Origin of the sequence: Coleofasciculus sp. E2-BRE-01, from assembly GCF_040221695.1 — a bacterium.
Lineage (GTDB): Bacteria > Cyanobacteriota > Cyanobacteriia > Cyanobacteriales > Coleofasciculaceae > Coleofasciculus.
In genome coordinates this window covers 1-57,671 of the sequence record NZ_JAVKEA010000045.1, presented here as the reverse complement: position 1 = coordinate 57,671, position 57,671 = coordinate 1, and the positions used below count along the sequence as shown (strand labels likewise).

The following is a 57,671-nucleotide window of genomic DNA, read 5'->3' as shown; positions in this document are numbered from 1 at the left end:
TGGGTGATATTATTCCGGGTACGAATTATCCTCAGAATAAACTGCATCCCAATAAAGCGGTTCTTTTTCAAGCCGTTCAACCCAGCCTGCAAGGTGCTGATTTATTATTTGGTAATTATGAGAGTACTTTAACGAATTATCCCTATTCTGCTAAGTCGATAGGGGGATTAATTATTGCCTTTCGCACGCCGCCTGATTATGCCTCTTTGTTAAAAGAGGTGGGCTTTGATATTATGAGCGTTGCCAACAACCATTCTTATGATTTCTCACGTCAAGGATTTGCAGATACTATTAATAATTTGGAACAGGCTGGAGTTAAAGCATTAGGCGAAAAGAATCAAATTTTATATGCTAACATCAATGATCTATGGATTGCCTGGATTGGTTTTAGTTATTTTAATTATCACAATTCGTTGAATGATTTGCCTGCCGCTATAGCGTTAGTGGAAGAAGCCAGTCAAAATGCCCATATCGTGATTATTTCCGTTCATGCAGGGGCGGAAGGCACTGGGGCGATGCATGTTCGCAATCAAACGGAGTATTTTTTTGGCGAAAATCGCGGCAATTTGGTTAAGTTTTCCCAGACAATGATTGACCACGGCGCTGATTTAATTCTCGGACATGGGCCTCATGTTCCGAGAGCCTTAGAACTGTATAAGGGAAAGTTAATTGCCTATTCTTTGGGCAATTTTATGGGGTATCGGACTCTCTCGACTCAAGCTCAATTGGCGTATTCTTTGGTATTGGAGGTAGAGTTGGATAACCAGGGTGATTTGGTTTCGGGTCAAATCATTCCAATTATGTTAAATCATCAGGGGATTCCTTATCCGGATTCCCAAGGGCGCACGATTCGGCTGATGCGCCAGCTTACTCAGAGTGATTTTCCTAATACTCCTTTACAGATTGATTCAACGGGTAAAATTATGCCCCAGTAAGGGTCATTGGTCATTGGTCATTGGTCAAATAATTATTCGACTTGGAAAGGGCGGGTTTAGTTACATCAAGCTCAAACACAAAGGATTATAGTGAAACCCGCCCCTACAAATTAAAAAACTCACGCGCCAGGTTCCCTCGAAGGTCGTGAAGGGTCAAAATTATTTCATTCTTCATCCTTTTTTTGACTCGAATCTTTCCCTTCAGAGAATCGTTCTTTGAGTTTATCACCAGCGGCTTTTGCTTGGTCGGTGAGATTATCTGTAACCTGGGGAACACCTTGTTTTAATGATTCTACATGCTGAAGGGTTTTCTTGTAGTCACTGCGAATAAATTCTGCGGCTTGACTCATGCGTTCATGGACGCCTTCGGTATATTTCTCACTGTTTTTTACTGCCGCCTCTAGCACAATAATTCGCTTTTTCCCCACACTAGAAACGGCAGCGGGTGCAAGAGTATAAATCCCGTCAATGATTCCTTGCCAACCACTTGAGGAATATAAGTAATTCACGACGGCTCCGGTTTCGGGTTCAATTATATAATCAACCAGTTTGCCGACTTTGTTTCCAGCATCTGTCCAGACTTCTACACCAATGCGAGACTCGAGGGGTTCAGTGGTTTCCAAGGCGGTTTCTTCCTTAAGGCTGTTGACAAGAATGCTATCGCTGCCAATAGTATTGACTTGTTCCCAGGTAAAGTGGTGTTTTTTGCCGCCGAGAAAGCCGGATTTGCAGGTTAACCCAACTACGCGGTGGGCTTGCAAATCAAGCCATAGCTGTGTCACTCGACCGACTTCTTCAGCGGTATGACGATTTAAGACTAATCGGTTTAGGAGTTCGCTTTGCTTGAGAACTTCGGCTTTTGCGGACATCAGACACCTCGCTTGGGCTATTCTTGAGACAATGTGACTTGCTGTTCGATCAAGTGCTTTGTGTTGTGTATTTAAATTTTAGCTGACAACGGATGCGATTATTTTTAATTTTAGCGGTTGTTATCGCCATCTTAGCAATTATTTTTGCATTGCAAAATGCTGTGCCTATCGCCGTTACTTTAGTGATTTGGCGAGTCGAGATATCTTTGGCGTTAGTTCTCGTCTTAACGCTAGGGGTTGGCGTTGTGGTGGGATTATTGGTATCAGTACCATCCCTGATGCGGCAAAATTGGAAACTTGCTCATCAGAAGCGACACAACAAAGACTTAGAGAAAGAATTAAATGAGCAAACTCAGCAACTGGCGAATCAGCAAAAACGGATTGAATATCTGGAAAATAGTTTAAAGTTCAATCTGGATTCTTCTGAATCAACTGATCGGGATGTAAATGCATAGGCTATTTAGGGGAGAGGTTTTGCCTTGTGTATCCCTTTACCTTGATCTGACCTCTCCCTAACCCTCCCTTCGTCAAGGAGAGGGAACCAGAAAATCGAATGGCTTGAGGTTTCCCCCTACAGAGAATCTTACTTTTCACGGGATCTGGAAAACCTCTCTCCAAACCTCTCTCCTACAAGGAGAGAGGCTTTGAATTCTCCCCCTTCCGTGCAAAAAAAGCGAAGCAACATCTGGTCTCCCCCGCATAGAAAAAAGCGAAGCATTCGCTGGCTTCCCCCTTTTGAAGGGGGACGGGAGGGGGATCTACAAGGGGGACGGAAGGGGGATCAAAAGGGAAGAGGGGGATCTAAAAGGGAAGGGGGCTAGGGTATCGATTTTTCTAGATGGCGTGAAAAGTAAGACAGAGAATAGGTGATGCGATCGCGGTATCAGTCTCTTGTGCCTTTTACTTTTCCTTGAACAGCGAGTTAAACTGGGCTTTAAGCGATGGCATATCGGCGATTCGTGACACCAGTACACTGGCGTTCCCAGCATCCTCTAGACGATCTTTCCAATAGCGAATCCGATCCGGGTGATTCATCCAGAATTGAATCACGGTGTCCACCGCTCTATCTATATTCCATCCCTTCTGAGTGGGAACGGTTTCAACCGATTCTAAGAAGGCATCCAAGGTACATTGATAGGTTCCCAAATATTCAACGCCTGGGGGAGTTGCCTTTTCACCGATCCGCTGTTGATGATTAAAAAAGTCCAGGATAGGCGAAACGCCAAGGATATCAAATGTATAGTTCATGGAATTTAGTCTCTACGTTTACAAGCGTTATCCCCAATTTTAATCAAATAAATTGCTTCTAGATTATCATTGTGAACAGTTTTATGAAAATTTTATTTAACAGTCGAGGGTAAGTTAAAGTAAGTCGTAAAATTAGCACTCTATGCCATTGAGTGCTAATAAAAACCAGAACAAATTCGGTAGTTTAGCAACAACTGAAAGAGCCAATGAGCAGCAAAACCTTAACGATTCAAGCAATGGTGCTATCAAACATCGCCGCTGATGACAAATGACAAATGACAAATGACGAATGACCAATAACTAAAATGAACATATTCCTGGCGGGTCACTATCAAATCATCAAATACTTAGGCGGTGGCGGTTTCGGTCAAACGTTTCTGGCTAGAGATAGTCATTTACCGGGGAATCCCTTGTGTGTGGTTAAGCAACTCAAACCTCAGCTAAACCAGCCGCAAGCCCTGGAAACGGCAAAACGCTTATTTGAGCGGGAAGCGCAAACCCTGTATCGCTTGGGAACCCACGACCAAATCCCCCGATTGCTGGCGCACTTTGAGCAAGATGAGGAGTTTTACTTGGTGCAGGAGTTTGTCGAGGGTCAACCCCTGAACCAAGAATTTGCTCTGGGTCAAAAAATCACTGAGTCAGAAGCGATCGCACTGCTTAACGATATCTTACAGGTCTTAGCCTTTGTTCACCAACAGCAGGTGATTCACCGCGACATTAAACCCGCCAACTTGATTCGCCGCCGTCGCGATCGCAAAATTGTGTTAATTGATTTTGGTGTGGTCAAAGCCGTTAGTACGCCCGCCTCTAACCTTTATGGCGCAACCAGTATCACCGTAGCCGTGGGTTCCCCCGGTTATATGCCCAGTGAACAACAAGCCGGTCAACCTTATTTTAGTAGCGACATCTACGCCGTGGGAATGGTGGTGTTGCAAGCCTTAACCGGATTAAGTCCCACCAGTAAGCAAACCTCTCAGAGACTCCCTCGTGATCAGTATGGAGAATTTTCTTGCACCTTACTGCGCGATCGCATGACGATTCATCCCGGTTTAGCCGCTATTCTAGATAAGATGGTGCGCTATGACTATCGACAGCGATATCGAGACGCTAGCGAAGCCCTGCAAGCCCTAGACCAATTCCGCCAAGATACCCAAGGCGATGAACCCATCACTCATCCGCAAACCCTGGTTGTCCCCACCACTCATCCTCAATCACCCATCACTGATCACCAAACCCCCACATTACCCCTTTCCTCACCTCAGACGCTAGATGAACCCGAAGGACAGGTAAGTTTGAATTCTAGCTTTTACGTCGAGCGTCCTCCCGTAGAATCAGACTGTTATGATGCTATTCTCAAACCCGGTGCTTTAATTCGGGTAAAAGCGCCGCGACAAATGGGCAAAAGTTCATTACTCTCACGGATTCTCAACTATGCCAGTCAGCAAGGCTATCGCACCGTTTGCCTGAATTTCCAATCGGCTGATGCAGAGTTTCTCACCAGTTTAGATCAATTTTTACAATGGTTTTGTGCCAGCGTGAGCTGGAATTTAGGCTTAGACGATCGCTTAGACACCTATTGGCGAGGAATTTTAGGCAGTAAGAATAAATGTACCGATTATTTTCAACGCTATTTGTTATCGGAAACCACTCGTCCTTTAGTATTGGGATTAGATGAAGTGGATCAAATCTTCCAATATCCAGACATCGCCACAGACTTTTTTGGACTGTTGCGAGCATGGCATGAGCAGGGAAAAAACCAGGCAATTTGGCAGCGACTGCGATTAGTGTTTGTTCATTCTAAAGAAGTTTATATTCCCCTGAATATTAATCAATCCCCTTTTAATGTTGGCATACCGATTGAACTCCCGGAACTGAATCCGGTACAAGTCTGGGATTTAGTCCAGCGCCATTCTCTAGATTGGCAACCCAACCAGGTGGAGGAACTGATGAGTATGACTGGAGGACATCCCTATCTGGTACGAGTCGCACTTTATCAAATCGCCCGAGGGAAGATGACATTGGAGAAATTGCTGCAAGTTGCACCAACAGAAGAAGGACCCTTCTATGACCATTTACGTCGCCATTTATTAAATTTAGAAGAAAATGCCGAATTGGTGGCAGCGATTCAGCAAGTTGTGGCGGCGAATCAGCCTGTTGAAATTAAAGCCGCCGCTGCGTTTAAATTACGCAGTATGGGACTGGTGAAGTTTCAGGGAAACGCCGTCACACCCTTGTGTCAGATGTATCGTCGCTATTTTCGCGATCGCCTCAGGAGTTCATAAGCAAGGGATATCGCGATCGCACGATTCAGCAATGCTTGTGGAATGGTTCTCATCTATCTTACGACCAAATTGTCACCTCGCGATCCGGATCAACTTAAACCAAAACCTTTGCCAATTCTCTCCTCCAGCAACCCAGGTAGCCGACACTACTCATCCGTCAAAGTTATTGTTAGCAATTCTTTACATTTGAGGTAGAATTTAATCCAATTTTGTCATATCCTTGATAGTCAGAGCAATTCATGGTGGCAACCTGCTGCAATCAGTGGGTAATCTCCAGGCGCTCAGCAAGTCGAGACGTACTGTCCGTTTGCATCCGCCGATAAATGCATGGTTGTCTTTATTTATAGTTTATGATAAATTTTTATACTATGGAAGTATCTGAACAAAAGAACACCAATAAGTTTTCAGTTATTGTCAAAATCATTAGTGGCTTACTCTTGGTCAGTTTAATATTCTGCTTCGGTAATGTTCAAGCGGCACTAGCTCATACTCCACATGATGATATTTATCAGGTAGAATTATCTCCCACCTATGACCAAGATGAAACCTTGTATATTATAGTCAGAGGCATCTATTTAAAATCAACCGATGGGGGTCAGAGCTGGAAAAGAGTCGTGAGAGGTTTGGACAATAATAATAACTTAGCGGCGTTATCCACCTATGCTCAAACTAATAAAACTCTCTTCTTAACATCATTTGGAGATGGGATTTACAAATCAGACGATGCCGGAGAGTCCTGGACTAAAACTAACAAGGGGTTGGATACGTTAGAGATTGACTTAATTTCTATATCTCCTCATGATGCTGACGTTGTATTGGCGGCGGGAAATTCAAACGGACTCTACAAAACTAATGATAGAGGAGAAAATTGGCAGCAAGTTTTCAATAAAAGCAATAAGGTTACGGCTATCGCCTTTTTGCCGGATGATCGAGATCAGGTAATGATTGGAGATAGTCAAGGTAATCTCTACTTGTCTGATGATGAGGGTGATACGTGGAATCAGGTTTTTACATTTGAAAAAAGTGATGCCGTGACAGTCATATCCCTTTCTCCTAATTTTTCTTCAGATAATACATTTTGGATCGGCACAGAAAAAAGGGGTATTTTTCAAACAACTGATCGGGGTAGCTCTTTTTCCGAAGTGAATAAAGGTCTAGCCGACAAGTTAATTAAAGATATTGTTATATTTGCGAATAACGAAACGAATTTCACTCTATTTACTTCTACAGGTAATCAAGGAGTTTTTCAGTCAAATGATAGTGGAAAGATGTGGACTAGGTACGCTAAAGGTTTGACTAAAGAGTCTCAAGCTGATGAGTCAAACTACGAGAATCGAGACCATTTCAGTGATTTGGCTATTTCCCCAGGCTTTAGTCAGGACAGAACCCTCTTTTTGGCGGGGTTCAATGGACTGTTCAAATCCGTAAATAGAGGGCGTGTTTGGCAAGAACTAGAAACGTTGTCTCCGAGAACAATTATAGCCTTAGACGTATCACCAGATTATCAGAATGATTCTACAATTGCTATCGCGGCTTACAATGATGAGGCGTATATCAGCAACGATCAAGGGAATACCTGGAAACCTATAAATAAAGGCTTAACTATCCCTCGCTACAAAGAAGAATTGGAAAATCCATTCATTTTGGATAAACCCCGTTTTTACGAAATTGTGTTTTCTCCGAATTATCGTTCAGATCAGATCATGTTTGCTATTTTGTCTTATAAAGTTTTAAGATCGACAAATGGCGGTAATCATTGGGATATCGTTTCTCTAAAAACGGTTTATGGCTATTCAAATCGGGGAATGCTAATAGCTATTTCACCAAATTTTGCCAAGGATAAAACTGTTTATCTAGCCACTCGGTATGGCGGTCTAATCTACAAATCCACTAATGGAGGAAGCAAGTTTTCAGTTGTTGGAAAAATAGACAATCAAATCATTTCTCTGGCAATATCTCCCAGTTTTGCCTCTGACCAAACCCTTTATGCTGTTGGCGGCGACGGGGTATACCAATCCGTTGATGAGGGAGTCACTTGGCAAGTCATTACAGAGAATCCTGACTTGACTAATTTAACGTGGCTTCAACTGGCGATTTCACCAAATTATAAGGATGATAAAACGGTGATTGCGGGTACAGATGAAGGTCTATTTGAAACAAGAGATGGAGGAAAGAACTGGCTGAAACTCCCAGGAAGGGCTTACGGAGAAAAGGGGTATATCGAAATCGAAGCCATGGCTATTTCACCTAACTTTCAAAACGATCAAACGTTCCTGATTACTGTTCGGGGAAAAGGTACATATAAAACGGTTGATGGCGGAAAAACGTTTAGTGAGATTGACGATTTGACTGATAAAAATTATGCCTTATCACCTCTATTAACCGTGTGGTCTTCATCTGCACCCATTCACTTTTCTCCCGCCTACGCCAATGATAATACTATATACGGTTTTGGTTCAGCCGGAGCCGAGATATTTAAATCCACAGACGGTGGAAATACCTGGAAAATTATTACCGTCCCCAGAAAGCAAGATACATTGGAAAGTTTTATGAAGGTTTTGCGTCTAGGGAATCTGGTTATAACTATTCATCCCATTCTTCGAGTTTTAGTTGCCTTAATAGTCGCGTTGCCCACTTATCTATTTCTGGGATATTTTGGCTTAGAAAAGAAATTACCCTTGCGGAAATCTTATATAAGAGCAGGAGGTGCATTTACGGCATTTCTAGCCGTTTTGATTGTATTATCTATCTAGAAGTTTTTTGCCTCTTACCGAATAGGAGTTGACAGTCATGATTATATCCCATAAGTATAAATACATTTTCTTAAAAACGACAAAAACAGCAGGCACTAGCATTGAAATCTCCCTGTCCAGATTTTGTGGTGAAGACGATATCATTACTCCACTGACATCCAAAGACGAGGCAATACGGAAAGAATTAGGAGTATCTCCTCAAAATTGGATTTATACTCGTCCCTTTGAACTAAAAGAATATCGACTGCCTGATTTACGACGTTTAATTTTTGAAGGTAAAAAACCGCAATTAACAACAAAATTTTGGAATCACATGCCAGCTAGTAAAATTAGAAAAGGGATAGGCTCAAAAGTATGGAATCGCTATTTTAAGTTTTGTTTTGTCAGGAATCCTTGGGATAGAGCAATTTCCCGATATTATTGGAATTTTGAAAAAACGGGAGAACGTGAGTCCCTCGGTGAGTCCTTAGAGAAAAATAACCCAAATTCCAATTTCGCAATTTATGCTATTGAGGGAAAAGTGGCGGTGGACTATGTTGGTAAATACGAAAATTTAAAGGAAGATCTATCTGTTGTTTGTGATCAACTGGGTATTCCTTTTGATAATTGGTTGCCGAAAGCTAAGGGAGGCGTTCGCCAAGACAGAAGACCTTACTCAGAACTATTAACAGAAGAGCAGACGAACTTTATAAACGAAAAATGTGCCGAGGAAATTAAGTTGTTTGGTTATGAATTTTAATGTTTTAACTGAAGAGAAGTACAACCTTGCCATTTGCTTTTTTAATTCTATTCAAACAGTACTGCAATAATCAGACAATGTTGCACAACATTGATTAAAGGATTGCATTCCCTTTTCGACTAAATCTGGAGAAATTTGGTTGTTTAATTTTCTTGGTGTTCGTATTATACGACCGGCTTTAATATTTCCTTTATGATCTCCCACATCGCGCATCCCGGTTGTTCTAAGAATTTGATAGTCTTCAGAAAATTCTTGTCTCGTGCCTAAAAAATCATGTAAAGCGCCAAAAACTAAATCTGTATGCTCTAAAAGCTGGTTGTGGGTGATAAATAAGCTACGCTCTTTGCTATTTATAAGCTGGGCATAATGTTCTAACATAGATAACCGTTTGACATAATAGTCAAGGACTTGTTTCTCACTCAAATGGGGTTTGAGTTCAGCGATACTCGCCAAACTTCTTTGGGGTTCTCTTAATAAAAAAATGCTGTAAAGATTTTCGGAAACCAAAAAGCTTTCATTCAAAAATTTGTTGTTGTGTAGAACTTTATCTAAAATATATTTTTGGTGCATACTCAAGTTTTTTATGTCTGAGAGCTTTCTAAATTCTTGTGCTTGCCAATAAACCTTTAACATTAAACACTTAAAATCTGCTTCTGAAGCATATTGAATGTGAGTTTCCCCATAGCCGATAATGTCAGGATTGGAATTTAAAATATGAGTTAATAAGGAAGAACCAGAGCGCATGTGGCTCAGAATAAAAATAATTCGATAGGGTTGACTTCTGCCAACGATATGAAAAGGACTTTGAGTTGTATCAATTCGATAGTGGTGATAATTCTGAATAATTTCGTTTTTTGTCACCCGAATCAGTTGACGTAGGTTTGAATCTTTCATTGGAAATGCTCCCTGATTTCTGCAAATTTAAGCCAAAGAATTATTCCTCTGCCTTTTCCCCGTTCAATAATTCCGACCATTCATCTAAAAGCAGGTCATAGTGACCCGCTTGTTCCTGGGGATACTTTCCTTGCTCAATTAGTTTGATTAGATTAGGCAGCGCTTTGATATAATCAGAATCGTGTTTAGGCGGATGTAACGTCCAGGCTTGAGTTGAGGATAAATCTGCCCTAACAAAACTTGTATCCCGTAGCTTTTGACTCGTCATCGGCTCGAAGGATTCAATGGCGCCTTGAATGGGTTTAACTTGACGGCGTAACTTGCGCTCAACTTTAGCACATAATGATTGAAATGGCTGAGGTAACTGTCTCGACAGCATCGGGTAATATTTCCACATCAAGGGGATGGGGGCAAGTTGGGCAAAGCGTTTTCGGTCAACGAGGTATGCCCTCATACTAAAAAATTTATGGGCATAAAAACCACGTTCATCTTCGATAAAAGGATTGGGGTGAAAGGCTTTACCGTCTGGGTGAGGAGGACCACAACGGGGACGTATCGCCGCAATTGTGGGGATTGATTCCATTAACTGTATGGCTTGGCTAATCCAGTCATAATCGGGTTCTTGGTGCAAAAGCATGTCCGCATCAAAATGGAGGTAATAATCCGTGGCGGATGCTTCTATACAGTACAGCGAGGCATAAACGGTTGAACCTTTCCAATTATGTGTATGGTTGAGCATCTGCTGGGCTTGCTCAGTGCCAAAATACTTTTGATAGACATTTTTAATTTTTTTGGGATCGTAATCTATCTTGACGATTTTGTCGATGAACCCTTGGTCTATTAGAGTTTGACAAGCTAATTCTAAGTGTTGTTGAGTTCCTGTATTGTATCGATAGCGCTTATCTCCACTCAGCGGTGCCGTATCCATCGCCAAAACCCGCTCTGTAAAGGGGTAATGACAGGTGCGAATCAGATGTGGAATTGTTTGTAGTATGTAGGGTACATCTGTTCTAGCTATAAGAATCCATAGTGACACGGGAACACTCATTGTCCTCCTCCAAAATCATTTTCTATGTTGAAAATTATTGGCTTAATTTTAACTGATTTATTTTTCACTGGCGTAAGGCAAAGGGCAGAGGGCAGAGGGCAGAGGGCAGAGGGTAGAGGGGTAGAGGGGTCAATGTTTTTTCAGCGTGAAAAAAAAGGCTGTATTCCTTTCCCTCTATTTCCTGTTCCCTATTGCCTTTTTCAGCCCATGGCTATTAATGATACACTCGTTGAGTGCCACGGCTACAAGCAACTTTTCCGGGTGAATAGGTGGGTTCTGGAAGTTTAGTCGTGCCAGAAACATTGGCTTTACAGAGAATTTCTACGGTTATCGTGGTTCCTGGCGTTTCATGGATATTGAAGTCAGTGGTAGGAATACGAAAAACGCCACCGACATAACTTTTCCGGTTAGGTTTACGAGAAATGGCGTAATTAAAGACAGAAGCGCCATCATTATAAGTGGAATAGCGATAGTTCTTCGTCTGATACGGAATACCTAGATTCAGTTGAGACAGGGAATTGGCAAAAACTGAGTGTTTTAAATAGTAAGCTTGCTGACTGCGGTTCATCGAACTTACATAATCCTTAGCATCCGGTTCAGGAGTTTTTTGGGTATACAAAAAATTTGGCACAATCAGACTGATTGCGATACTGGCAACGATAAACTGAAGGAAAGTCAAGCCAGCGAGACGACCATAGCGCACGCGATCGCGAAAGGTCAAACCATCTTGATGATCATAACGCACGCGAGACTGCCCCGACTTTTTCACGGAGTCTCCGCCTGATTTTAAAGTCGATAGTGCTTGACGCGCCCCCGTAAACCGTCGTTCTGGTGCAGGTTCTGTCAGACATTCCAACCATTGTGCAAAATGGGGAGTGAGATTGACATAATCGCTAAATTGTAAGCGCATCTGATGTTGAGGTAAATCAGCAGGTGCTATTCCCGTTAATAAATGAATTAATGTCGCCCCTAATGCATAGAGATCTGAAGCGGGAACGACTTTTCCCCAAAGTTGTTCTGGTGGTGCATAGCCACTGGTTCCTACTACTGTAAATGTTACTCCTTCTGCTGTGGCTCGGTCTTGTACAGCACCAAAATCAACCAGATAAATCTGTCCATCCTGGCTCAAAATTAAATTACTTGGTTTAATATCACGATGAAATACAGGGGGCGATAGTTCATGCAAATAAATAAGAATTTCTAAAAGACTCTCGGCAATTTGACAAACATCTGCTTCTGTGAATCGTTTTCCCTGCTCCAATAGCGTTTGCAAAGAGTCACCAGGAATGTAATCTTGGACTAAGCCAAACCACGGTAATCCCTCTCCGAATTGCTTTTCAATGGTGAAGAAATCACGATACTCCGGAATTCGGGGATGATTGAGATGCTGAAGCACTTGCGCTTCTCGTTCAAATAGCTTTAACTCATCCCAATGCATCTGAGGATTAAACGCTAACAGTTTCACCACGACAGGTTGCGGCGGTGACAGGCTAATATCTTGGGCTAACCAAGTTTGACGCCCCGCATTTTGTCCTAATTTTCTTTCGAGTTGATAACGTTCGGCTAACATTTGTTTTTTCATTTGCCATTCGTCATTTTCTTCAAATATAAACGACGAGAGGGCGGGTTTTGTTGATAAGTTATCGGTAGATCCGTCAATTAAATCTCTAAACCCGCCCCTACAATACCATATAAATTTTGTTGACTACCCTTTTCCCCTTCTACCCTTTTCCCCTTCTCCCCTCCTACCCTTCTCCCCTCCTACCCTTCTACCTCCTACCCTTCTACCCATCCTTGAAGTTCCTCAACTAACCAACGCCGCTCGTTTTCGGTTAAGGTTTCACCGAAGGAATAGCTAATCATCCAAGTCTCTAACCGTATCTCGGCAAAAGGGATTAATTGGATATTTTTGATATCAGTCAATTGACCGATATGACGCTGATAGGTTAATCCCAAGAGTTCTCGTTCAATAATGAAGTGTTCTGGAGTCAAATAAAGACAATAACCTCCGAACAGATGACGCAAATTATAGTCCACTTCATTTTGGACTTTACCTAATTCCTGATTGGTAGCCCGCCAGAGCCATCCCATAAACACAACCAGGGGGAGCAAGACAAGAAACAACGTGCCATTGTGGGATAATGTGGCAAATAGCCCGATACCTAAGCCTAAAAAGATTAACCCGAATAGTAATAAAAGCGGGAGTGAACAAGCGGTAAGTAGTAAGTCACCTCCTAGTTTGAGAATATCCCGGAACGATCGCTTGGGTTGAGGAATTTTCACGATAAGCTGCTGGGGTGATTGCTTAAGCTGAACGCGGCTACCTTTCGGTTGAGGGCGGTTGGTTAGGGAATGTTGGGGATAACGATGGTGATGCAGCGCCTCTAGCGCCTCAGCCGCGCTACTAAATCGTTGGTCTAAATCCGGTGCAGTCAAGACGTTTATCCAACGAATCAACTGGGGATCAACCGAGACGCGATCGCTCCATTGTATCCGTAAATCTTGTTGGGGTAAGTCAGCCGGGGTAATCCCGGTGAGTAGATGGATTAGGGTTGCGCCTAAAGCGTACAAATCAGAGGCGGGTACAGCCTTTCCCCAAAACTGTTCTAAGGGAGTATAGCCCGTCGTTCCCACTACCGTAAACGTCACTCCTTCTGTCACCGCTCGATTTTGCACCGCCCCAAAATCAACCAGATAAATGGACACATCATCCGCCAAGATTAAGTTACTGGGTTTGATATCCCGATGTAGCACTGGCGGTTGTAAGCCATGCAGATAACTGAGAATCTCTAATACTGACTCAGCAATACGCTTCACCTCTTCTTGAGTGAACCGTTTACCCTGATCCAATAATTGCCGTAAGGAAGCCCCCGGAATGTATTGTTGAACTAATCCGAACCAATACAAACCCTCTCCAACCTGGCTATCCAAGGAAAAATAATCCCGATAGCGGGGAATTTGAGGATGGGTTAGCTGTTGAAGAACCTGGGCTTCGCGTTCAAATAACTTAAACTCATCCCACTGCATCTGAGGGTTAAATGCCAACAGCTTAACAATCACTGATTCTGGCGGGGATACAGAATGGTCAAACGCCAACCAGGTTTGGCGTCCAGGGTTATTGCCAAAGGGATGATGAAGGTGATAGCGATAGCATAAGACCTGTTCTGCTTGCAGCATTTCCCGGTAAGTCCTGATCAAGCCTATTTCTCTAATGTAACCGTATTCCTATCGGTTTATCCTTTCTCAGGAGATGATATGCTCTACTAGCTCCCCCAGCTTCCCCAGCTTCCCCATCTCCCCCATCTCCCCCGCGTTTTCCCCTCATCTGCTTGAAAACGGCTGTAAATCGGCTATCCTAGCGTAGGATATCGTTCACCAGAAAACCCCTTATGAACAGGAAAAATCGTGTTGGTAGTCGTCATTTTTGGCAAATTTGTGCCAGTCAACTCGTTACAGCAAGTTTATTTACCCTAGCCTTTCCTGCTAGTCCTGTCAGTGCTGGTGTCGATCAGTTTCAAATCTGCGCCGCCGAACTCTTGCGTGCGGGTATCTCCAGGGAAAATGCAGCCAGAACTTGTGCTGAGGCGCTTGAACCCAAAGATTTATCCCTCTGTGTCCTGAAAATCGAAGAGTTAACGCCAATTGCGGCTGATGATGCGTTATTCGCTTGTATGCGCGTCCGGCGTCCCAAGGAATTGGCAAGCTGTACTGTTGATATTAACCAGCATACTCAAGGTTCTGATCCTGTCTCGGTGCTAGCAAACTGTCGCCGCAGTCTCCTACCCTTGCGTTTTTCTGAATGCGTGATTGGTTTGAGTCGCGAAATTGATTTTTCTGTAGAGGGTGCGCTAGCTACTTGTATTGATGCTGAGGATTTCCCCCGTTAAGTCTTAAAAACTTAGGTAAGTCTGTTGGATTTCCTTTGTCAACCCCACCTACAACCATTACACTATTGCCTATTGTCTTTTATGATTGAATCGGAATCTCAATTACAAACTCTGTACCGTTTCCCCTCTCACTCGTGACGCCTAATTGACCTCGGTGCTTTTCCACGATGATCTGGTAACTAATCGTTAATCCTAAACCCGTTCCAGAACCGACGGGTTTGGTGCTAAAGAATGGATCAAATAGCCTCTGACTTACCTCCTCTGTCATTCCTGATCCGTTATCCGCAATGCGGATAATAACCTTCGCCTCGTCTACACTCTCCGTACTAATCTCAATCGTAGGGGTTTGGGATTGATCGGGAGTGAGTGGCGATCGCACAAATTCTTCCTTTTCTTCCTGATCTCCTCTAACTGACCACATCTCACCCTCTAGTTTGAGTTTGCCATACTTCTCATCTAAAGCATCAATAGCATTGGTAAGCATATTCATAAATACTTGATTGAGTTCACTGGCATAACATTTCACAAGAGGCAAACTACCATAATTTTTGATCACCTCAATTCTAGGTCGTCCGGCTTTAGCGTCTAAGTGGTACTCTAAGAGCAAGAGAGTGTTATTAATATCTTGATTAATATCGATGAACTTCAACTCAGCTTCATGTAAATGGAAGAAATTCTTGAGCAACGATACAGTTTGGCGGATTCGTTCAGCACCCACCTGCATTGATTCTAGAAGTTTAGGTAAATCAGATTGGATAAAATCTAGCTCAATGTCCTGAATTTTGCGATTAATTTTCTCAGTTGGATGTGTATACGTTTGTGTGTAAAGTGTAATCAGCTCAAACAGGTCTTGAATATATTCATTGGCGTGGTACAGGTTTCCGTAGATGAAGTTGACTGGATTATTAATTTCGTGGGCAATACCTGCCGCTATTTTGCCAAAGGAAGACATTTTCTCAGCTTGAATTAATTGCACTTCCGTTTGTTGCAGCTTGTGTAATGCCTCTTCAAGTTCTAATGTTCGCTGCTTCTCTTGCTGTTGGGATTGTAATAAGTGTTCATTTTTGGCTTGCAGTTCTTTTTGCAGGTTCCGTAGCGTCAGGTGAGTTTGGATTCGGCTAACAACCTCTTCCGGCTGAATCGGTTTGGTAATATAATCAACAGCGCCAATTTCAAACCCATGAACCTTGTTAAGGGTATCTGAAAGTGCTGTCATAAAAATGACTGGAATATCCCGCATTGAAGGACTACTTTTGAGTCGTTTACATACCTCAAACCCATCAATTCCCGGCATCATCACATCCAACAGAATCAGGTCGGGTTGAGCGGCTTCAACGCGCTGAATCGCTGTTTTTCCATCCGTTGCGACCAATACTTTGAACCCGGATTTGGTCAAATAATTAAACAGAAAACTCAGATTCGTGGGATTATCTTCAACAATTAATAAATTTCCTTGGTTCGCTTTTTTATCCATTGTTTTGCTTGGGTATTCTCACAGTAAAAATACTTCCTTTGTTGAGTTCACTGGTTACTTTGATATCCCCCCCGAAACCTTTTAAGATCTGTATACAAGTATAAATACCGAGTCCTGTGCCTGTGGGTTGATTTCGCTGTTTTTCCTCACCCTTCAATGGCTTGGTGGTATAGAATGGATCAAAAACTTTGGATAGATTTTCTGGGGCTATTCCACATCCTGTATCTTGGACATCAATGTAAAGATTGTCTTCATCCTGCCGGGTGATAATTGTTAAGCTTTGTTCTTCCTTATCCCACATAGCATCTAGGGCATTACCGATTAAATTATCCAAGATTTGGGAGATATCAGTATAAACTAAAGGGATGAAGGGAATATGCTCATCCAAAACATATTTTTTTTTAACCTTGTGTTTAAACTGAAGGTTAGCCTGCCAAAAATCGAGTTCTTTTTTTAGGATATCATTAACATTAAGCGAAGTTAACTGCAAGGAGTGATCCATTTTGCTCTTGTGCATAAGATTATCCAGGATTTTGCTCATATCCCAGGCAGCTTCAGCCATCTTTTCAAGATAAGCGAATGTCGTTTCTGGAGAAACAGCTTCTTCGGTCATTTCTCCCGTGGCTAAACATTTATAAGATAAGATAAGCTGAATACGATTTCGTAAATTATGCACGATTCCCTGAGTAAGCCGTCCGATTAAAGCGGTTTTTTCTTGCTCGATGAGTTGTTGCGTTCTAGCTTGAACAATTTCTTCTAGATTCTGATTTAAGTGGGCGAGTTCTTTGGTTTTAGTTTGCAGTTGATTTTGCAAATGATATAGCTTGATGTGAGTCTGAATTCGACTCAGCACTTCTTCTTGATGAATGGGTTTCGTGATATAATCGACAGCACCTAGTTTAAAGCCTTGAACTTTATCTACTGTGTCTGAAAGTGCCGTCATAAAGATGATTGGAATATCTTGAGTGGATGGATTTTGTTTTAATCGTTTACAGGTTTCAAACCCATCAATTCCTGGCATCATTACATCTAAAATAATCAGATCAGGTTTTGTGACTTCGGTTCGCTGAATGGCACTTTCCCCATCTAACGCCACAAATATTTTGAAGCCAGAGCACGTCAAAAAGTCAAACAAAATACCTAGGTTATGCGGTTGATCGTCAACGATCAATAGCTTGGGTTTTTTGGGGGTAGAATGATCCATAAATGGTAACTAATTGAAACTATATTTATAGGTTTTTCGAGAGCGCTTATGCTCAAAACAGATCAAAAATTTCGTGAATAGGGAATAGGGAATAGGGAATAGGGAATAGGGAATAGTTTTTCTATCGTTTAAAAAAGTAAAATATTTTTTTGATTTAAGCTATACTATAAAATCATTTTGTTTTATTTGTAATTTGTTTATCAATTAGACGTTATAGGTCAAGATTTATTCAAGATGTATATTGTTCAATAATTTGCTCTATTTTTTTGAGCTGAAAGCCTCTAGCGAGATGATGAATTTGTTGGGCAAAAGGAATCCATTGACTGTTTACCTCTTCCCAATGCTGCGCTTGATCGATCATGCCTTGAATATCCCCCATTGCTAACAATTCCGACAAAATAGCTAGTTCTGAAGCAGGTGGAGGAACCAGGGGTATAGTATTGGTTTCCAATTCAACAGTTGTTGACTCTCTGGGTTCTTCATAAATGCCTTCCACACCTAAATGAACTATCAATAATTCCAGGAGTTGCTGGATTGGCACAGGTTTTGAGAGAAAGTCTTGGCATCCAGCCGTTAAACTCTCCTGCTGGGTCATCTCAAAAACATTGGCGGATATGGCAATAATAACCGTCTTTTCGAGCTGAGGCAATTGGCGCAGTCGCCGCGTTGCGGTTAAACCATCTAGTCCCGGCATGATCAAGTCCATTAATATCAGATCAGGCTGAATCTCGACTGCCTTTTGTAAACAATCTTGACCATCGACGGCTTCAAAAATGTTCAAGTCGAACGGTTTGAGTAATTCTCGTAAGAAAGACCGATTAGTGGTATTATCATCAACAATGAGAAGAGTTTGCTGTTGTCCTTTTACGCCAATGAGTCGGTGATCGCACAATGACTCCGAGGCTTGTCCGCCGGACACATCAGACAACTCTAAATCGAACCAAAATATACTGCCTTGACCCAAAGTACTACTCACCTGAATCGCGCTACCCATCAGTTGAACCAACTTCTGGCTGATAGCAAGTCCCAATCCTGTCCCTTCAACAGCATGAGTAAGATCGCTTACTTGATGGAAGGGTAAAAAGATTTCGCTTAATTGTTGCGGATCGATGCCAATTCCTGTATCTTCGACTTGAAAACGAATCTTGGTGATTGAGGATTGGGACAGTATACCCCGTTCCCTAAGGGTAACGTTATCCGTCAAACTCGCCCCTACGCATTGAGACGCGCCATGGCAAGACGCGCCATGGCACGTCTCTACATCTTCAACATAGCCAACTTTAAACGTCACGCTACCCTGATCCGTAAACTTCACTGCATTACTGAGTAAGTTGATCAGAATCTGTCGCAACCGTTTCTCATCAGCAATAACATTCTGGGGAAGAGGAGATAATAGTTCGTATGTAAAGTCAATCTCTTTTTGGCTAGCACGCAGACGGAAAAGACTGCTGATGCTGCTGAGAAAGGTTGGCAAATGAAACTCAGTGGGGTTAAGTTCTAATTTCTGGGATTCAATTTTAGAGAAGTCTAAAATATCATTAATTAACGTAAGTAAATGTTCACCGCATTGATAAATAATCGTTAAACTCTCTCGTTGAGTTTCAGTTAAATTGGTATCGTTTTGCAGTAGCTTAGTATAGCCTAAAATGCCGTTGAGAGGGGTTCTGAGTTCGTGGCTCATCGTTGCCAAGAATTCGCTTTTCGCCCGATTTGCGACTTCGGCGGCGTCTTTAGCTTGTTGTAGTGCCACTTCTATCTCTTTATGCGCCGTAATGTCCCGGGTAACACTTAACACAGACCGAATTGTGCCATCAGCATTAAATTCAGGTACGATGCGAGAGTGAAAAAATTTCATCCCCTTGCTGGTGGGAAAATCAAACTCAATCAGTTGTTCTTGTCCGGTTGTCAAGACAGATCGGAGGGCTTCATCCCAAAACTGGGCTTTGTCTGGCGGCATTCCCATCTCCCCATTGGTTTTACCGATAAAGGTTTGAGGGGAACATTTGGTGACTTGTTCGATTGCTGGATTCACATAGAGATGACGCAATTGATGATCGAATCGGGCAACAATATCCGGTGAATTTTCCACCAACGCCCTAAATTGTTGTTCGCGGTAATAGAGTGCTTCTTCCGTTTGCTTGCGATCGCTAATATCGCGGTTGCTGGCGCGTTGACCTAGCCATCGTCCATCCTCACTATAGACAGGTTGGCAAGCATGGGCAATCCAACGGATCGATCCGGTGCGAGTAATGATGCGAAAGTCGGTTGAGTAGATATGGGGATTGTCTAACTGTTGGCGTATATGTTCAGTCATTCTCTGACGATCATCGGGATGGATAATTGCCTCCAGTAAGTGGGAATCATTGAGGAATTCTTCAGCCTGATAACCCGTGATCCGTTGACAAGAAGGAGAAACATAAATAAAGCTACCATCAAGATCTCGCCAATATTCCCAATCATAAGTAAAATCGGCTACGGTGCGAAAGCGCTGTTCATTCTCTTGTAGGGCTTGTTCTGCCTGTTTGCGTTCAGTGATATCATGAGCAACCACATAAACTAATCGTTCTTGCACAAACGGTACGGCTGTCCAAGAGAACCATTTGTATGATCCATCTTGACAACGATACCGATTTTCAAAGGACTTAACTGTAATCCCGGATGCCAGTTTTCTCATTTGCGCCTGAGTCGCTAGGCGATCCTCAGGATGAACCCATTGGATAAAGGGTTGGGTGGTTAACGCTTCAGAGGTAAAACCCTGGGTTTTCTCCAAAGCGGGATTGACATCGATAAAGTACCCCTCAAAGTTGGCAATCGCGAGAATATCCAGGGAGAGGTTAAACAAGCGATCGCGTTCTTGTTGGATTTGTTGACGTTCCCTTAATTCGGTTTGAAGCTGGGAATAGAGTTCGGCTTGTTGGATGGCGATCGTGACTTGCGTCGTTAATGAACAGAGGAGTTCAGCTTCCCACGACTGCCATTTTCTGGTGGTGGTATAGTGATGAGCAATCAGTAATCCCCAAAGGGTTTCGTTCTCAAGAATCGGCATCACGAGTTTAGATTTAACCCCAACCTGCCTGACGGTATCAGCTAAACAGTATCCGATGTCATCCCGTTCAACATCCGCAATGGTATGAATTTCCCCGCGACAGTAAAATGGATGACAAGCTGGAGGAAAGATTAATTCAGGCAGGGAATGTTCCGGGGGAACCGAACAGTCTGAGGCTAAGGCTTGGGCGACAAGGTTTCCCGTACCATCGCGATGAGTCTGGTAAATCATCACCTGATCGCAAGCCAACAATTGCTGCACTTGGGTTACGGTGGTGTTCAGAATCTGATTCAGATCTAAAGACTGACGAATCTGTTGAGCGATCGCACTAATTAACCGTTCTTGTTGAGCTTGCAGATGCACCGCAGCTTCGGCGCGTTGGCGTTCCTGAATTTCATGGTTTAAGTTGTCGTTAGTACGCTGGAGTTCTTGGGTACGCTCAATGACTCGTTGTTCTAACTCAGCATTCAAGCGATAGATTTGGGTTTCAGCTTGTTTGCGATCGCTAATATCAATAACTGTACCGAGCATCCGCACCGCTTGACCTGTTTGATCATAGATAAATTTTCCCTTTCCCTCAATCCAGTGAATACTCCCATCTGACCACACTACCCGAAATTCATTATGATACTCATGCTGTTCTAACTGAGAACGGTTCGCCGCTTGTTGAACGGCTTCTCGGTCATCTGGATGAATACAAGACTCAAACATCGCGTATGTGCCATCATAAGTCCCTGGAATCAAGCCAAATAGTACTTCATGATGCTCTGACCAACGAATCTGATTCGTCAACAGATTCCAGTCCCAAATGCCCATCTGAGCCGCATCGAGAGCCAGGTTGAGGCGTTCTTCACTTTGGCGCAACTCGGCTTCTACTTGTTTACGTTCGGTAATATCCCGCAAAACGGATAAATGGCGATGGGGGATCACATTAGCGGTTGCTGAATATTCCGTTTCCCGGATTGTCCCATCCCTGCACCGGAGACGAAACTCCCCCTTTACGTGTCCCTGTTCCAGAAAAATACGCCACGCCTGGGAAAAATCAAACTCCAAGTCAGCAAAGTCTGAGATGCGGCATCCTAAGAGTTCCTCACGAGATAAACCAAACAGCCGACAAGCCGCCGGATTGACCTCAACATACTGTCCTTGATCATCCGCGATCGCCATGGCATCGAGCGCTTGATTAAACAGTGCCTGAAATAGGGATAAAGAGTGACTGTCACTGTTGCTATACATAGCGTATACTATTTATTGATTGACTCTTATCGGTTTTTTGGATGTGATGTGAACAAACGCTGCTCATCCTATTGACTACAGCACCATCACCATACATATCGGATAAGGTCTAATTTGAGTTGATTTCAAACGTTGGTAGAAAAATATCCCCCAATAAACGATTTAGCGGTCAAGACAAAAAATTGGGGGTGATCTATCCAGTATTTGTAATCTACTATACTGTAACTTAGAAACGTATGCGCTAAATCTTACACCATCCCCAGATAAGTCGATTGATATAGGATGGGCAAGGGTGAGAAAGATTAAAACGTTTGTACTATAATTTTGGGTTATTTCCTGCCTAATCTCAGCACTTTTGTGCAGAGGATGGAAAGTAAACTTGTGTGCTCGCCCTTTGTTGTCAGACTGTAATAGAGTGGTTGGTGGGCAATGCCCACCCTACTAGACTGGCAAGCTTAAAGTTGTGGGTAAAATTTTTCTGGATCGCTACCCTCCCTAACTATGGTTCAATCAGCAGCGAAACTGATATCCGTTGATGAATTCATCACTCACTATGGTGACGATAATTGCTATGAACTAATTGATGGGGAATTAATTGAAATGGAACCCACAGGACCCCATGAACAAGTTGCAGCTTTTGTTGGGCGCAAGCTGAACGTTGAGATTGACCGCCACGATAATCCTTATTGTATTCCCCATCGTTGTCTGATCAGACTTTTAGGAACAGATACCGCCTTTCGTCCTGACGTAATCGTTTTAGATCAAACTCAATTAATCTATGAACCCTTGTGGCAGCAAGAACCTGTCATAACTCTAGGAAAAACCATCAAGCTAGTTGTTGAAGTTGTCAGTACTAATTGGCAAAATGACTATGCTCGAAAAGTTGAAGATTATGCCATTTTAGGAATTCCTGAATATTGGATTGTGGACTATCTGGGAATTGGTGGTAGAGAGTATATTGGTAAACCCAAACAGCCAACTCTCACTATTTGCCACTTAGTTGAAGATGAGTATCAAAAGCAATTATTTCGGGGAGAGGATTTGCTCGTATCCTCTATCTTTCCAGAGTTACAACTCACAGCGAAACAAATTTTCAATAGTAGCACATTAGGAACGGCGACGTAAGAGCGGTAAATTCCCCTTTTGAAGGGAGAAGGGGTTAGGGGATGAGGGTGAAAAGTTTACGAGTAACATTTTCAGCCAATAACATCCAGAACAAAACGCCGTACCAACACCAAAACTTCTGGCATAATCTGATGCGCCATATCAAATTCTTGATACGTCACCGCGATTCCCAACGCCTTTAAATTATCTCTGGCTTGTTGTGCTTTACTCACAGGCACAACCGGATCTTGTCTACCATGCACAATCAAAACTGGGGGTAACGATTCCCGCGTCAGTTGAGCCGAATCATGCCAGTAGCCACTCATTGCAACTAAGGCGGCGCAGGGTAATCTTAGCCCCACATCCAATGCCATGGCTCCCCCTTGGGAAAATCCACTTAAAATGGTGCGGGATAGGGGAACGCCTGTACTTTCTTCCAGAGAGGTTAACCAGTCGATCAACTTTTGACGACTTTCCTCTAACCCCTGATTATCTTGGCTTTCCAGCGCATACCAGGCATTGCCCCAGGGGACATTGGGATGAGGAAACGGAGCATCGGGAAATAGAAACTGGACATTGGGCAAGTCTAATGCCGAGGCTAATGGGGCTAAATCCTGAGAGTTAGCCCCCCAGCCATGTAAGCACACCATTAAATGGGTTGGGGATTGACCATTGGTCGGTCCAATAGTGACAGATTCTAAAGACAAAGACTGAGATCCTAAATCAGAGGTTGTTGGATTTCTAGCAGATGGAGAACGGTTTTGGCAAGCGTTCAATCCTAGGACTGTTGCAAATGCGGCACAGCCTCGTAAGAAAAATCGCCGTCCCATTAATTTTAATCGAGACTCTGGCATGTGCTACGTGCGTGCCAATGTTAAATATATTGCACCTATTAACGAAGACTATGTTTCAGACGTTAATTAGCGATCGCGGATTTCAGTGATGAGTTAGGACAATTGAGTGGTTCGCCTGTCTAGGAATTAACCTGCCTTGAACGAGGTACTCTGGAATTGATTAGATGAGAACGTAGGATAGTAGCCAGTATAGCCGCACCATATTTATCTTGAATCTCATCACAGGTGGCTTCGCAAAGTCTCTCGACTTCATTGATACGCTGTTGAAGTTCAGCAATTTGTTGGTCAGTTTTGCTTCTGTTAGGCTGTATCCCAAACATTTCGTCGTTCTCCTCAACGAATTAAACGGTTTGCCAAGCTGATGTCCTAGCCCTCTATAGGATAGTCGGAATGTGCGATCGCGCGGTAGATTAAGGTGCGATCGCGTTCCCACTCTTCAATGTAACCCTACGGCTGATTGAAATTTGGATTGAGAAATGATTAAGATTCCCCAATTTATCTGTAAAATTTTTTTAATTATACCGTGTTTGGAGAAAAATAAACAATGATAAGATTTGGAAAAATCGGGTCAAACTTTGCTATGTCGCCGTTTTCACTCAGCGTGGCTCCAGAATGCCTAGCCCAGGTTGAGGAGGCGCTGGGGCGGAGTAGGTAGACCGACTAGGATTGAATAAACTCTAGGGAATTCTGCTATGCCGCGACGACGTGGAATCCAAGTAGCGCCCCAGTATATCACAGCCGTTAAACAGGCTTGCGATCGGCAGTTTCATCGCCAGCAAGATTTGGCTGAGGCTTTATCCGTCAGCCGTGCGACTGTTCAAAGCTTTCTTAATGGCAGAAGAGTTTCTCATATCAACTTTGTCGAAATTAGCGAGAGACTAGGATTTGACTGGCAAGACATTGCTGCTCCTCCTATCGCACCATCCTTTAACCCAGCCGAACCCATCCAATCCGATGAACCTTCGGAAAACGGACAGACAGACAATGTTGATTGTGATTCCCTAGTGCAACAGGTTCGCCAGTATTGCCATGACAAAATTATTTCCTTGTATGGCAAAATGCAGCTATTGGATGTTTCCCAACCTGTTGATGTCGATAACTTTTACGTCGAAGTCAATATTCTCGAACAAGTAACCAGTCAGCAATGGTTGGAACTCGCCGATTTACTACAGGAGTTTAACCCCAATACCGATAATTTTGATCGCCTGGGTTTAGGTAGAATCCGTCAACAACGAGTTCCCGGATTAGCCGCCGTAGAAAACCATGAGCGGCTGATGGTGTTGGGGAAACCGGGGTCAGGAAAAACGACGTTTTTACAACATCTAGCGGTTGAGTGTAATGCGGGGAAATTCCAACCGGATAAAGTGCCAATTTTTATCCGACTCAAAAACTATGCCAAGTCAGCCAAAGATGAAAATGACTTTAAATTATCCAACTCCATTCATCGAGAACTCTATAGTTGTGGCATTTCCGATGAAAAGGTAACTGAAACAATTCTGATCCAGGGAAGAGGACTTATTTTACTAGATGGTTTGGACGAAGTACCTGCGGAATATGAATTAGAAGTTGTCGAGAAAATTCGGCAATTTTCTGAGTATTATTACAAAAATAAATTTGTCATTACTTGTCGAATTGCTGCCTCTCAATACAGGTTTCCTGGCTTCACTGAAGTTGAAATCGCTGATTTTAACCAACAGCAGATTGAATCCTTTGCCCAAAAGTGGTTTGTCGCTGTGGCAAAAAATAATCAATCAGAAGGATTAGCCAAAGCCACTCAGTTTATTGAGAAACTGAATCGTCCGGAAAATCAGCAAGTTCGGGAACTAGCCGTCACCCCAATTTTACTCCATCTCACCTGTTTGGTGTTTCAAGCTAAGTCTAAATTTCCCTCCAATCGAGCCAAACTCTATGAGCAAGGATTGGATATCTTATTGAGAAAATGGGATGAAACGAGAGGAATTCAGCGAGATGAAGTCTATCGCAGTTTAACCTTACCGCACAAGAAAGATTTACTCGCTTATCTAGCCACGATTACCTTTGAACAGGGATATTATTTCTTTGAAGACAGTAAAATAAAAGACTTAATTGCCGATTATCTGAATACATTGCCCAAACCTAGTATAGACGCTCAGTCAGAACATCTCTTTCCGGCGGAACATCTCTCCCCAAATCTAATGGATAGTGAAGCTGTACTGCAAGCCATTGAAGCGCAGCATGGGTTATTAGTCGAACGGGCAAGAGGAATCTATTCTTTTTCTCATCTAACCTTTCAAGAATATTTCACAGCCAGATACTTTGCTAATCGTCATCAACCCCAATCCCTTGAAAACTTAGTTGCTCATATCACTGATAAACGATGGCGAGAAGTCTTTCTGAGAGTTCTTAGTATAGGAGATAATGCCGATGAAATCTTACTCCTAATGAAACAGGCAGTGGATCAATTAGTGGCTACAGATGAAGAAATCCAGAAATTTTTAAGTTGGGTCAATGAGAAATCGCTAACTGTTAAGATTCCCTACAGACAAGTAGCCATGAGAAGTTTTTACTATAGCGTTGAACTGACCCGAATCTTTAACTTTAGTTACGCTATTGCATTAGCTCTTGGTCATACTCATATTCTTGACCTTAACCTTTTTTGTGTTCTTGCTTATGGTAATGATCAACAGCTTAAGCGTGAGTTGACTACCGATCTAGGTGGGGATATTTTTTCACCTCCATTCTCTGCAAATTTGCCGAAAGGTAAAAAGATACAACACGATAAAACATCTACCGAAACAGCTAAAACTAAATTGATAACGCCAGAATTAAAACTAGATCTCAACCTTTTACGCAGTTTGGCTCTGGCTAAGGCGGGTGACTATAACGTTGCCAGTGCTATTGCTATGGCATTAGATTTAGCCAAGGACATTGAGCCTAATCTGGAAGAAGCACTGAAAATCATTAACCACAAACTATCTAATTCCACTAGCGCCAGCTCAGAATTTTCTACCTGGACTAGCCAACTAAAATCAGTAATGATTAAATATAGAAACCTGGGTCACACTTGGCAGTTTAGTCAAAAACAGAAAGACTTGTTAAAGCAGTATTATGATGCCAATAATCTACTAATCGAATGCCTCCATAGTAATCATTACGTTAGTCAAGCCGTACATCAAGAAATTGAAGAAACACTATTTTTACCCACGCCGACAATAAAACATCACTATAAACAAAGTCAAGGCGTTGCTCGATACTTGGCTAGTTATTCCGATCCACAGTCTTTAGGAAAACTGGTTAGTCATGCCGCTGATAAACGATGGAAATACGTCTTTTTGTTAATCACAGAAATTTTACCAGATGCTGATACGATTTTGTTGTTGATGAAACAGCAAATTGATGAGCTATTAGCTGATGACAATAAATTACAGCAGGTTCTAATCTGGGCAAACCAGAAATATATTTGTGTTGATATTCCCTACAAACCAGCAGCAGTGAGAGCGTTTTATTTTGCCCTTGTTCATCCCCTTGATCCTGCCCTTGTCCCGACTCTTGTCCGTACTCTGGATCAATCTTTTGTCCGTGCCCTTGTTCCTGCTCTTGTGCCTAAAGCTTGCGGTACTGTTGACGGTAAAGATATTACTGTTGACGGTAAAGGTATTGTTGAGGTAGCTGTTGACGGTGGGCTTGACTACGCCCTCATCCGTGTCCTTAATCGTACTCTTGATGGCGCTCGTGACAGCGCTTTTAACTATGTCTTTGCTGTTGTCGTTGACGCTGAATTGAAGCAAGCATTGCAAGAACTAAAAGAGCAAATCCCCAATCTAGATACTGATACAGAACTATTAAAATGGTGGCAATTGAACGGTAACACTTGGAGAGAGCAATTAAGATATTTAATGATTAAATATCGCAATATTGGTTACGATTGGCAGTTAAGCCAACATCAAAAGGAGGTATTGAGTCAGTATTATGAGGCAAATAAATTGCTGGTGGATTGTTTGAATAGCAGTTCTAATGTAACTCCCGCAGTACGAGAGGAAATTGAGGATACCTTATTATTACCCATTACCGAGATCAAGAAAAGAAGTAGATGCATTGATAATCAAATATAAACAGCAGCACTTTCAACCAGCCAATACTCCGATAACCCAAGATGATACCCTTTAATCTAGCGCACAACTATCGCCACAAAACTGACACATCTTTAACGCTGCAACTAATTTATCAACTGCCAATGGCTTACTCAAACACTCATTCATCCCAGCTTTTAAACATTCCTCGCGCACCTGTGGCATTTCATCAGATGTTACCGCAATAATACAAGGACGCTGTTCCGGTAACCATTCTTGACATAAGCGGCGCATCATTGCCAAACCCCCCATCTGTGGCATTTGCACATCAGTTAAGACAACATCATAATGGTTTTGGCGTAAGGCTTCTAAGGCTTCCAATCCATTTCCGACAACATCCGCCTGATAGCCTAGCGATCGCAAAACTCGTAACGCCACTGTGCGATCGCCCCATTGATCTTCCGCCAGGAGAATCCGCAGGGGTAATTCCTTCGCTAACGGTGCAACCAATTCAGCACTTGGCTGTGGATTTTGATTAGTCTCCGATGGTTGACTAAACATCTGCGTCCAAATGTTACCAATCTGAGACAGTCGCAGGGATTGATCGGTGAATGTAGCACCATTGGCGGTGGTTAAACTAGACATTGTTACTACCTTTCAGTGGTAATGTACAGGTTTCTAGAGTGCGATCGCGCCCTGAATCTTGACCCCAGGTTGGGCAAAGCCTTACAAGATCTCAAGCAACAACTCCCTAATCCAGATTTCAATCTCGAAGGAAATGAGTGGCAGTTTAAACAATGGTGGCAAACTCATGGGATTGCTTGGACAGAACAATTGTCGGCGGCGATTATTAAGTATCGCCAGATTGGTTACCCTTGGCAATTTAGCTCTCAACAAAAGAAACTCCTCAAGCACTATTATGATGCCAATCGATTATTAATGGATTGTCTCAATAGTGATTGTTATGTCAGTCGTGAGGTGCGACAGGAGATTGAGGATACCTTATTATTGCCGATGGCTGAAATAGAGAAATGTCAGGGTGCATAGGTGAATTTGCCCTTGTGTGAGTACCTTGCTCACTTCCCTTGCTTCCAGAGACCAAGATGCTCCCACAACATAAGTCTTGGTATCAACCGTTCAATGCCGAACTAATAATAATACAATAATAGAAAGCACTATTTTGCTGCCAGTCTTACTGAACCTATGTTTCCAGTTATTTACTCTGATGAATTTCTCAATCATGACAACGGTGGTTTCCACCCCGAACGCCCAGAACGATTGACAGCCATTGTCAACGCCTTAAACGCTGCACCTTGGGCAGATAAAGTTGATTGGCAGCTACCTACACCCGTAGAGAATCGTCCGGTAATGCCTCTATTGCAAAAAATTCATGACCAGAATTACATCAATTTAGTCAAACAACTCGCCCATGAAGGTGGAGGGATGATAGATGGCGACACCAGGGTTTCTCCACGCAGTTATGATATTGCCCTGTTAGCCATCAGCGCTTGGTTAGATGGAGTTGATCGGGTTCTCACCAGCAACAACCCGGCATTTGTCCTCGCACGTCCTCCTGGACATCATGCCGAAGGTCCCAGGGGGATGGGATTTTGTCTCTTTTCCAATGCTGCGATCGCGGCTCATTATGCCCTAGACCAACCGGGTATCCAAAAAGTCGCCATTTTGGATTGGGATGTTCATCATGGTAACGGCACTCAAAGCCTGGTGGAAAACGATGCCCGAATTGTCTACTGTTCACTCCATCAGTATCCCTTCTACCCTGGCACCGGGAACCCTCGCGAACGCGGCTCGTACAATAATATTCTGAATATACCCATACCATCAGGCAGTACATTCACAGAATACCAACCCATGTTTGAGCAGGGGGTGATACCATTTCTCAATGAATTTCAGCCCGATTTACTCATCATCAGTGCTGGTTACGACGCCAACGCCGATGATCCCCTCGCCAGCGTCGCCCTGAAACCAAACGATTTTGGCGTATTCACAGATTACTGTTTGCAAGTGACTCACCGTATTTTATTTGGCTTAGAAGGAGGCTATGATCTGACTGCCTTAGCCAAGTCCGTTATTGCCACCATTGAACCCTGTTTAAACCTGGGTGAATAGTTGCCACTTCGTCATTCGTCATTGGTCATTCGTCATTGGTCATTCGTCAAAGAACAATCACCAACCAACAATCAACCCTTAGAACAGTTTTAGATTGTAACCCACCCCTAAAACCAGTCCCAAATCAGTCTCATCATCCTCAGGAAATGCCACATTGACACGCACTGTTCCAGTAAATCGGGGAGGGATGGGAACATCGACGCCACCGGAAACCAACGGATCAGCTTCCCAGTCATCATCAGGTTGCAGCAGCACACCTCCTCCCACAAAAGGAATCACAATCGTTTGTCCGGTAACGGGAGTCTTGATCGGGAAATTTAGGCTAAGAGTAAGTGATGTGGTGGTTTCGTCACCAAACATGACCGCATTGTGCAAGGAGAAATTCTCAGCAAACCCGGCTTTACTGACAATGACGAAAGACCCTTCCCCTAAGTTGGTTTCCTCACCATCCAGACCAATATTCCCACCTACGCCGATATAGCTACGTCCCAATATTTTTAGGGGATTAACCACAGGGACTTGTGCCACCTCTGGAGTGGCGGCGACAGTTTGGGGTTGAACCAAAACCAGTGTGGGTTGGGTGTTATCGGTGGTCGAGCCAGACGATTGAGCCGAGTCAGAGGGAGTAACGGTTATATAACCATAGTAGGCAGAGTCTGGCGTCTGGGCTTGAGCGGATAAACCACTACACAGCAGGGACGAAGCGGTGAAACCGAATAGCCAGGAAAAAAGGGTTGCCGAGTTCGGTTGCATGATTTTTTACTCTTCTATATTGAGAAAATCATGCCACAATTTAACCCACCTTGGAAAGTGAAGATAGGGAAATTGAACCTTGCATCCCCACCTAACACTCGTCTAGAATCTCCAGTCTTCATCCCTGGAAGATGTCAAGCGGCTTGTCGTAAATCTCTACTACTATGTTGGATTTGAGCCAGAATCTGCATCGCTTCTGCCAAATTCTCACAAAGATAGTTGGTTTTGAAGTAAAAAGGTTTAAGACGCTCGGTCGTTATTTCAGCCGGTTCCCAAATGATCAGCTTCAAGGGTTTTTGGGGATGATTCGTTGCACAAAGCGAGTGGAGTATCATCGTAGTACGCACCTCAATCAGTAGAATGCTCCGGGTTCAGAATCCAGATTAGGTGTCCCACCGCCAGACGGCTGACAGCTATCAGGACTTTTTCCGGGGTCTTTACAAAACTACATTCACAAAGGTGTCTATCAGGACGCTTCATTAAATCTTTACAAAGGGGAAGATGGGGACGATGGGGGAGATGGGGGAGATGGGGAAATTGTAGGGGCGGGTTTTACTACTAACGTTGGGTTGTCACCTTGATATCACTAAACCCGCCCCGATTAGAGTACAAGTCATCTTCAACAAATGACGAATGACAAAGGACAAAGGACAAATATTAAGTAAAGTAAAGATATAGCAGCAAAATCGGAGTCGTAATTTTATGGTGTTATTTGGATTTGGCGGATTTGGCAAAAAGCTCAGCCTGCCTAAACCCGAAGAGGCGTTACCGGGGCGGGAAGAACCTATATCCGTCCCCGACAACCACTATGTCAACGGCAATCCTCTCAAACCCCCTTACCCCGATGGTATGGAAATGGTGATGTTTGGCATGGGCTGTTTCTGGGGGGCTGAACGCAGGTTTTGGCAACAAGAGGGAGTGTTTGTCACGGCTGTGGGGTATGCAGGCGGAATAACGCCTAACCCCACCTATCAAGAAGTCTGTACCGGGATGACCGGTCACAATGAAGTCGTGCGCGTCGTATTTGACCCCAAGGTGATCAGTTATCAGCAATTGCTGATAGTTTTCTGGGAGAGTCATAATCCCACTCAAGGGATGCGCCAAGGAAATGACACGGGTACTCAATATCGTTCGGGAATTTATACCTATTCCGATAGTCAAAAGAAACTCGCAGAAGCTTCACGAGACGCCTATCAAAAAGCGTTGAGCGAGGCGGGTCATGGAGAAATCACCACAGAAATTGTTGATGCTCCAGAGTTTTACTATGCAGAAGGCTATCACCAGCAATACTTAGCCAAGAATCCCAATGGCTATTGTGGGCTAGGAGGAACTAATGTGACTTGTCCGACGCCAGTGGCTCTGTAGTGTTATAAATCCCAAGTTACCTTGATTTGACCCCTCCCTAACCCTCCCCTTATCAAGGGGAGGGAACTCGAATTCAATTCGGCGACTTCACCGATGGAACGCTTCACCTTCAGGCTAATTCCATCCTAGGGAACTCTAAGAAACCAACAGGAGAGATCGCTGGGCTTTTTGGGCATATTTGGTGATAACCGCCATGTATTTTAGCGATTATTGACAAAAAATTGGCACGCCATCTCAGAAAAGCCAGCGTGAGAGAGCGCTGGATCTCATGGAAAGTATCATGGTGCCGCTACTAGATTACACCATTGATGGGATGAGTGAAATAGTTGCTTTACAGTTTGATACTTTCGCCGCAAAGGAAAAGCCGGATTTATTTTTTTCTGTGTTAACTTATGGGTATTTGCATCGAAGCCGCTTGAGTTCCCAGTTGCTGAATCATGACTCAACTCAATCCTCTGAAATCTAACCAATTTTGGTTATTGGGTATCGCCACAGGTTTAATCACACTGCATTTCACGTTAGTATCGAGAAGCAATAATAATAACCTATTCAGCGCTAGCCTCCTGTTTGGGGGCGTGGTTTTAGGGTTGCTGTGGATGAAGCGCGATAAAATAACCTGGCACAGCAGTCCATTATCCAGTAGTTTGGCAGGTTTGCTGATAGCCGGGATTCTGTTTAAAAGTACAAACGTAGTTGACGATGACGTTTTTCTGCCACTTTTCCCGTTGATGTCAGGATTGGCGTTAGCGTTACTAGCATCTGGGTTTAAGGGCTTAAAACAATACAATCAAGAATGGCTACTACTGGGGTTTATTGCAGTTCCTTGGAGACAATTGGTTTATCCAGTTCTTAACTTATCCTTGTTAACCGCTAAGTTTGCCAGTGGTTTTCTCTGGCTATTGGGCTTTGAGGTTAAGCGTGAAGGGGTTATTGTTAGTTTACCTACGGGGAGTATTGAAGTTTACAATGGCTGTGCTGGTTTAAAGCTTATGGTTCAGCTTTTAGGCATTGCCTTGATTTTTTTAGTCCTTGTGCCAACGGGATTAAAACAGAAGGTTTTACTACCCATTTTTGCCGTTTTTATCGGTTTTGTGATTAACGGGATGCGGGTAGCGCTGATGGCGGTACTTATCGCCCTATCAGAGCAAGAGGCATTTGCTTACTGGCATTTGGGACAGGGTTCTTTACTATTTTCGCTGATTGCAGTATTGATTTTTGGTTTAGTCTGCCATAAGGTTGCAGGGGGTAAATATCCTTACTTTTTATAACATCTCTTCTATCGACACACACCACTCTGCCCTCAAATTATTGGCTCCACGAGAGATTACTTTATGTCTTTTGCAGGGCGATCGCGCTTTTTCTAATCGGTGGATAGTTGCATCCCTATTCCACGAGTCGTCTGTTTGGGATCAGGGACAATATGCATTAAACAGTTTTTTTGTCAAATCTGCCTCGAAATGAATCTAGGCAATTAGGTTATGCAACATAGTTGTAGTATTTGGAATTTGCCGACACGAGACAGAAAAAAATAACGCATTATCAGGCGTTGAAGCGTTTATTGTTGAAAATTGGCACTAAAATAAACCCAATACAGGATTTACAGAACATCATACTACATTCTCAAACCCCGATCAAATCAGGATTTACCCGCGACATTTTCGGGTAGTCCTAAATCCGTTTTGCTTTAGAATATTAAAACACAAACGTCAATAGGAAAAGTTTTATTTATCTAATCGTACTGTGTCAGCATTCAGCTAAAGCTGATTGCAAGGTTTGAGACTTGGGTTGAAACCCAAGGCGGTTGGTGAGAGGCTGATACCGAGTTGCGCTCAAACAGATAGGAAAAGCAGGGGAAGCTGGGGGAGCTGGGGAAGCTGGGGAAGCTGGGGAAGCTGGGGGAGGGAAAGTTATATCGTTGAATGCAACTTGGTATGATCAAAGAATTCATGCAGCGTATCGAAAAAGGGAAATGCCTCATCGTCGTGATTAGCGATCGCTATCTCAAATCCCCTAACTGTATGTATGAATTGGTACAGATTGTTAACAATGGCGAATTCGACAACAGAATATTCCCGATTGTCCTCCACTTGTAGGGGCGGGTTTAGGGACTCAATTAATCGGGAAACCGATAACTTATCAACGAAACCCGCCCTGATTAAATTGGCTGGGGAATTTTCGGGCGCACGTCTATGCGCCCCTACGAACGGATTTTTATGATTACCTTCTTTAACGGCTTGATCCCAAAGACAACTATCAATAACAGCAGGGTAAAGAGATTGCCGATAATCTGATCCGGTTCCGGTACACTAGCGGTGTTTCCACTCGATGGTGTATCTGTTCCTTGATTATCCATTCCTTCAGGAGTCTCAACGGGTACATCGACTTTTTTACCATCCTTGCTATCGACTCGGATTTCTTCGGTAACCGCTACAAATGACGTATATTTGGACATCAAGCGATAATTGAGTGCTGTATCCGTCACCGCTTCAACTACCTCTGGCGTTTCACGACCATACATTTGATTCATTAATGCCTTAATCCGCGCCCGTCCCCACAGTTGCGCGATCGCACCATTCCCGCGTACCTCGTCAAAGTCTACATCTAAGGTGGTTTCGTAGGGTTGACCCCCTGCCACAATTCCGCTAATCTTAAGTTTGCCATTCGTGCGATCGCCTTTGCGTCCAAATACGACTAAGGGCTGATTGGCAAATAAATCCCGTACCTTTTGGGGATAGAATTCTGGTGCGTTTCCTGTTCCTTCCCAACTGACTTGGATATTCGTCAAGACGGGATTATTAATCTCTTGGAAAAACTCCTGGGCGACAACCTCCGCCGATTCATTCGGGGGAACCACTTCAGCGGTTCCGCGCCCCAATTCCGCTAACCGTTCAATTAAAAAGCGATTCGTCGAAGATCCCACGCCAAAACTATACAAGCGATTTCCTGGCTTGAGGCGATCGCGAATTTCAGCGATAATTTGTTCATCATCGCCAATTAATCCATCGGTTAATAATACAACACTTCGCAACCGTCCCGCAGGTGCAGCCGGGAAATTCAATACGGTGTCAATCCCATTCATTAACTCAGTTCCGCCATTGGCATCGAGGCGATTAATATAGTTGAGGGCTTTTTTGCGGTTCTGGGGTGTATTCGCTAACGGTTTATCCGATAACTGAGTCGTACTATTGGCAAAATCAATAATCGTAAACGTATCCTGGGGATTCAATCCCTGAATAAACTGGCGCATCAATTCCTTGGATTGGACAATGGGGGAACCGGATTGTGATCCAGAGGTATCGACGAGGAAAACAACATCCTTGGGAACAATTTCATTCTGTTGATACTCAATCGCCGGGATTAAATAGGTGGCGAAATGACCCCCCCGTTCATCGGCTTGAGTTAAGACAGTGGCTTGCGTATCTGCACCTGCGACTTGATAGCGTAAAATTAAGTCTTTATTCGGAATCGTCTCTTGATCTGCTAGTTCTACCCGTACCGTGGAACTCGTCTGTTGTGTCGTAACCGGATGAGAGGGCGATCGCACATTACTGATAGGTACACCTGCATCAATTTCGACGGTCACATCAATATCATGACCGGATCGTCCTGGCGGTGCGATCGGGGGATTAACCTGCGCTGCATAAGCCACGTTTGTCATCAGCGCTTGGTTTGTAGTCAGCGCTTTAGCGCTGCTGGCACTAAAGTGCTTACTACCAACAGAGTTTGTCATCAGCGCTTGGTTTGTAGTCGGCGCTTTAGCGCTACCAACACTATTCCCAGCCGTATATCGCGGCGCGACTACCATCGGAAACGCAAACTCATAATCCCCGCCCTCAAATTTCAGGCTATCGGTATAGCGAATCGTTACCTGAATACTTTCCCCCGGTTTAATATTCGCCAGCGACTGAGTAAACACATTCGCCCGTTCTTGTTCTAATAACCCCGCCGTTTTCCCTGCTTTTTTTGCTTTCTCATAAATTTGCTTGGCTTCCTGGCGTTTCTTAATCACGCCGCGAATAATCCGATCATCCAGTTTAATTTCCATATCATCCACCGCCGCTTCATCGGGGAGGGGGAATTTATAGACGGCTTCTAAGGGATGATCAAAGGGATTGGTAAAGGTTTGGGTAACTTCCACCCGCGACACATTCCCAGTAATTTTTGTGGCGACTTGGGTATGTTCTAAAGGAAATACCTGCTGTTGTCCATTAACGGTGGCGAAAAGTCCCCCCGTTTGACTCGGTGATGATGTCGGTGACTTCTCCTGAATTGGATTCGTGACAACCGGGTTACGGCGAGAAACCTGCTGGGTTACAGGTGATACTAGATACCGCATTCCGGCAAATCCCATAATCAATACCGTACTCGCCACCAACCATTGTGTTCCCTTGCTTCCACGCCGAGAAGGGTTTAAATCCTTTAATACCGCCTCCGCCGACTGATAGCGTCGTTTAGTCGCACTTTGCAGCAGGGTATTCAGAATCTTTGCTAAGGGTTTACTGATTGACCTGTTCGCGTTTAAATAATCCTGCCATACCCAAGCATCTTCATGACTATCAAATAAATCAAAGGGCGGTATTTGCGTCAGCAGGTGAATACAGGTAACGCCTAAACTGTATAAATCACTGGCAAAAACCGCTTTTCCGCGCACCTGTTCCGGCGCAGTGTAGGCGGCTGAACCAATCACCGTTCCGGTGCGTTCCAGAATGGTTTCTGTGGCAAATTTTGCCGCACCAAAATCCACTAACACCAGATTCCCATAACCGGGACGACGAATAATATTTTCCGGTTTAATATCCCGGTGAATGACCTGATGACTATGGATAAACTGGAGAACAGGTAATAAATCGCGCAACAGCAGGCGGATTTTTAATTCACTGAAGGATCCAACGCTTGCGAGTTCAGCAGCTAGGTTTTGTCCGTGGATAAATTCTTGAACTAAATACTGACGCTTGTCTTGGCTAAAATAATCTAATAATTGGGGAATTTGGGAATGATGTCCCAGGGTTTTTAAGCGTTGGGCTTCTTGTTCAAATAGTTCGGCAGCTTTTTCCTGATTCGTGGTGCTTGAGTGTTGGGGGAAAAACTGCTTAATCGCACAGTCGGGGTGATTGGGATTGGATTCATCCACGCCGCGAAAGGTTCTGCCAAAGCCACCTTGTCCCAAGGGATGAATTGCCCGATAGCGATCGGATAATAGTAACTCTGAACCGCAACTGTGACAACTGACGGCATCTCGCGGATTCTCTGGATGCTGACAATCGGGGTTCAAGCAATAGCACTGATAGGGATGAGAGGCAGTGCTGTTTTCAGGGTTAGCGGTGGTCATGGCATCCAGTTCCCAGTTCTCTAAGTCCTTGAGGTTATTCTAGCTGGTGAAAATGGAAAAAGGGGAATTGTAAATTACTGTTGCAATAATTAGAGTTCCTCAAAGGATGCCTCAATATCTCCATTATGCTCTTTGAGAACTGCGATCGCGTCCTGGGCTGGATCATCATTGGGTAATATGGTTTGATAGGAATTCAGTTCCGAGGGGGTGAGTTGAGTATTCATAATGTCTACACAGGCTCAATCAGGGGCGCAACGCTAATTCTGATAATATAGGGAAATCATGATTTGGTATCGATTGTAGCCTTATACCAAATCCGGGTTAGCCACCCCCTTTATAATCTAGTCCGCGCAGGCGGACTACCCTTCGGGAAGGCTTCGCCTATGTTTGTGTAGCTGCGACTTCCTCCTCGCCATGGCAAAAATGGGGTTTCTACACCACGCCTCTAGTCGGCGATGCAAGTGTTTATAGCGCTAAAGCGCTTACTACGAACATAGCTATGCTACGCCTCTAGTCAGCGATGCAAGCGTTTATGGCGCTAAAGCGCAACTACGAACAATTATCAAAATTGTATGCTGAAAAGGGAGAGGATAGTACACCTCTATCCCAAAATGGTCACATCTGCGACCCCTGATTCGATTTTATGACTTAATCCCTTATCGCTGATCAGTTTAGCATCCTTATGGCATCCGCTCCTCATCTCCCGAATCAACCTTGGTGCTTCCACTCTCCCCAACTTAACGATATCCTCGATCGCACTCCGGTTACGGTGACGCTGGATACGCCTGTGGTTGAGGTTTTGGCGCGAATGAGTCAGGTGTATCCCCCTACTGATTCTCAGCAGAAAACGACAGAAAAGACGCCGGAACCCCAGCAGAATCCCTTACTATCTCCCTCTACTAGCTGTGTCTTAGTTACCCACAAAACCAAGCTTGTGGGTATCTTTACTGAACGGGATGTGGTGCGCTTAACGGCGCAGGGGCGCAATTTGGCGGGGGTGAGTATTCGTCAGGTGATGAGTCCCCCAGATTATCGCCTCAAATCGAGCGAGTTTCGAGATGTTTTTAGCATTCTGGGTATTCTTAAACAATATCAGATTCGTCATTTGCCTGTGGTGGATGATCAGGAACAATTGCTGGGTTTAATTACGCTTTCCACCCTGCGGGCGGTGATTGAACCCTCTCATTTGCTGAAACTGCGAACCGTGGATGAGGTGATGAATAGGACAGTGATTCAAGCGACTGTTGATACTTCGGTTCTCAAACTAGCACAGTTAATGGCACGACATCGGGTCAGTTGTGTGGTTATATGTCAAGACATTCCAGAAAAAAATTTACAAACACCATTAGGAATTGTCACCGAACGGGATATTGTTCAGTTTCAAGTCTTGGGCGTTAATCTGAGTGGATTACAGGCAAATGATGTGATGAGCCAACCCCTATTTTGCCTGCGTCCCCGGGATAATCTTTGGCACGCCCATCAGGAAATGCAGCGTCGCTATGTGCGGCGATTAGTCGTTACAGGTGACACAGGGGAATTGTTGGGAATTGTCACCCAAACACGGTTGCTGCAAGTTCTTGATCCGATGGAAATGTATGGTGTGATTGACCAACTCCAGCAAGTCATCGGTCAGTTAGAAGCGGAAAAGATTGACTTATTAGAAAGTCGCAATACTCAACTGGAAGAATTAGTCGAATCTCGTACCCATCAATTACAAAAACAGGCGGAACGGGAACATATTTTACGCTCGATTGCCCAACGGATTCGCTGCTTCCTGAAACTACCGGATATCTTCCAAGCCACCGTTCAGGAAGTGCGGCAACTCCTTCATTGCGATCGCGTCTTGGTTTATCAGTTTGCTGAGGATTGGAGTGGGGAGATTGTGGCGGAATCGGTGGGTGATTTTCCCTCAGTTATCGGATCACAAGTTCGTGATGCTTACTTTCAAGACACTAAAGGCGCTGACTATCTGAATGGGCGGCGTCAGGTGGCGCATAATATTTATCATCAAGGGTTAACTCCTTGCCATTTAGAACTCCTGGAACAGTTTCAAGTTAAAGCCATTCTCACCGTTCCCATTATTATTAACGAACAACTTTGGGGCTTATTAGTTGCCCATCAGTGTGCCGCCCCCCGCCAATGGCAACCCCAGGAATTAGACTTATTAGAACAACTTAGTGTACAAATCGCGATCGCGATTCAACAAGCCAATGCCTTTTCCCAATTACAAACCGAACTGGCGGAACGGCAAAAGGCAGAACAATTGGCAAAGGCGACGCAAGAACGACTGCATTATTTACTCTCGGCGAGTCCCACTGCTATTTACAGTCGCCAGTTTATTCCGCCTTATCAAACCACATTTATTAGTGATAATATTACCGCCCTGATTGGCTATACCCCCGCCGAAATCATGGAACAACCGGATTTTTGGTTAAATCATATTCATCCTCAAGACTTACCCACCGTTCTCACCGGATTTGCTCAACTGTTTCAACAGGGCTATTCGATTCAAGAATATCGGTTTAAACAGAAAGATGGAGAGTATCTTTGGCTACAAGATGATTGGAAACTGATTCGCAATGACCAAGGAATTCCCCAAGAAATCATTGGCGCATGGCTGGATATTTCCCATCGGGTACAGGCACAGGAACACGCCCAAACCAGTGAGAAACTGTTAGAGTTATTCTATGAATCTGCCCCCGTGGGTTTATGTATTACTGATGAACAATGGCGACTGGTACGGGTGAATCCCGCCTTCTGTCAACTCTTTGCTTATTCCCGTGATTATTTATTAGGACGATCCTTAACCGAATTTCTTGACCCCCATCATTCCGGTGAATGGCAAGTACGGCGTCATGATGGTAAATTTATTGATATTCAGGTTACCACTGGACCGATCATGCAGCAAGGGGAACGCTGTTTGCGGGTAACTACGGTTACCGATATTACCGAACGCAAAAAAGCCGAACAAGCGATTCAATCCATGGCGGGACAATTGTCTACGGTGATTGATACCGTGGGCGAAGGAATTACCTTGAGTAATAGTCAGGGAAAATTCCGTATCTTTAATCATCAAATGCAGCAAATTACGGGTTATACCCGCCAAGAGGCGAATCGTTGTGAGAATTTCATGGCGAAACTGTATCCTGATCCGCTTCTCTATCAGCAGGTGAAGCAATGGCAAAAAAGTCCCAGTAAGAAGCGCAAACTCCGCACCCTGGAAACAACATTTTGTGATAAGAACAGGGTTCAGAAAACTCTGCTAGTCTCCCATTCCATTATTCATCAAGATAATCAACTCTTCTTTTTAAGCGCCTATCGAGATATTAGCGATCGCAAACAAGCAGAAGAATCGCTGAAACACCTAAATGAAGCCCTAGAAAAGCGAGTACAGGAACGAACCACGGCGTTAGAAAAGACAGTGGAACACCTGCACCGAGAAATTAAGGAACGCCAGCAAACGGAATTAGCCCTGCAAGATTCTCATCGCAAGATTAATAATATATTAGAAAGTATTACCGAAGGCTTTTTTGCCCTGGATCAGGATTGGCGGTTTACCCACTTTAACTCCCTATTAGCCCCCTTAATTAATCGTCCCGCCGTCGATATGATTGGTCGATGTATCTGGGATGAATTTCCTGACGCCATTGGCACCCAATTTGAAACCATCTATCACCAAGCGGCGCGGGAACAAAAACCAATGGCGTTTGAGGAGTTGTATGCGTCGAACAATACCTGGTATGAAGTGCGAGTCTATCCCTCGGAAGAAGGGTTATCGATCTATTTTCGGGATATTAGCGATCGCAAAAAAGCAGAATTGGCGCTGCAAGAAAGTCAGCGATTTATTCAACGGATTGCGGATACGAATCCGAATGTGTTATATATTTATGATATTGTTGAACAACGCAATATCTATATTAACCGTTCCGTGGCTCAAGTGCTGGGTTATAGCCCGGAACAGATTCAGCAGATGGAATCCAAACTGTTTGAATCACTAATGCATCCTGATGATTTAGCTCAAGTTTTACGCCAGCATCAACGCTTTGATACCGCCAAAGATGGTGATATTATTGAATGTGAGTATCAGATGCGCCATGCGGATGGTCAATGGCGTTGGTTATATAGTTGGGATACAATTTTTACTCGTACATCTGAGGGGAAACCAAAACAGATTCTCGGTACAGCGTCAGATATTACGTCGCGCAAACAGGTAGAAGAAACCCTACGCCAACAGGTGGAACGAGAACGATTAATCAGTGCGATGTCTCGACGCATTCGCCAATCCCTAGACTTGGAGACAATTCTGACAACGACGGTTGAAGAAGTCCAACAATTACTAATGGCTGACCGAGTATTAGTGTATCAGCTTTTTGAAGATAATCGGGGACGGGCGATTGCGGAAGGGGTGGCGTCAGGATTTCCCCAGTTATTGAATAGTATCTTTTCTGCGGAAGCCTTTCCCAAAAGCTGTTATCAGAATTATGTTCAGGGACAAGTGTATGCGTTAGCCGATCGCGATCGCGAAGAGGTTCTACCTTGTATGATAAGCTTCATGGAGGAATACGCAATCCGGGCAAAACTGGTTGTCCCGATTGTACAACAGGATATCCTCTGGGGATTACTCATCGTCCATCAATGTTCCCATCCGCGAGAATGGCAAACCTGGGAAATAGAGTTACTGGTATCGTTAGCCACCCAACTCGCGATCGCGATTAAACAGTCTCAATTATACGAGCAATTGCGCCACAATAATGATATTTTAGCCACAACCAATGCGGAACTCGCCCACGCCACTCGGTTAAAAGACGAGTTTCTGGCAAATATGAGTCATGAATTGCGAACGCCGCTGAATGCGATTCTGGGGTTATCGGAAAGCTTACAAGAAGAAGTCTATGGAGAGATTACCCAAAAACAGCGCAAGTCTCTCGCCACGATTGAAAAAAGTGGTAGACATTTACTGGAGTTAATTAACGATATTCTTGATTTAGCCAAGATTGAATCCGGGAAGTTGGAGTTAAACCTGACAGCCGTTAGGATTAGCCAACTGTGTGATGCGAGTTTATCCTTGATTAAACCGCTAGCTTTAGATAAAAACATTACGTTGACGGATAATGTTACCGAGGGATTAGGGACGATTCTGGGCGATGAACGACGCTTGCAGCAAGTCTTAATTAATTTATTAAGTAACGCGGTAAAGTTTACCCCAGAAGGGGGACAGGTTATGGTGGAAATTTATAAGGAAGATGGGGGAGATGAGGGAGACAAGGAAGTAAACTCTACATTTAGTCAGGGCGGGTTTTGTTCAAACGTTACTATCAATAGCGAAACGAAAATCCCTAAACCCGCCCCTATAAACCATACCCTTGAGGGGCGTGAAGGGTTAACACTCAAAACTTCCCCAAATGAGATGCTTTATATCAGTGTCAGTGATACGGGAATTGGAATTGCTAAAGAACATCTGGAGAAACTCTTTCAATCTTTTGTCCAAATTGATAGTAGTTTATCCCGGCGTCATCAGGGAACAGGGTTAGGATTAGCGTTAGTAAGGCGGATTGTGGAATTACATGGAGGATGGGTAACCGTAGACAGTGAATTGGGGAAAGGAAGTTGTTTTACCGTGAGACTACCTTGGCGTTCTCATCCAGCGAATCACTCCATCAGTTACCCCGCAGAAAAGGCGACGCTAGGGTGTAGTGTATCAGACATTGAAGACACAACGTTACCGCGAACGACTCCTTTAATTTTATTAGCTGAAGACAACGAAGCCAACACCCAAACCTTATCCGATTATTTACAGGGAATCGGCTATGAAATGATCATGGCAAAAGATGGCAAAGAAGCCGTACAACTCAGCCAACGGCGCAAGCCTGATTTAATTTTAATGGATATTCAGATGCCAGAACTTGATGGGTTAAGCGCCACCCAACAAATTCGCGCCAACCCCCGTACTGCCAACATTCCAATTATTGCCATAACTGCATTGGCGATGTCAGGCGATCGCGAAAAATGTTTAGCCGCCGGTGTATCCTATTATATGACTAAACCTGTGAATTTGAAGAAGCTAGCAACGATTATCAATGCCTTACTCAATGGATAGGCATATATAAACTATGAATCATGAAATGTTACACCCTACACCATCTAACTCGGTGGGTTACTGCGAAAATGGAACCGCGCCTGAGAGATGGTTGGAAAAGTTGCGATGGCTTCGCTGATGCATTTTTTATCCCCCTCGCATCCCCCTTAAAAAGGGGGACTTTGATTGAGATTAAGCATGGTAGGTTGGGTTGACGTAAGGAAACCCAACAAAATCTAAGGTTAAGGTGTACCTATCGAATCAATTACCCCTAAGCTGTGGTAGAGGTATGGCGGTGCCATGCCCTATTCTCTCCAGCGAATCCCCCTATTGTCATTCCAGCTAATTACCATCAACGCCCCTTCCTTTTCATCGCTTTTATAAGGACTATTGAAACCGGATAAAGGATAAGTAAAACCATCCCAATCGGAATCGATAAAAAGATATACCAACCCGCAATAAACATCGAAGTCAGCGTCTCGCCGTAATCCTTACCATTAATAATACAAGGATTGGCAAATCCTTCATGAAGCCTACAGCCGAACCGATCCGCGATCAGACTGGCAATCAAAACACTCAGAATTGGAGAAATGCTGAACAAAAGTATTGCTGATACCACCACGACATGTTTAAGTACGCGCATCTGCCAAAAACTCAACTAACACTTTAAAAAATTAACCAACGTAAACACACCAGCCACAATAAACATGCCACCAAATGAGTAACCCAACCACCGATCATCTTGCCGAATTGTCAGCGATATCTGTTGAGTATTTTCAACAAAAGCATTAATCTGATTCGCTTTCTCTTGTTTTTTCCGTTCGCCCATACTGTACCCCTGAGTCAGCGGAATTCTATCCTCTTTGGTCAAGAGAATAACTCGGTAAGTATTATTAAGACTACGCCGTTTATGGCGACGCTGGACTTCAGCACCTTGAAGGTGCCCCGGAGGAATTAAGGTAATCGCTTGTCTGAGTAAATTAGCCGAGGTAAGCTGACAAGCAACCGGAGTAGATAGGGGGCGATCGCATTGTAGAATAACTAGATTGCCCCAAATAATGATAATTAATATGCCCACTAGAATCAGCGTGATACTCGATGAAAGTTGACTCTTTCCACCTCGTCGATTTATTCGCCTTGCCATTTAGCATTTACCCATTTTTAATCAAAGAAAGAGTGGTATCCTATCCAGTGCTAAGGAACCTTATAAGCTATAGTCCCCTCCTAAAAACCTAATTATGCATCAATTTAGCTGGATTATAGGCTAAGGTTCCCCTACGAACGAACACAAGACTACCCATCCTCCTCCCGCGCTTGCTGAAGTAAACAATAAATCGCTAAACCCGCCGCCGCAATTCCTACAAAAGCAGAATAGGTGTACAGAGTCACGACAAATGTACTCACTTCCAAGGTTTTTAGCAAAAGTTCAGAATGCTTCCTATTCATCACAATCGGGTTGAATGCTTTACTCTTCCATCAAACACCCCCGAATCCCAGGTTTAATCCCAATCCAAACCCGTGTTAACCACTTTGTCCCAAGTTAGTCCCAAGTTAGTCCCAGGGCGGATGATTGCCCTTGATATACTAAGAAAAAGATTGTGCGATCGCGCATGTCCAGAGGTACAAGGGTTCATCCCGACTATATCCCCAAGCTGAAACAAGCACTCAGGCGCAATGGCTTCCCGCGTCAGATTGACTTAGCTGAAGCCGTAGACGTATCGAAAAACACTGCATGGAACTTTCTCAACGGTAAACCAGTTGACCACTTAAACTTTGAGGAATTCTGTAATAAACTCGGCTATGATTGGCGAGAGGTTGCCGATTTGGGGGAAAATCCCGACACCCAAAATGTGCCAAATGTCAATCCCCATTTCCCATCTAACCCATCTGCTGTAGGGGCGGGTTTAGACGCTAACGCAGCAACATCAACCCCTAACACCCCAACAAAACCCGCCCTCACCCCTCCCCAAACCCGACTAATTACCAATCAAGGATTCCCCACAATCCCGGTATGGCAAGGGCGCGACGAACTTCTTACCCGATTAACCGCCAAACTCCGCCAACCGAATACTCCCTTAAAAGTATTAGCATTAATCGGACAAGGGGGAATCGGCAAAACCAGTTTAGCGGTGAAACTGTTAGAAGCGTTAGGAATTGAATTATCCAGCCGCACTCCAGTCACCGATTGTCCCTATCCGTTGGTGATATATTTTCAGGTACAACCGGGAACCAGTTTTGATGATGTAACCGAATTTCTGTTACGGGATGGATTCGGGATTGAGACAAGGGAAGGGTTACAGCGTACTGAGGAAAAGATTGCCAAAATTATTCAGGGATTCGCCCAACAACCCTGTTTATTCGTACTAGATAACCTGGAAACTATCTTACATCCCGCCAACCATCCCCAAGCCAGACAAGCCATGTCCCCAGAGTGGGGTCAATTCCTCAATGCTTTAGTTTATCAACAGCATCAGTGCCAAACCATTATAACCAGTCGAGACATCCCGGCTGATTTCACTGATCCGCGTTATGAGAATACAGAACCGGATTCAGAATTAGTGCATCTCGAAACAGTGACGGGTGTGGCGACAAAGGCGGGGGTAGAAATTCTGCGCCAGCGTCATTTACGGGATAAAATAGCCGATTTGCAGTGGGTATCAGCCAAAGTTGAGGGACACGTTTTTCTATTAACCCAACTGGCGGCGGTAGGGAAAGGGAAACCGGGGTATCTGCGGAAGCATCCAGAGTTGGTGACGAAAAAGGCTGAACCAATTCTGCGAGAACAATTGATGCGACAAAGTGAAGCGGCGCGAGATTTACTGCGTCGAATGTGTGTGTTGCGGGTGGGGATTGATTGTCAGGGGTTAACCTTTTTGCGATTATATCAAGAGAATGATTTCCGGTTTGATTATGCCACAGTCATGGAAGAACCCGTGGAGTTTACTGAAGAGGAGATTGGCGAAACTGAGGCGATTATTGGGCAATTAGTGGATAGTAGTTTAGTCCAGAGTCGCTATGATGAGGAAAACTGTGAAGTCTTGTATGATTTACATCGGGTGATTGTCGAGTTTCTGCAAGTGGACTATCAGCAGGAACTCCCCCAACTGATGGAAACCGTCTATAAATTTTACTGCACAGAAAAACAGGTAGACAATCCCAAAACTCTAGAGGACTTATCTCCTGTCTTGGAAGCTGAGTATTTTGCGTTTCAGTTGGGGAATTACAGCGAAGCGTTTACTTTGCTGAATAATACTCTAAAGGAATACCTCCAACCTTGGGGATACTGGAGTTTATTAAAAGACTTGTATGAGCAACTCTTACCTCATGTTGAGGATGAGACTAAATGTCGAATTTGTCTACAAGTGATTGGTATTGTCCATCGGGATTGGGGAAATTGGCATAAGGCTGAGGAGTATTTTCGGAAGTCCCTAGTCAATGCTCAAGATCAAGACAACAAAAAAGGTATCGCGTCTTCTTTGGGATTGTTGGCAGATATAGAGCGAAATCGCGGCAACTGGGAGCAAGCCCAACGCTTTTATCAGCAATCTGACGACGTTGTGCTTCAATCAATAAATCTCTGTCTTGGGAAAACATGACCCGCCTCAGTTCCATCGCCCGATCTAGTAAAATATCATCGGGTGTGTTCCGTCGGTCATCATCCTGAACCGTTAAAACATCCACCCCACGCCGACGCAACCCTTCACTAATCGCTTTATGCACATGTTCGTCCATATAGAACGCTACAGTCACACCAGTAATCCTCTTGCTCTCAATTTAGCCGCCACAGGAGAGACTCCAGCTTCCTTTTTTACCTGTTTTGCCCAGCGCAGGCTTTCCTCTATTTCAGTATCAATGGCTTGTTTATGATCCCAATAGTAAGCCAATGCTGAGTAAATTTGGCTCATCGACAAGTAGGGATGCTGAACCTGCAATTCATCTGCACTCCAACCGTAAGCCATTTGTGCCATGACTAACTCAATAACTTTCATCGTTGTCCCTGTCAGGATAGGCGCACCTTGATCATTAAGCTGGATGTACTTATATTCAGTGGTTGTTGCCATGGGTTTAATCGGTTCAACGTATTTATTTATCCTATCGTTATCGCTGGTTAAATTCTATTTGTTACCCCAGTAGTTTTGTTCCCTTAGTTAGGGCGCACGTCGGTGCGCCCCCTACGAGATTGTGGTATTGTTATCCTCGTTAACGGGATGCGATCGCGCTGAAGCGCAACTACGAACGGTTTTGTTCGGGTAGCTGTGGTTTTTAACCGCCCAGCTAACGTCTCAACTCCCCTAAAAATATTGGCATTAATCGGACAACGAGGCTACACCGGTTCCCAACACTCGCTCCGCAGTAGGCGAATTTGGGCTAATGCTAGGATAGTGGGAATAATCCGACCATAATTTGTCGCGATCACCCGCCAGCCTAAGTCGGCGAAGAAATAGCCCCACAATACGGGTCCAACGAAAGCAAATAAGGTGCGAGTTGCCCCATAACGCGCTGCATTCGCTGCCATTCCCCGCTTCGCGGTTTGCAGCACCAGGTAATTCTGAAACTGAGTCGCTGCTGCTGCACCTCCCTGAACCGCCGCTTGTTTTGCCACTTGATAACGGGCAAAATGGATGGCAAACTGACGCGCTACCTGTTTAAGAATAATCGGCTTGACAATCGAAGACACAGCTAACGCCGAACCCCCTTTAATCAACAAATCCATCGGGTTGTGCTGGATATGTGCGGGTAACGGTTGGGATTGATTCGACTGGGCTAATGAGCGCTGTACCCGCACAGTAAGCGATTTTTGTTCCGCTGGGGGTAATTTTTTCCAAGCGCGACTCATCAGATTAAGAAATATTTCTGCTTCCAGATCGGTGGTGGATAGTTTTTTGGAATAAGGAATTTTCAGGTAACGGCACACCTGAATCAGCGCTTGTCGGTACGTGAAGTCATTCGTGCGTCCCTTAAGCACAGTCATCCCATCGGCGGCTAAAAAGCGAAACCGTTGCTCTAGAGTATCCAACCACACCTGCCGATCTTGACTTTGAACGTCGATAGGTTCAGGGGTTTGCAGATAGTCTAGGGGATTAAACTGACGACGGAACAAAATTTGTGTCAGTTGTTGTAATTCGTCTTCCGTTGCCAGTTCTAAGGCGCTTCTGAGTTCATCCAATGGTATTCCCTCCAACCCCTATAAGCCCTACTGTTCTCTATTCTACCTGTATACTAACTACCAACCGGACAGGAGAATCTGTAGTGTTTGATATTGCGATTATCGGTGCAGGTATGGCAGGACTAACCTGCGCTCAACAATTGTACCAAGCTGGATATCGAGTCGTTGTCTTAGAAAAGTCTCGTGGCGTCGGTGGGCGAGTGGCAACTCGGCGGATTCAGGGAACCCCTGTGGATCATGGTGTGCCGTTTCTAGAGGCGAAGGGCAAGTTATCCCAGCAACTGATTCAGACATTGTGCGATCGCGGCATTCTTCACCTGTGGACGGATAATCAAGATGAGTTTGAATGTCCCTCTCCTCGGTATGTCGCCCCCACAGGTATGACAGCTATTGCCAAATATCTAGCTCAGGATTTAGATATCCGCTTCTCCTGCCGCGTCTGTGCGATCGCGCCTACTCCTGAACAAACCTGGCAGATTACCTATCATACACCTGAGAAAACTGACAACAACTTAACCGCCGCCGCCGTGGTTATGGCGATTCCCGCCCCCCAAGCGTTAACAGTGCTGGAACCCCTAAAGAAAGAATTCCCCTCTAATTTATTAGAGAGTCTACGGGCAGTGGAATTTAACCCCTGTTTGAGTGTCATGGCAGGTTATTCTAATCCCCAACAACCGCCATTAACGTCAGGCTCGATCAACTGTTCACCCGATGATAATTTAGCCTGGATTGGTGTAGATAGCAGCAAACGGTCTAATTCGACTTCATTAATATGTGTGTTGCATAGTACGGCTGAGTTTGCTCAACATTATCTAGAGGCTGCCGATTTACAGGAAGCGGGTCAACAGTTACTCACTCATGGGGCGCAATTGCTCGTTCCTTGGCTCAAGACTCCGGATTGGTTCCAAATCCATCGCTGGCGCTATGCCTTTCCCAGAACTCCCGCCGATAAAGATTGTCTGGTGACAACTACACCCTTACCCCTTGTGTGTTGTGGCGATTGGTGTGGGAATAATTTAATTGAAAGTGCGATGAAGTCTGGATTAGCCGCAGCCGTTAAGATAAATCAACAATTGCGGCAACTTTCCTTACCCGATCAAGTCATAAGTTTTGTCGGGGTGGGTTTGATTACTATCCTTTCTTGTTGCACCCAGATATGACTAAACCTGCCCAGTGGCGTCAGGGCGGGTTTCCGAGAAAAACATCATGAAATTTTCTCTCGGTGAAAATAAATTCATTGGGTATTTATACCCTGAATAAATTCTTCATAAAAGCTTTATATGCAATTGACGAAAATTATATTAAATTAAATAAAAGAGAGAGCAAAGACAACTCAAGTACATAAAGCCTTCATCTATCCGATGAACTTTAAACGGCTCCAATGAATTGCTCTTTAAGATCAGGTGCGCTACAACTTCATACTCCTTTCGGGGTTGGAGCCGTTAATTCATAAACAGGGGTAATCTGCAAAACCGTTGAAAACGGCTGATACACCTTGAGTATCACCACAAACGCAGGTAACTTTTAGAGGGAACTACCAATGACAACCAGTGCAACTGCCATCAAATTCATTCTTACACCCGTAGCACTTTCAGCAGCAGTATTTGCAACCTTGACTCTACCCCTCAATCTATTCGGTTCTAAGCCAGTGACGGTTCAAGTTCAAGAAGAACCGCTTTTTTTTGGTGAATTGAAAGACTTTGCCCCTCAGTATCTAGGGGTAGCGGGTTTACTGAGCGCAGGGGTGGGACTCACAAGTGTAGCCATGATGGGGTGGCAACAGTCAAATCGGAAATCGGCTGTCGTTGAACAAAAACTTGCCCAATTAACCCAGACTTTAGACGAAAAGCAAAAACTGCTCGATAACATCAGAAGCTCACAATCTCAGTTAGATGCGTCTGGGCTACAAAACTGGTTGGGTAAACAGGCGACAGAATTAACCAGTACCACAGTAAATCAAGACACTCAGACACCTGCACCCGTAAACGCGATGGAGCAAGACACTCCAGAGATAGAAGAAGTATCGTTGCAAACCGCATTAGAGGAACAGATATCGTCGCAAGCGAATTCAGCACCAGTAGATGTGATTGAGGCGCAGCCGCAGATGGAACCGCAGGTTATTAGCGAGCAACCGATTACCTCTGCTCAAGTCAACTCGATGCAAGCACTAGCCGCATCCTTAGCCTCAGCTCAAGCTGTCTTCGGTAATACCCCAGCCCAAGATGCACAACCGTCATCGCCAACAACCTCAGAAGTTGAGAGAATAGACCATCAACTCGAACAAATGATGGCACAGATTGTATCCATGCGACAGGCGCTACAGTCAAATCAGTATACTGTTCAAAATACGGTTGAGGAAGATAGCGAACGGCATCACGGTTTAAAGTTAGTCAGTTAGCTTATCCGGCGAGAAGCCCCACGCTCTAATCTTCGATTGAGCGTGGGATTCTTCGCCAGTCTATTATTGACAACTTGCTTTTCGCCAGCTACTATTAACGGATGGATAAATTGTTTTTGTGTTTCATCTACTGGCGCTGTGAAAGCTGGTAACTTGACAGCAAAAGCTCAACTCCATAACTAAAGTTTCTCTTGCGATAAGCAAGAAGTGGGGCTGGGCGTATTCCCCACTATAAAATGCTGGAAGCGTCGTTCTCTAGGGCGGCGACAAAGGAAGCCTACAACCGTACCCGTAGGGTCGGTGTAGGAGGACGTCACGAAAAAAGGGAAATGGCGTAGCACAAATAATATAGTGGATAACGCTTATATCCCAACACTGTAGGGGCGCACCGACGTGCGCCCGATTTAATTAGCGTGGCGGTTGCTATAGAATATAGGGCTAAGGTTCCCTACTACAAGCCTACCGCAGCTTAGGGATAATTGATTCGGTAGGGACACGATACCATCGTGTCCTAATTTATAGAAGTCGCTGAGTAGCAAATTCTAACGCCTCGTCACGAGTCGAAACTTTGCCTTCAATCCTGGCAATTTGAATCTCTGTTAGTAACTCGCCAATTTGAGGACTCGGTGGTAACTTTAACTGTTGCATCAAATCATGACCCTTGACTAAGGGAGTCGGATGAGCGACTTGATCCTCTGGGTTTAAATAACGATTGATTAAGGGAGCGATTGACTCAACCAATACCCCTTCTGCAACCGCTAGAACTGCTAAAGCGGGAAAAACTGACCCGACAGCTTGAAAGAAAAAATACTGCTCTCTTAAACTCATGGGCGAGGTGACATGAGATAAAAGTTGGGGTAAGTATTGAATCATAATCAACACTGCCCGAATTTCGGCACGGCTGTATTTTAACTGTAAAAGTTGGGCTTCTGCTGGTTCAACCTCAGAGGGTAATACGTTCGTCAATTTTGCTAAACTTAACCACGATAAGGACTTGCCACTCACCGGAGTTTTCAGTGGGCTGGCTAATGTCTGCCATGTTTGAGCCAGTACACTCGCGGCGTTATCCGTTGCAGCGATTTGGGTGAAGTTATCAGCCTTTGTATCAGGAAACCAATGGTGAAGTAATTGATCCTGCCAAGCAGCGGTAAGCCAAGGTGTTCCTTGCGGAGATTGTAGCAGGTAGTTTAATTCAACTTGTACTCGTTCGGCAGCTATTTTTGCCAGTAAGGGAGCCAATTGACGAATTGTTGATTGAGTCGTGGATTCTATCGTAAAACCCAGTTGAGCGGCTTGGCGATAAGCCCGCAGTAATCGTAAGGGATCATCCTGGAGATTGTCTGGGGATACCATGCGGATAATTCCAGCATGACAATCGGCTACACCCTGCAACGGATCAATAATTTGCTGGGTCTGGGGATTATACGCGATCGCATTAATGGTAAAATCACGTCGATACAGGTCAGTCTCTAGGGTTTCCCCTTCCTGTTGAGCGATGTCAACGGTGGCGGTATCAAAAACAACTCTAGCAATCTGTCGCGCTTCATCCAGCACCACAAACCCAGCTTTGTAATGACTTGCCAGCTTACGAGCGACTTTCACCGCGTCATGGGGAACCACAAAGTCCAAATCCAAATAGTCAGCCTGTCGTCTCAGCAACGCATCTCGTACCGCACCACCGACTAAGCAGGCTTGAGGCGGTAGCCACTCTAGGCTGAAGGGAAACCTTTCAGGAGACAGAACCGATAAGTCAGAATTCATCGTGAGTAACGAATACTGGGGGACAAAGGACGAATAACATCAGACAAATCCAAAAAATCCATCGAAATAGTGGTCAATCTAGGGCTGGTCTAAGTTAGGCTAACAAAAAGGACTTGGAGTTTGGGCAATGTGTATTTGCGTTAACTGCCACTATGTAGACCGATGCACCACCTATAATGCGGTGGAAACCCAGCATCAGCAACCCCATCTGACAGAAACGCCAGATTTTGAGCCGATTGAACCAACCATCAATGTCAACATCCGTCCTCAAGCGGATTTTGTCGAGATGGAATGGGATGTCGTAGGATGTAACAGCTTTAAGGAAGAAATGGGCAAATGGGCAAAACTGCGTCCAGGTGAGTTGGTGCCAACTTAAAGAGTTGTATCAAAACAACTTCGCTTTTGACATAGTGGAATCAATTTTACGGTTAAATCAATTGGGCGCAAGTCTTTGCGCCCCTACAGTATCATGCCACTACACCTCACCTCATCCCATACCTTGTCTCAACCGATAACCTTAGGGCATGAGTCCCGTTCGAGTTGACACAATTTGCCAAAATACGTGAAAATGTGATAGGTGATAAATTTTTGTAAAGGGTTTACTGGATGTCTTTTGAGCTGTTATCACTGGAGACAATCCAGGAACTGGCACATCAGTACGGCTATTGGGTTATTTTCTCTGGGATTGCTTTGGAAAATACTGGAGTTCCCCTCCCTGGCGAAACCATTACTCTGGTCGGTGGTTTCTTAGCTGGAAGTGGTGAACTCAATTATTGGTTTGTGCTGGCAAGTGCCATTACTGGAGCTGTTCTGGGTGATAATTGTGGATATTGGATTGGCAAAATAGGCGGTTGGTCATTCTTATTGCGATTAGGACGGTTCTTTCGCATTCCAGAACCCCAACTTGTAGAAGTCAAACGGCAGTTTAGTGAAAATGCCGCTAGAGCGGTGTTTTTTGGGCGATTTGTGGCACTCCTACGCATCTTTGCTGGACCGATGGCAGGAATTGCAGAAATGCCCTACTCTCAATTTTTCTTGTGTAACCTAGCGGGGGCTGCTGTGTGGGCATCCGTTATGGTTAGTTTATCCTTCTTTGTGGGACGGATTATTCCCCTAGAAACCTTAGTCTCTTGGATGGCGAAATTTGGCATCGCGGTACTACTGCTGGTGATTGCTTGGATAGGAGTTTCTATGTGGTTGGAGTCCCGTAAAATCAAAGATGTATCAATTAGCGATCAACCATCAGAGTGACGATTACCGTTAAGCCGCCAACTCTCTCCTTATTGATGTGATTAGAAAAAATTATTAATCCGTCTAAACTCTTAGAAGGAGTGTAAGAGCTGAGTTTGGCGCTTAAGCGGGTTTACTTATCCTTAAGATTTTATTAATTAAAAATCTCTCCTCTTCAGCCACTCAATTCCCCTAGATTCAAAATATTCAGCAATTTTACTGAAGCCATTTGCGACAAATGGCTGATGAAATATATCCCTAGGGATGAATAACAATTAAAGACAAGACTGTATAACAAAACCATGGAAAAGCCTGTGAAGATCAATCTAAGTGGAAAAGACCTCAGTGGCAAGGATCTAACGGCGGCTAACCTGCGGGGTGCTATCCTCGAAAGGACTGACCTGAATGGCGCTGACTTGAGTGAAGCAGACTTACGGGGCGCTAATCTCAATGGTGCTGACCTCAGCTTAGCTAACCTCAGCTACGCCAAATTGACCCGCGCCCAACTCAGGGGTGCTGAATTGCTAGCGGCTGATTTAATCGGTGCTGATCTCAGGGGTGCAGATTTGAGAAATGCAGACCTTAAGGGTGCTGATTTAACGGATGCTGATTTAAGAGGTACTGATTTGAGGGGGGTCAAATTGAGCCGAGTTAACCTCAGAGGTGCTGATTTGAGGGGAGCAAAGTTGAGTAAAGTCTATTTAATGGACGCTAATGTAAGAGGGATAAAGCTGGTAAGCTAACCGCTCTGTTGAACAAAGATTTTAGATTTTAGTGACTTCAAAATGCTAAAATCTAAAATTCGTTGTCTTGTTGCTTAACTTACCTGTTCCCAAATCTCAACCATGATTAAAACGGTTGGTTACTGGGTTTTGAGTTGTCTCACGGCGCTAGTTGTTTGGCTAGTCTTTTCGTTTCCTAGCACGAGTCAACCGCATCCCTCAGGAACGGTGAGGATGGTACTAGCCAACGGGGATAGGGGCGCTGTTGTGTCTTTGGCAAACTCCACAAGAGAGCGATCGCGAAATAATAGTGATACGACTCTACCGTTGAACGACACGTCCTCATCCTTAACCTTACGGGTGATTACGAAGGTTTTTGAGCCATTTGTAATCTATGACAATGGCAACTATAGCGGATTTAGTATTGAACTGTGGGACAAGCTTGCCGAACAAATGGGGGTAAGCTACCAATTACAGGGCGTGGATACCATTGGTCAACTCTTAGAGGAAATAGAACAGGAGATGGCTGATGTCGCGATCGCGGGTGTGACGATTACGTCTGAGCGAGAGGAGGCGATCGATTTTTCCTACCCCTATTTTGAATCCGGGTTGCAAATTATGGTGTCTGCTCAGAACCGTAGCCTCCTCGGTACTCTTTTCCCAGGAATTTTGAGCATTTTATTGACACCAGCCTTTTATTATGCAATAGGATTTTTTGTCCTCTGTTTATTGATCGCGGCTCATCTGATTTGGTTCGTGGAACGCCATCATAACGACGAGTTTCCCCAATCTTACCTACCCGGTATTTGGGAATCCTTCTGGTGGGCGGCGGTAACAGTGACAACCGTGGGTTATGGGGATAAAACCCCCAAAAAGGCATTAGGACGGTTATTTGCCTTATTTTGGATGTGTGCAGGCTATTTCATCTTTGCCTACTTCACCGCCAGTATTACCACTAGCTTCACATTGCAAGGATTGCGCGGCGCGATCGCAACGCCTGCGGATTTGCATCATGTGCGAGTGGCTACAGTGGAAAAAAGTGCGGCTCAAGAGTATCTACGGGATAATCGAGTGGCATCCATTTTGTTTAAAACCCTGCCAGAGGCTTATCAAGCCCTAGAGGATGAACGAGTGGATGCTGTGGTTTATGATGCACCTGCCCTACAGAATTATGCGACATCTGAAGGGCAAGGCAAGGTTAAGTTGATTGAGCCGACATTTCAACAACAAAATTATGGGATTGCTCTACCTGAAGGGAGCATCTGGCGGGAAGCTATTAATTTGACATTGTTAAAGTTGATGGAAGATGGGACATACCAAGGGTTGTACCAAGAGTGGTTTGGTATGTCCACACAATAAGCTGTCATGCATTTAAATTGGGTATTAGTAGCGAGCAAGATGCAAAGCCTGCGGCATGGCTTCGCTTAACGCACTACCATCCTTTCGTCATTATTGACATTAAGGTTTAAATGCCGAACAGCTTAGTATGAATGCTGAACTTCAATGGATTCTTGTTATTGCAGATTACGGCAAGTGATAAAATATACGGATTAAGAACGGCGAACTCACCAGTATCGCAATCTCTAAAACAGCGATTGTCCACCAGCGGATTTCTTGATAACTCATTCGCATTTTCTCAATTCAATTTACCCAATCTCCCTCAGGGAAATAGTCTTAAGCTAATCAGAGTTTGTTGAGAAAGACTATCAATTTATTTGGGTATGTTCCTTTTTACAGAGGCGACGACTGGTTTCAGTAGCGTGTGTGTAAAGAGTGCGTGAGAAATCAGTAAAGATAGAGTGAAAAGGAGTTTGGGGGAGATGGGGGAGATGGGGAAGCTGGGGGAGATGGGGGAGATGGGGAAGCTGGGGGAGCTGGGGGAGCTGGGGGAGATGGGGAAGCCAATTGCTTGTACAGTGATCAATAGCCTCTGTGATTTAAACATTCTCATGAAACGTTGGATTGTCAGTTTATTCGGTATCGTGCTAGTGCTGGTATGCTCTGGATTGTGGATAACGCCATCAGTGATGGCACAAGCCCAAATCCCTGATTTAACCCAGGCTCAGATTGAGCGGCTCAACGAATTGCGGCAAAAAGCGTTTACGGCGACACAACTGGGTGAGTTTGCCACGGCTGAAGCGTATTGGACACAACTGATTGAACTTTTACCCAATAATCCCGTAGGCTGGAGTAATCGGGGAAATGCCAGAGTCAGTCAGAATAAATTAGACCAAGCGATCGCAGATTTTAATCAATCGATTCAGTTAGCGCCTAACGCCCCTGATCCGTATTTGAACCGGGGGACAGCGTATGAAGGAAAGGGAGAATGGCAAAAGGCGATCGCAGATTATCAGCAGGTATTGCAGATTAACCCCGATGACGCGATGGCGTACAACAACCTGGGAAACGCTAACGCCGGAAAGGAGGAATGGGAAGCCGCGATCGCGTATTACCAGAAAGCCGTCGATTTATCCCCGGATTTTGCCTTCGCCCGGGCAAACCACGCCCTCGCCCTTTATCAAATTGGCAAGAAAAAAGAGGCAATCCTGGAACTCCGCAAGCTAATCCGCAAATATCCCCAATTTCCCGATGTCCGCGCCGCACTCACCGCCGCCTTATGGGTTAACGGGAATCAAGGAGAAGCCGAGAGTAACTGGGTGGCTGCTATTGGGTTAGATCAGCGCTATAAAGACATCGATTGGGTGGAAAATATCCGCCGTTGGCCCCCCGCGATGGTGATGGCGTTGGAGAAGTTTTTACAGTTGGAATACTAAAATTTCACCAACCGCCTTGGGTTTTAACCCAAGGCTAAAAGCTCAAGTTGTCTAAAGACAACTGGATAATATTTTTCTTATAATACCCATAATATATTGGCGTGGCACAGCTAAAATTGTGGGATATATTTTACGATTGAATCGGGCGCACGTCTGTGCGCCCCTACGGTTTTGGGGCTAATGGTTAATTCATCAAATAACGAGAGCTGAAAACTTAACTCGTATTGGGAATGGCTTGAATTCTTGAGTGCGCGATCGCTAAAATCTCTTGATATGGACAAGAACTGGATATGGCAATAACAATTCTTCTCACACTAACAATAATTATCGCTCCTAACTTA

General features: G+C 44.3%; 45 protein-coding genes and 1 pseudogene (1 of these 46 running past the window's edge). 23 read left to right on the top strand and 23 right to left on the bottom strand.

Going from position 1 to position 57,671, the window contains the following annotated elements; genetic code table 11:
- Nucleotides 1-935: the 3' portion of a CapA family protein gene (locus RIG66_RS05200; RefSeq protein WP_446375857.1), read on the top strand. The gene continues 196 nt to the left of window position 1, outside the view; the window shows 935 of its 1,131 coding nt (coding positions 197-1,131); its start codon lies off the left edge, out of view; it ends in the stop codon at nt 933-935.
- A gap of 164 nt (nt 936-1,099) precedes the next feature.
- Here the strand turns inward: RIG66_RS05200 and RIG66_RS05195 are convergent, their stop codons facing one another.
- Nucleotides 1,100-1,804: a PRC-barrel domain-containing protein gene (locus RIG66_RS05195; protein ID WP_446375855.1), complete on the bottom strand. Its 705-nt coding sequence runs from the start codon at nt 1,802-1,804 to the stop codon at nt 1,100-1,102.
- A gap of 92 nt (nt 1,805-1,896) precedes the next feature.
- Between RIG66_RS05195 and RIG66_RS05190 the strand changes: the two genes are divergently transcribed.
- Nucleotides 1,897-2,259 (top strand): lipopolysaccharide assembly protein LapA domain-containing protein, encoded by a 363-nt coding sequence (locus tag RIG66_RS05190; protein WP_446375853.1) that lies wholly within the window; start codon nt 1,897-1,899, stop codon nt 2,257-2,259.
- Between the two features lie 445 nt (nt 2,260-2,704).
- Here RIG66_RS05190 and RIG66_RS05185 read toward each other — a convergent pair whose 3' ends face one another.
- A complete protein-coding gene (locus RIG66_RS05185; RefSeq protein ID WP_446375851.1) occupies nt 2,705-3,052 on the bottom strand; it encodes a hypothetical protein in 348 nt (115 codons plus the stop codon).
- A gap of 305 nt (nt 3,053-3,357) precedes the next feature.
- Between RIG66_RS05185 and RIG66_RS05180 the strand changes: the two genes are divergently transcribed.
- The 3 genes from RIG66_RS05180 (at nt 3,358) to RIG66_RS05170 (ending at nt 8,829) form a co-directional block, all read left to right on the top strand.
- Nucleotides 3,358-5,337 (top strand): AAA-like domain-containing protein, encoded by a 1,980-nt coding sequence (locus RIG66_RS05180; RefSeq protein WP_446375849.1) that lies wholly within the window; start codon nt 3,358-3,360, stop codon nt 5,335-5,337.
- A gap of 368 nt (nt 5,338-5,705) precedes the next feature.
- A complete protein-coding gene (locus RIG66_RS05175) occupies nt 5,706-8,090 on the top strand; it encodes a WD40/YVTN/BNR-like repeat-containing protein (RefSeq protein ID WP_446375847.1) in 2,385 nt (794 codons plus the stop codon).
- Between the two features lie 37 nt (nt 8,091-8,127).
- Complete coding sequence (locus RIG66_RS05170) at nt 8,128-8,829, top strand: sulfotransferase family 2 domain-containing protein (RefSeq protein WP_446375845.1); 702 nt, start codon at nt 8,128-8,130, stop codon at nt 8,827-8,829.
- A 51-nt stretch (nt 8,830-8,880) separates the two neighbouring features.
- Here the strand turns inward: RIG66_RS05170 and RIG66_RS05165 are convergent, their stop codons facing one another.
- The 4 genes from RIG66_RS05165 to RIG66_RS05150 all read right to left on the bottom strand — a co-directional run bounded on the left by RIG66_RS05165 (nt 8,881) and on the right by RIG66_RS05150 (nt 13,948).
- A complete protein-coding gene (locus RIG66_RS05165) occupies nt 8,881-9,723 on the bottom strand; it encodes a sulfotransferase family protein (protein WP_446375843.1) in 843 nt (280 codons plus the stop codon).
- 40 nt (nt 9,724-9,763) lie between these two features.
- A complete protein-coding gene (locus tag RIG66_RS05160; protein ID WP_446375841.1) occupies nt 9,764-10,771 on the bottom strand; it encodes a hypothetical protein in 1,008 nt (335 codons plus the stop codon).
- Nucleotides 10,772-10,985: 214 nt separating this feature from the next.
- Entirely contained in the window at nt 10,986-12,353 is a 1,368-nt protein-coding gene (locus tag RIG66_RS05155; protein ID WP_446375839.1) for a protein kinase domain-containing protein, read from the bottom strand.
- Between the two features lie 194 nt (nt 12,354-12,547).
- Nucleotides 12,548-13,948 (bottom strand): serine/threonine protein kinase, encoded by a 1,401-nt coding sequence (locus tag RIG66_RS05150; RefSeq protein ID WP_446375837.1) that lies wholly within the window; start codon nt 13,946-13,948, stop codon nt 12,548-12,550.
- Between the two features lie 212 nt (nt 13,949-14,160).
- Between RIG66_RS05150 and RIG66_RS05145 the strand changes: the two genes are divergently transcribed.
- Nucleotides 14,161-14,658, top strand: coding sequence for a hypothetical protein (locus tag RIG66_RS05145; RefSeq protein ID WP_446375835.1), 498 nt, complete (start codon nt 14,161-14,163; stop codon nt 14,656-14,658).
- A gap of 79 nt (nt 14,659-14,737) precedes the next feature.
- On the opposite strand, the gene RIG66_RS05140 is transcribed toward RIG66_RS05145, so the two are convergent.
- The 3 genes from RIG66_RS05140 to RIG66_RS05130 all read right to left on the bottom strand — a co-directional run bounded on the left by RIG66_RS05140 (nt 14,738) and on the right by RIG66_RS05130 (nt 21,618).
- Nucleotides 14,738-16,132, bottom strand: coding sequence for a hybrid sensor histidine kinase/response regulator (locus RIG66_RS05140; protein WP_446375833.1), 1,395 nt, complete (start codon nt 16,130-16,132; stop codon nt 14,738-14,740).
- Nucleotides 16,125-17,336, bottom strand: a complete 1,212-nt coding sequence (locus RIG66_RS05135; RefSeq protein ID WP_446375830.1) for a hybrid sensor histidine kinase/response regulator — start codon at nt 17,334-17,336, stop codon at nt 16,125-16,127. Before RIG66_RS05135 ends, RIG66_RS05140 begins: the two co-directional genes overlap by 8 nt.
- Nucleotides 17,337-17,565: 229 nt before the next feature.
- Nucleotides 17,566-21,618: a PAS domain S-box protein gene (locus tag RIG66_RS05130; RefSeq protein WP_446375828.1), complete on the bottom strand. Its 4,053-nt coding sequence runs from the start codon at nt 21,616-21,618 to the stop codon at nt 17,566-17,568.
- 501 nt (nt 21,619-22,119) lie between these two features.
- On the opposite strand from RIG66_RS05130, the gene RIG66_RS05125 reads away from it, so the two are divergent.
- On the top strand, nt 22,120-22,743 hold the full coding sequence (locus tag RIG66_RS05125) for a Uma2 family endonuclease (RefSeq protein ID WP_446375826.1): 624 nt from the start codon (nt 22,120-22,122) through the stop codon (nt 22,741-22,743).
- Between the two features lie 71 nt (nt 22,744-22,814).
- Here the strand turns inward: RIG66_RS05125 and RIG66_RS05120 are convergent, their stop codons facing one another.
- Entirely contained in the window at nt 22,815-23,429 is a 615-nt protein-coding gene (locus RIG66_RS05120; RefSeq protein WP_446375869.1) for an alpha/beta hydrolase, read from the bottom strand.
- 266 nt (nt 23,430-23,695) lie between these two features.
- Complete coding sequence (locus RIG66_RS05115; RefSeq protein ID WP_006101743.1) at nt 23,696-23,896, bottom strand: hypothetical protein; 201 nt, start codon at nt 23,894-23,896, stop codon at nt 23,696-23,698.
- A gap of 372 nt (nt 23,897-24,268) precedes the next feature.
- Here RIG66_RS05115 and RIG66_RS05110 point away from each other — a divergent pair, with 372 nt between their 5' ends.
- On the top strand, nt 24,269-27,667 hold the full coding sequence (locus RIG66_RS05110; RefSeq protein ID WP_446375824.1) for an NACHT C-terminal helical domain 2-containing protein: 3,399 nt from the start codon (nt 24,269-24,271) through the stop codon (nt 27,665-27,667).
- Nucleotides 27,668-27,718: 51 nt separating this feature from the next.
- On the opposite strand, the gene RIG66_RS05105 is transcribed toward RIG66_RS05110, so the two are convergent.
- The gene (locus RIG66_RS05105; protein WP_446375822.1) at nt 27,719-28,270 is read right to left on the bottom strand and encodes a response regulator; all 552 of its coding nucleotides are present in this window, start codon (nt 28,268-28,270) and stop codon (nt 27,719-27,721) included.
- 21 nt (nt 28,271-28,291) lie between these two features.
- Between RIG66_RS05105 and RIG66_RS05100 the strand changes: the two genes are divergently transcribed.
- Both RIG66_RS05100 and RIG66_RS05095 read left to right on the top strand, forming a co-directional pair.
- On the top strand, nt 28,292-28,672 hold the full coding sequence (locus RIG66_RS05100) for an NACHT C-terminal helical domain 2-containing protein (protein ID WP_446375820.1): 381 nt from the start codon (nt 28,292-28,294) through the stop codon (nt 28,670-28,672).
- A 156-nt stretch (nt 28,673-28,828) separates the two neighbouring features.
- Nucleotides 28,829-29,755 carry a histone deacetylase family protein gene (locus RIG66_RS05095; protein ID WP_446375818.1) on the top strand — a complete coding sequence of 309 codons (927 nt, stop codon included), beginning with the start codon at nt 28,829-28,831 and terminating at the stop codon, nt 29,753-29,755.
- A 78-nt stretch (nt 29,756-29,833) separates the two neighbouring features.
- On the opposite strand, the gene RIG66_RS05090 is transcribed toward RIG66_RS05095, so the two are convergent.
- The gene (locus RIG66_RS05090) at nt 29,834-30,508 is read right to left on the bottom strand and encodes a hypothetical protein (RefSeq protein ID WP_446375816.1); all 675 of its coding nucleotides are present in this window, start codon (nt 30,506-30,508) and stop codon (nt 29,834-29,836) included.
- 134 nt (nt 30,509-30,642) lie between these two features.
- Complete coding sequence (locus RIG66_RS05085; protein WP_446375814.1) at nt 30,643-30,843, bottom strand: hypothetical protein; 201 nt, start codon at nt 30,841-30,843, stop codon at nt 30,643-30,645.
- Between the two features lie 367 nt (nt 30,844-31,210).
- Here RIG66_RS05085 and msrA point away from each other — a divergent pair, with 367 nt between their 5' ends.
- The 4 genes from msrA (at nt 31,211) to RIG66_RS05065 (ending at nt 33,966) form a co-directional block, all read left to right on the top strand.
- Nucleotides 31,211-31,873, top strand: coding sequence for a peptide-methionine (S)-S-oxide reductase MsrA (msrA, locus tag RIG66_RS05080; RefSeq protein WP_446375812.1), 663 nt, complete (start codon nt 31,211-31,213; stop codon nt 31,871-31,873).
- Between the two features lie 280 nt (nt 31,874-32,153).
- Nucleotides 32,154-32,339 (top strand): hypothetical protein, encoded by a 186-nt coding sequence (locus RIG66_RS05075; protein ID WP_446375810.1) that lies wholly within the window; start codon nt 32,154-32,156, stop codon nt 32,337-32,339.
- Nucleotides 32,311-33,141, top strand: a complete 831-nt coding sequence (crtA, locus tag RIG66_RS05070) for a cyanoexosortase A (RefSeq protein WP_446375808.1) — start codon at nt 32,311-32,313, stop codon at nt 33,139-33,141. The genes RIG66_RS05075 and crtA overlap by 29 nt, the downstream gene beginning before the upstream one ends.
- A gap of 651 nt (nt 33,142-33,792) precedes the next feature.
- Nucleotides 33,793-33,966 carry a toll/interleukin-1 receptor domain-containing protein gene (locus tag RIG66_RS05065; protein WP_446375806.1) on the top strand — a complete coding sequence of 58 codons (174 nt, stop codon included), beginning with the start codon at nt 33,793-33,795 and terminating at the stop codon, nt 33,964-33,966.
- 104 nt (nt 33,967-34,070) lie between these two features.
- Here the strand turns inward: RIG66_RS05065 and RIG66_RS05060 are convergent, their stop codons facing one another.
- Both RIG66_RS05060 and RIG66_RS05055 read right to left on the bottom strand, forming a co-directional pair.
- Nucleotides 34,071-37,202, bottom strand: a complete 3,132-nt coding sequence (locus tag RIG66_RS05060; protein ID WP_446375804.1) for a protein kinase domain-containing protein — start codon at nt 37,200-37,202, stop codon at nt 34,071-34,073.
- Nucleotides 37,203-37,291: 89 nt separating this feature from the next.
- Nucleotides 37,292-37,426, bottom strand: a complete 135-nt coding sequence (locus RIG66_RS05055; RefSeq protein WP_446375802.1) for a hypothetical protein — start codon at nt 37,424-37,426, stop codon at nt 37,292-37,294.
- A gap of 458 nt (nt 37,427-37,884) precedes the next feature.
- Between RIG66_RS05055 and RIG66_RS05050 the strand changes: the two genes are divergently transcribed.
- Entirely contained in the window at nt 37,885-43,299 is a 5,415-nt protein-coding gene (locus tag RIG66_RS05050; RefSeq protein ID WP_446375800.1) for a PAS domain S-box protein, read from the top strand.
- Nucleotides 43,300-43,630: 331 nt separating this feature from the next.
- Here RIG66_RS05050 and RIG66_RS05045 read toward each other — a convergent pair whose 3' ends face one another.
- The 3 genes from RIG66_RS05045 to RIG66_RS05035 all read right to left on the bottom strand — a co-directional run bounded on the left by RIG66_RS05045 (nt 43,631) and on the right by RIG66_RS05035 (nt 44,724).
- The gene (locus RIG66_RS05045; RefSeq protein ID WP_446375798.1) at nt 43,631-43,921 is read right to left on the bottom strand and encodes a hypothetical protein; all 291 of its coding nucleotides are present in this window, start codon (nt 43,919-43,921) and stop codon (nt 43,631-43,633) included.
- A gap of 15 nt (nt 43,922-43,936) precedes the next feature.
- Complete coding sequence (locus RIG66_RS05040; protein ID WP_446375796.1) at nt 43,937-44,422, bottom strand: hypothetical protein; 486 nt, start codon at nt 44,420-44,422, stop codon at nt 43,937-43,939.
- Between the two features lie 149 nt (nt 44,423-44,571).
- Complete coding sequence (locus RIG66_RS05035) at nt 44,572-44,724, bottom strand: hypothetical protein (protein WP_446375794.1); 153 nt, start codon at nt 44,722-44,724, stop codon at nt 44,572-44,574.
- Between the two features lie 164 nt (nt 44,725-44,888).
- On the opposite strand from RIG66_RS05035, the gene RIG66_RS05030 reads away from it, so the two are divergent.
- Complete coding sequence (locus RIG66_RS05030; RefSeq protein WP_446375792.1) at nt 44,889-46,874, top strand: tetratricopeptide repeat protein; 1,986 nt, start codon at nt 44,889-44,891, stop codon at nt 46,872-46,874.
- A gap of 37 nt (nt 46,875-46,911) precedes the next feature.
- Here the strand turns inward: RIG66_RS05030 and RIG66_RS05025 are convergent.
- The 3 genes and pseudogenes from RIG66_RS05025 to RIG66_RS05015 all read right to left on the bottom strand — a co-directional run.
- Nucleotides 46,912-47,010 (bottom strand): annotated as a pseudogene (locus RIG66_RS05025) (DUF5615 family PIN-like protein); the annotation flags it as partial.
- Nucleotides 47,011-47,024: 14 nt separating this feature from the next.
- The gene (locus tag RIG66_RS05020; RefSeq protein ID WP_446375790.1) at nt 47,025-47,339 is read right to left on the bottom strand and encodes a DUF433 domain-containing protein; all 315 of its coding nucleotides are present in this window, start codon (nt 47,337-47,339) and stop codon (nt 47,025-47,027) included.
- 263 nt (nt 47,340-47,602) lie between these two features.
- On the bottom strand, nt 47,603-48,445 hold the full coding sequence (locus RIG66_RS05015) for a YaaW family protein (RefSeq protein ID WP_446375788.1): 843 nt from the start codon (nt 48,443-48,445) through the stop codon (nt 47,603-47,605).
- A gap of 83 nt (nt 48,446-48,528) precedes the next feature.
- Between RIG66_RS05015 and RIG66_RS05010 the strand changes: the two genes are divergently transcribed.
- A complete protein-coding gene (locus RIG66_RS05010) occupies nt 48,529-49,605 on the top strand; it encodes an NAD(P)/FAD-dependent oxidoreductase (RefSeq protein WP_446375786.1) in 1,077 nt (358 codons plus the stop codon).
- Nucleotides 49,606-49,985: 380 nt separating this feature from the next.
- Nucleotides 49,986-50,843, top strand: a complete 858-nt coding sequence (locus RIG66_RS05005; protein WP_446375784.1) for a hypothetical protein — start codon at nt 49,986-49,988, stop codon at nt 50,841-50,843.
- Between the two features lie 516 nt (nt 50,844-51,359).
- Here the strand turns inward: RIG66_RS05005 and RIG66_RS05000 are convergent.
- Entirely contained in the window at nt 51,360-52,604 is a 1,245-nt protein-coding gene (locus RIG66_RS05000) for a CCA tRNA nucleotidyltransferase (RefSeq protein ID WP_446375782.1), read from the bottom strand.
- A 127-nt stretch (nt 52,605-52,731) separates the two neighbouring features.
- On the opposite strand from RIG66_RS05000, the gene RIG66_RS04995 reads away from it, so the two are divergent.
- From RIG66_RS04995 to RIG66_RS04975, 5 genes are all read left to right on the top strand, one after another.
- Nucleotides 52,732-52,980, top strand: a complete 249-nt coding sequence (locus tag RIG66_RS04995; protein ID WP_006098751.1) for a Ycf34 family protein — start codon at nt 52,732-52,734, stop codon at nt 52,978-52,980.
- A 230-nt stretch (nt 52,981-53,210) separates the two neighbouring features.
- The gene (locus RIG66_RS04990) at nt 53,211-53,855 is read left to right on the top strand and encodes a DedA family protein (protein ID WP_446375780.1); all 645 of its coding nucleotides are present in this window, start codon (nt 53,211-53,213) and stop codon (nt 53,853-53,855) included.
- A gap of 293 nt (nt 53,856-54,148) precedes the next feature.
- Complete coding sequence (locus RIG66_RS04985) at nt 54,149-54,577, top strand: pentapeptide repeat-containing protein (RefSeq protein WP_446343817.1); 429 nt, start codon at nt 54,149-54,151, stop codon at nt 54,575-54,577.
- A 102-nt stretch (nt 54,578-54,679) separates the two neighbouring features.
- Nucleotides 54,680-55,915, top strand: coding sequence for a transporter substrate-binding domain-containing protein (locus tag RIG66_RS04980; protein WP_446375778.1), 1,236 nt, complete (start codon nt 54,680-54,682; stop codon nt 55,913-55,915).
- A 590-nt stretch (nt 55,916-56,505) separates the two neighbouring features.
- On the top strand, nt 56,506-57,330 hold the full coding sequence (locus RIG66_RS04975; RefSeq protein WP_446375867.1) for a tetratricopeptide repeat protein: 825 nt from the start codon (nt 56,506-56,508) through the stop codon (nt 57,328-57,330).
- Nucleotides 57,331-57,671 lie beyond the last annotated feature (341 nt).

Coding starts and splice junctions, on each gene's coding strand:
- RIG66_RS05195 (WP_446375855.1), bottom strand. CDS start 1,804: ATGTCCGCAAAAGCCGAAGTTCTCAAGCAAAGCGAACTCCTAAACCGA.
- RIG66_RS05190 (WP_446375853.1), top strand. CDS start 1,897: ATGCGATTATTTTTAATTTTAGCGGTTGTTATCGCCATCTTAGCAATT.
- RIG66_RS05185 (WP_446375851.1), bottom strand. CDS start 3,052: ATGAACTATACATTTGATATCCTTGGCGTTTCGCCTATCCTGGACTTT.
- RIG66_RS05180 (WP_446375849.1), top strand. CDS start 3,358: ATGAACATATTCCTGGCGGGTCACTATCAAATCATCAAATACTTAGGC.
- RIG66_RS05175 (WP_446375847.1), top strand. CDS start 5,706: ATGGAAGTATCTGAACAAAAGAACACCAATAAGTTTTCAGTTATTGTC.
- RIG66_RS05170 (WP_446375845.1), top strand. CDS start 8,128: ATGATTATATCCCATAAGTATAAATACATTTTCTTAAAAACGACAAAA.
- RIG66_RS05165 (WP_446375843.1), bottom strand. CDS start 9,723: ATGAAAGATTCAAACCTACGTCAACTGATTCGGGTGACAAAAAACGAA.
- RIG66_RS05160 (WP_446375841.1), bottom strand. CDS start 10,771: ATGAGTGTTCCCGTGTCACTATGGATTCTTATAGCTAGAACAGATGTA.
- RIG66_RS05155 (WP_446375839.1), bottom strand. CDS start 12,353: ATGAAAAAACAAATGTTAGCCGAACGTTATCAACTCGAAAGAAAATTA.
- RIG66_RS05150 (WP_446375837.1), bottom strand. CDS start 13,948: ATGCTGCAAGCAGAACAGGTCTTATGCTATCGCTATCACCTTCATCAT.
- RIG66_RS05145 (WP_446375835.1), top strand. CDS start 14,161: ATGAACAGGAAAAATCGTGTTGGTAGTCGTCATTTTTGGCAAATTTGT.
- RIG66_RS05140 (WP_446375833.1), bottom strand. CDS start 16,132: ATGGATAAAAAAGCGAACCAAGGAAATTTATTAATTGTTGAAGATAAT.
- RIG66_RS05135 (WP_446375830.1), bottom strand. CDS start 17,336: ATGGATCATTCTACCCCCAAAAAACCCAAGCTATTGATCGTTGACGAT.
- RIG66_RS05130 (WP_446375828.1), bottom strand. CDS start 21,618: ATGTATAGCAACAGTGACAGTCACTCTTTATCCCTATTTCAGGCACTG.
- RIG66_RS05125 (WP_446375826.1), top strand. CDS start 22,120: ATGGTTCAATCAGCAGCGAAACTGATATCCGTTGATGAATTCATCACT.
- RIG66_RS05115 (WP_006101743.1), bottom strand. CDS start 23,896: ATGTTTGGGATACAGCCTAACAGAAGCAAAACTGACCAACAAATTGCT.
- RIG66_RS05110 (WP_446375824.1), top strand. CDS start 24,269: ATGCCGCGACGACGTGGAATCCAAGTAGCGCCCCAGTATATCACAGCC.
- RIG66_RS05105 (WP_446375822.1), bottom strand. CDS start 28,270: ATGTCTAGTTTAACCACCGCCAATGGTGCTACATTCACCGATCAATCC.
- RIG66_RS05100 (WP_446375820.1), top strand. CDS start 28,292: ATGTACAGGTTTCTAGAGTGCGATCGCGCCCTGAATCTTGACCCCAGG.
- RIG66_RS05095 (WP_446375818.1), top strand. CDS start 28,829: ATGTTTCCAGTTATTTACTCTGATGAATTTCTCAATCATGACAACGGT.
- RIG66_RS05090 (WP_446375816.1), bottom strand. CDS start 30,508: ATGCAACCGAACTCGGCAACCCTTTTTTCCTGGCTATTCGGTTTCACC.
- RIG66_RS05085 (WP_446375814.1), bottom strand. CDS start 30,843: ATGATACTCCACTCGCTTTGTGCAACGAATCATCCCCAAAAACCCTTG.
- msrA (WP_446375812.1), top strand. CDS start 31,211: ATGGTGTTATTTGGATTTGGCGGATTTGGCAAAAAGCTCAGCCTGCCT.
- RIG66_RS05075 (WP_446375810.1), top strand. CDS start 32,154: ATGGTGCCGCTACTAGATTACACCATTGATGGGATGAGTGAAATAGTT.
- crtA (WP_446375808.1), top strand. CDS start 32,311: ATGACTCAACTCAATCCTCTGAAATCTAACCAATTTTGGTTATTGGGT.
- RIG66_RS05065 (WP_446375806.1), top strand. CDS start 33,793: ATGCAACTTGGTATGATCAAAGAATTCATGCAGCGTATCGAAAAAGGG.
- RIG66_RS05060 (WP_446375804.1), bottom strand. CDS start 37,202: ATGACCACCGCTAACCCTGAAAACAGCACTGCCTCTCATCCCTATCAG.
- RIG66_RS05055 (WP_446375802.1), bottom strand. CDS start 37,426: ATGAATACTCAACTCACCCCCTCGGAACTGAATTCCTATCAAACCATA.
- RIG66_RS05050 (WP_446375800.1), top strand. CDS start 37,885: ATGGCATCCGCTCCTCATCTCCCGAATCAACCTTGGTGCTTCCACTCT.
- RIG66_RS05045 (WP_446375798.1), bottom strand. CDS start 43,921: ATGCGCGTACTTAAACATGTCGTGGTGGTATCAGCAATACTTTTGTTC.
- RIG66_RS05040 (WP_446375796.1), bottom strand. CDS start 44,422: ATGGCAAGGCGAATAAATCGACGAGGTGGAAAGAGTCAACTTTCATCG.
- RIG66_RS05035 (WP_446375794.1), bottom strand. CDS start 44,724: ATGAATAGGAAGCATTCTGAACTTTTGCTAAAAACCTTGGAAGTGAGT.
- RIG66_RS05030 (WP_446375792.1), top strand. CDS start 44,889: ATGTCCAGAGGTACAAGGGTTCATCCCGACTATATCCCCAAGCTGAAA.
- RIG66_RS05020 (WP_446375790.1), bottom strand. CDS start 47,339: ATGGCAACAACCACTGAATATAAGTACATCCAGCTTAATGATCAAGGT.
- RIG66_RS05005 (WP_446375784.1), top strand. CDS start 49,986: ATGACAACCAGTGCAACTGCCATCAAATTCATTCTTACACCCGTAGCA.
- RIG66_RS05000 (WP_446375782.1), bottom strand. CDS start 52,604: ATGAATTCTGACTTATCGGTTCTGTCTCCTGAAAGGTTTCCCTTCAGC.
- RIG66_RS04995 (WP_006098751.1), top strand. CDS start 52,732: ATGTGTATTTGCGTTAACTGCCACTATGTAGACCGATGCACCACCTAT.
- RIG66_RS04990 (WP_446375780.1), top strand. CDS start 53,211: ATGTCTTTTGAGCTGTTATCACTGGAGACAATCCAGGAACTGGCACAT.
- RIG66_RS04980 (WP_446375778.1), top strand. CDS start 54,680: ATGATTAAAACGGTTGGTTACTGGGTTTTGAGTTGTCTCACGGCGCTA.
- RIG66_RS04975 (WP_446375867.1), top strand. CDS start 56,506: ATGAAACGTTGGATTGTCAGTTTATTCGGTATCGTGCTAGTGCTGGTA.